This is a genomic window from Acuticoccus kandeliae (assembly GCF_003073115.1).
This window is the reverse complement of the sequence record NZ_QBBV01000003.1, coordinates 738,758-793,733: the sequence shown is the minus strand read 5'-3', so window position 1 is coordinate 793,733 and position 54,976 is coordinate 738,758. Positions and strand designations below refer to the sequence as shown.

Here is a 54,976-nt window from a genome sequence, read left to right as displayed (position 1 = left end):
GCCCGGCGCGCTGAACGAGACACTCGCCCGCACGCTCGCGGAGGCCGGCCCCTGGGGTGCGGCCCGCGCCCGCCCCCTCGTCGCCCTCGACGGTTTGATGCTGGAGAGCGCCGTGCCCGTCGGCACCGGCGATTCCCTGCGCCTCGGCCTCGCGAGCCTCCACGGCGAGCGGACCGAGATCATGGCCTTCCGCACCGCGGGCCCGATCGGCGAGCGGCTGCGCAAGGCGCGCGGCGAGACGCTGCATCTCGCGGTCAATGTCGGGCACGGGGTCTTCCGCGGGGTCCCGCGCGCCGAGATCACCTTGGTCGACATCGCCGACGCGGCGCTCTCGGTGCGCAACGCCGCCTGAGGCGTCAGCCGGTCCGCCCCGCGAGGATCGCGGCCACGCTGGCGAGGAGCCACTCGTCCCGCCCGAACGCGCCTATGAACTGGAGCGACAGCCCCGCGACCGGCGCCACGACCACCGGCAGGCCCGCGACGCTCGCCGCGAGGGTGAAGCGGATGTTGGCGTTCGTCACCGGCTCGCGCTGGCGGCCGATATTCACGAAGCGGGCATAGCGGGGCGCCGGCGGCATCGGGAGCGTCGGCAGGATCAGGATGTCGTTCGGCCCGATCGCCTCGCGCAGCAGGCTTCGCGCGTCGTCCACCATCGCGCGCGCGACCTCGACCTCGCGCGCCGACATCGCCTCGGCATGGGCAAGCGCCCGCGCCGCGATCAGCGGAAACCCCTCCGGATGGGCGGCGAAGGCCGCGCCGTGGACCGCGCGCCCCTCGGCGCAGACCACCGCGGAGTGGGCCATCGACATCGGCTCGTAGCGCACCGGGCTCCGGCGCGGCCGGCTCTTCGGCAGACGGTCGAGCGCATAGCGGAAGGCGGCGACGACTGCGGGATCGGCCCGCCCGATCCCGTCGACATCGTGATAGAGCGCCGCCTCCCCTGCCCCGCCATCGCGCCATTCGGTGACGATCGCGGGCGCAGCGGCAGCGAGGCGGGTGAGGTCGGCGGCGAGGATCGCGGGCGTGTCGAAGGTCGGCGCGAGGGGGACGATGCCGCCCATGTCGCTGCGCCCGAGGCTCGGCTTGTAGGCGAAGAGTTCGCAATAAGCGGCGGGGATGCGGCCGCTGCCGCCGGTGTCGGTGCCGAGCCCGATCTCGGCGAGTCCCGCCGCCACGGCCGCGGCCGACCCGCCGCTCGACCCGCCGACGGCGCGGCCCGGTGCGCGCGGGTTCTGCACCGGATCGGTCATCGTGCCGAAACCGGCGGCGTCGGTGAAGGTGGTGCCGGCGATCGCGTAGCGGCGGGCGCGGAAGGCCGTGACGATGGCGGCGTCCGCGCGCGCGCGGCGGTCGGCGTGGACGGCGAGGCCCGCGGTCTGGCGGCATCCCACCACCGCGATCATGTCCTTGACCGCGACGCGTGGGCCGGGGCCCGGATCGGCGATGCGGTCGACGAAGGCGTGGAAGGGGTCAGGCGCCGGATCGTGCATCACGCGTCTCCGGCGAAGCCGCGCGAGGGGACGGGACGGCCGACGGCCGCCCCCTCTCGCCCTCGCGGCGGGGGACTAGTCCAGGATGAACTTGGAGAAGTCGGTGTGGCGGGCGCGGATGGTGCGCACGGTCCCGGTGGAGGAGCGCATCACGATCGTCTCGGTCGTGATGTAGCCCGGATAGAAGCGGACGCCCTTGAGGAGGTTGCCGTCGGTCACGCCCGTCGCGGAGAAGTACACGTCGCCGCGCGCCATCTCCTCGTGGGTGTAGACCTTGTCGTAGTCGCTGATGCCCATGCGCTCGGCGCGGGCCTTGTGCTCTTCCGTCTTCAGGATGAGACGGCCCTGCATCTGGCCGCCGATGCAGCGCAGCGCCGCCGCGGCGAGGACGCCTTCCGGCGCGCCGCCGGTGCCCATGTAGATGTCGATGCCGGTCTCGATCGGGTCGGTCGTGTGGATGACGCCCGCGACGTCGCCGTCGCCGATGAGACGGATGGCGGCGCCCGTCTCACGCACGGCCTGGATCAGCTCGGCGTGGCGCGGACGGTCGAGGATGCAGGCGGTGATCTCTTCCATCGGCACGCCCTTGGCGGCGGCGAGCTTGCGGATCGCCTCGGCCGCCGGCATGTCGAGATCGACGATGCCCGGAGGATAGCCGGGGCCGATCGCGATCTTCTCCATGTAGACGTCCGGCGCGTTGAGGAGCGAGCCGCCCTTCGCGAGCGCGAGCGTCGCGAGGGAGTTCGGCATGTCCTTGGCGCACAGCGTGGTGCCTTCCAGCGGATCGAGCGCGATGTCGACGCGCTGGCCGGCGCCGGTGCCGACGGCCTCGCCGATATAGAGCATCGGCGCTTCGTCGCGCTCGCCCTCGCCGATGACGACGATGCCTTCGATGTTGAGGCGGTTGAGCTCTCGGCGCATCGCGTCGACGGCCGCCTGGTCCGCGGCCCGCTCGTCACCCCGACCGCGAAGCCGCGCGGCGGAAACGGCGGCTCGCTCCGTCACCCGCATCACTTCGACGGTGAGAACGCGATCCAGCGCGCCCTTCGGAGTTCGATCTTCTAGCATGACGGTAGCGCTCCGGCTCTCAAACACGTTTCTTTCTGACGCGCGAAACGCGAACGCGCAAGCGCGCCCGGCGCATATTTGCCCCGCGCAAGAATTGTCAAAGTGCCGGCTTGGTTTGTTCCGTCCGTGCGGCAAAACGCCATTAGACCTATTTCACAATAGGCACAATTTCGCCACTCATGCGTCCGAAATCGCGAACGAAACCGTCGCTCTTCTGGACAAATATTCCGCCCATATTTCATGCAAAAGACGAGTGCCCGCGATGATTTCGCGGGCATCTTCGCGGCGGCGCGGCGCGCGGCCGGCCGAACCGGCCAGAAAATCTGACTTATAGCGTCTGCGCGATCGGAATGACGTGTGGCTTTCGAACGATCACCCCGTCCTTCTCGATCGCGGCGAGAGCGCGGCCGAGCGCGGCCTCCGTCGTCGGATATGTGACGAGGACGACGGTCTGCTGCTCGAGCGGGGGCAGGTGCTCGGGCCGGTGCGGGGTCTTCTGCACGATCTGTTCGAGCGAAATCCCCTCCGCCGCCATGCGCGAGGCGAGTGCGGCGAAGGCGCCCGCCCGGTCGGCGATGGGCAGACGCACATAGAAGGCGCCGCGATGGCCGCCCGCCTGAGGCCGGCGGAACGGCATGAGGCTCGAGGCCGGACGGCCGAGCGGGCTCGGCGCGAGGCCACGCGCAAGGTCGGTCAGGTCGGAGACGACGGCGCTCGCGGTCGCGGAGCCCCCCGCGCCGGGACCGGAGAGGACGAGCTCGCCGAAGGCAGGGCCACGCACGGAGACGGCGTTGGTGACGCCCGAGGTCTCGGCGAGCGCGCTGCCGCGCGGCACCATGGTCGGATGGACGCGCTGGTCGACGCCCTCCTCCGTCATCGTCGCGATGCCGAGGAGCTTGATGCGAAAGCCGAGCTCGCGCGCGGCGTCGAGATCGGCCGGCTCCACCCCGCGGATGCCCTCGACCGAGACGGCGGTCGCGTCGAGCTCGGTCGTGAAGGCGATTGAGGAGAGGATGGCGAGCTTGTGCGCGGTGTCGAACCCGTCGACGTCGAAGGTCGGGTCGGCCTCCGCGTAGCCGAGACGCTGCGCCTCGGCGAGGCAGGTCTCGAAGTCCAGCCCCTCATTCTCCATCCGCGTCAGGATGTAGTTGCAGGTGCCGTTCATGATGCCGAGCACGCTGTCGATCGGAATGCCGGCGAGCGCGTCGCGCACGGTGCGGATCGCGGGGATCGCCCCGGCGACGGCCGCCTCGTAGAGGAGCGGCACGCCCGCAGTCTCGGCGAGGCCGACAAGGTGCATCCCGTTCGCGGCGAGCAGCGCCTTGTTCGCGGTGACGACGGCCTTGCCGGACTTCAGCGCCGCCTCGACGCTCGCGAGCGCCGGGCCCGACGCACCGCCCATCAGCTCGACGAACACGTCGATGTCGCTCTCGGCGAGCGCGACGGCATCGTCGAACCAGGTCTTGCCCTCCAGCGAGAACCCGCGATCGCGATTGCGGTCACGCGCGCTGACGGCGGTCACTTCGATGTTGCGGCCCGAGCCCCCGTGCGTGGGCTCGGCTTCGAGAAGGGCGATCGTCGCGGCCCCGACCGTGCCGAGGCCCGCGATTCCGATTTTCAGCGTCGACACAAATCCTCAGCGGGTGGCGGCGTTGAACGACACCACATTGTGCTGCCGATCCATGAAGCGTTTCAGGCTGCGCGCGGCCTGGCGGATGCGCTGCTCGTTCTCGACGAGCGCGATGCGGACATGGCCGTCCCCGTGCTCGCCGAAGCCGATGCCGGGGGCCACGGCGATGTGGGCCTCCTCGAGCAGCTGCTTGGAGAATTCGAGGCTCCCGAGATGGGCCATCGACGGCGGGATCGGCACCCAGGCGAACATCGACGCGGTGGGGGACGGGATCTCCCAGCCGGCGCGCGTGAAGGAATCGACGAGCGCGTCGCGCCGCTTGCGATAGGTCTCGCGGATCTCGACGATCGGCTCGTCGCCGCCATTCAGCGCCGCGGCGGCCGCGACCTGGATCGGCGTGAAGGCGCCATAATCGAGATAGGACTTCACCCGCGCGAGCGCGGCAATCAGCTCCTTGTTGCCGACCGCGAAGCCCATGCGCCAGCCGGGCATGGAGAAGGTCTTCGACATCGAGGTGAACTCGACGGCGATGTCCTTCGCACCCTCGATCTGGAGGACGGACGGCGGCGGCGGCCCCTCGAAATAGATCTCCGAGTAGGCAAGGTCGGACAGGACGAAGATCTCGTGCTTCTTGGCGAACGCGATCACGTCGCGGAAGAAGTCGAGGTCGGCGATGTGCGCGCCCGGGTTCGACGGGTAGCACAGCACCATCGCGATCGGCTTCGGCACCGAGTGGACGACGGCCCGCTCCAGCGCGCGGAAGAATTCCGGGCCGGGCTCGGCCGGGAGCGAGCGGATCGAGCCGCCCGCCATCAGGAAGCCGAAGGCGTGGATCGGATAGGACGGGTTGGGCGTGAGCACCACGTCGCCCGGCGCCGTGATGGCCTGGGCCATGTTGGCGAAGCCTTCCTTCGAGCCGAGCGTCGCGATGACCTCGGTGTCCGGATTGAGCTTCACGCCGAAGCGGCGCTCATAATAGGCGGCCTGCGCGCGGCGCAGTCCCGGAATGCCCTTGGAGGCCGAATAGCGGTGGGTCCGGGGCTTTGCGACCGTCTCGGTCAGCTTGTCCACGATGGCCTGCGGCGTCGGCAGGTCAGGATTGCCCATGCCGAGATCGATGATGTCCGCGCCATTCGCTCGCGCTGCCGCCTTGAGGCGGTTCACTTCCTCGAACACGTAGGGGGGCAGACGACGGATCTTATGAAAGTTTTGCATCACCGACACTCCGAACTGTCTAGCGCAATAGTATCCCTATTCGGCAGGAGCAACTGTTTCGTCGGCTGACGACGCAGGTTGCAGCGGCGGAACGCCGACGGCGCGCGGTTGCGGCTCGTCCGGCGAGAGGACGCGGCCTGGATCGGCCGCGACGGTCGGGGGCGGCGCGGCCATGGCGCTCGCCGTGTTGGTGCCCTTGGCGCCGGCCGGATCGCCGAGGCGGGAGAGCCCTTCGTCCTGCTGGCGACCGCTCGCCTCGATGGCGCGCCGCGTCTCCTCGACGTGGGTGCGCGCGCGCTGGGAGAGGTCGGTCGACGGGCCGCCGGCGGAGGCGAGACGGCGCGCGCTCGCCTGCGTGCTCGTGCGCTCGGCCTCCATCGCGTTCCGCTCGGCCGCGACGGACCGGGCCGTGCGCGGCAGACCGCCGACCGTCGTCGGGTCGGACAGGACGTTAGGATAGCCGTTTTCCGTCGTCTCCGGCACCGCAGTTGGCAAGACGGTTGCTTGCGGCTTGGGTGTCGGGATCAGCGGCGCGCCGGGATCGACGCTACATGCGGCCAATGACGCGACAAGAAGCGCGTATACTGGGAGACTCCAACGCGTCATGAGCGGATCATCCGAATTTGCGATACTCTGCTCGTAACCCTCTTGGGCAAGCAGCACTCAACGCCTTGTTTGTCGGCCATTGAGTGATGAAATTCCACGAGTGAGGGGTAAAAGAAAGAACAGGGCGTTAAGCGCGGATCCTGGAGGACATCAAAAATGGACGCACGTGGCAGCGTCGACACACCACGCGATCCCGTTTTGAACTATATCGTTCAGAATCCCGAGGAGTTTGCGAAGAACCTCGCGAAGATGCTGGAGCATGCCAACGAGGCCATGGCCGCGTACATTGCTCCGGCGCAGCAGGGCGAACTGAAGTCGGATTACTCCACCGAGCTGTCGGAGTGGATGCGCACCTTGTCGCGCGTCGGGCACTATTGGCTGTCGGACCCGCATCGCGCGTTCGAGGCGCAGGCCCGCCTCGCGAGCGACTGGATGAACCTCTACGCCCACGCGATGCGCCGCCTCGCGGGCGAGGAGTCGCACCCCGTCGCGGTGCCGGAGCCGGGCGACAAGCGCTTCCGCGACCCCGACTGGTCGACCGTCCAGTTCTTCGACTTCCTGAAGCAGGCCTACCTCATCACCACGCGCTGGGCCGAACAGCTCGTGGACGAGACCGACGATCTCGACGAGCACACGCGCGCGAAGGCCGCCTTCTATGTGCGCCAGCTCTCGGCCGCCCTCTCCCCGTCGAACTTCGTGCTGACCAACCCGGAGCTTCTGCGCGAGACGGCGAGCCGTTCGGGCGAGAACCTCGCCAAGGGCATGAAGATGCTCGCCGAGGACGTCGCGCGCGGCAAGGGCGAACTGCGCCTGCGCCAGACCGACCCCAAGGGCTTCGCCGTCGGCGTCAACATGGCGCTGACGCCCGGCAAGGTGATCGCCGAGAACGAGGTCTGCCAGCTCATCCAGTATGACGCGACGACGGAGACGGTCGCCAAGGAGCCGATCCTCATCGTCCCGCCGTGGATCAACAAATTCTACATCCTCGACCTCAACCCCGAGAAGTCGCTGATCGCCTGGCTCGTCGGCCAGGGGCACACGGTGTTCGTGGTCTCCTGGGTGAACCCTGACTCATCGCACGCGATGAAGGACTTCACCCACTACATGCACGAGGGGATCCTCGCCTGCGTCGACAACGCGCTGAAGGCGGCGCAGACCGACAAGATCGACATCGTCGGCTACTGCGTCGGCGGCACGCTCCTCGGCATGACGCTCGCCTACATGGACCGCGTCGGCGACCACCGCATCAACACGGCGACCTTCCTCACCGCCCAGGTGGACTTCACCCATTGCGGCGACCTCAAGGTCTTCGTCGACAAGGACCAGCTCGAGGCGCTGGAGCGGAAGATGCGCGCCAAGGGCTATCTCGAGGGGACGGTCATGTCCTCGGCGTTCAACATGTTGCGCGCGAACGACCTGATCTGGCCCTACGTCGTCAACAACTACATCAAGGGGAAGGACCCGTTCCCGTTCGACCTCCTCTACTGGAACTCCGATTCCACGAGGATGCCGGCGGCGAACCACGCCTTCTACCTGCGCAACTTCTACCTGGAGAACAACTTCTCGAAGGGGGAGCTGCTCGTCGACGGCTACGCCCTGTCGCCCGCGCAGGTGAAGGTGCCGATCTTCAACGTCGCCACGAAGGAGGACCACATCGCCCCGGCCCTCTCCGTCTTCAAGGGCAACAAGCTGTTCGGGGGAGAGGCGAAGTTCGTCCTCACCGGGTCCGGCCACATTGCCGGGATCGTGAACCCGCCGGCGAAGAAGAAATATCAGGTCTGGACCGACGGCGACATGAGCGGGACGCTGGAGCACTTCGTCGCGACGGCGAAGGAGACGCCCGGCTCCTGGTGGCCGCTCTGGGACACGTGGCTGACCGAACACCGCTCGGGCGAGCGCGTGCCGGGGCGGGTGCCGGGCGGCGGCGTCCTCACCCCGATCGAGGACGCGCCGGGCCGCTATGTGAAGCAGCGCTACTAGAGCGCCTCATCCCGTCACGGAAGCGTGGCGGGAAGAACCAGACTGTTCACCAGGCAGAACGACGAAAGCCCGCCGTTTCCGTGAGGAAATGACGGGCTTCCGCTTGCTTTGGGAGGCGTGGCGCGGGCCGGAGCCGCGCGCCAGCCGATCCGTCAGGGGAAGAGGGCGAGCTGCTGGAGGCCCGTTCCCTCGTCGATCCCGGCGACGACATTCATGTTCTGCACCGCCTGGCCCGACGCGCCCTTCACGAGATTGTCGAGCGTCGACAGGATGATCGCCCGGCCCGACCGCCGGTCCGGCACGACGCCGATCCGCGTGAAGTTGGAGCCGCGGACGTGGCGCGACTGGGGCACCTCGCCGAACGGCAGCACGGTCACGAAATGCTCGGCCGCGTAACGCTCCGCGAGAGTCGCGTGGATCGCTTTCGGATCACCCTTCACGTAGATCGTCGCATAGATGCCGCGGTTCATCGGCACGAGGTGCGGCGTGAAGGTCGGCGCGACGACGCTGCCGGCCGCGAGCGACAGCTCCTGGTCGAGTTCGGCCGTGTGCCGGTGCTTGCCCACGCCATAGGCGTGGAAGCCCTCCGAGACCTCGGTGAAGAGGTTGCCGACCTTCGCCGACCGCCCTGCGCCCGAGACGCCCGACTTCGCGTCGATGACGATCTCGTCGAGGTCGACGAGGCCCGCCTTCACCACCGGGATCAGCGGCAGAAGCGCCGTCGTCGTGTAGCAGCCCGGATTGCCGACGAGCCGCGCCTTCGCAATCGCCGCCCGGTGGATCTCGACGAGGCCGTAGACCGCCTCCTCCTGGAGCACCGTCGCCTGATGCTCGTGGCCGTACCACTCGGCATAGGAGGCGGGGTCGGACAGGCGGAAGTCGGCCGACAGGTCGACGATCTTCAGCTCCGGCTTCGCCTCCAGCGCGGCCTTCAGGGTGACCTGCGTCGTCCCGTGCGGCAGCGCGCAGAAGAGAACGTCGATCGGGCCGAGATCCACCTCGTCGATCTTCTGCAGGACCGGCAGGTCGAGCGCGGAGAATTGCGGGAAGACGTCGGCCATCGGCCGGCCCGCATTGCTGTCGGCCGACAGCGCCGCGATTCGGACCTTCGGGTGGACCGCGAGGAGACGGATGAGCTCAGCCCCGGTGTAGCCGGAGGCGCCGTAGATCGCGACGTTGAGGATGTCCATGTCTGTCCCCGAGTGCTCGAAACCAAAAAAAAGCCCGGCGCAAGCGCCGGGCTTCGACCAAAGGCGAAGATCGCCGCGCGCTTAGCGCTTGGAGAACTGGAACGAACGGCGGGCCTTCCGGCGGCCGTACTTCTTGCGCTCGACGACGCGGCTGTCGCGCGTGAGGAAGCCGACGCGCTTCAGGATGCCGCGCAGCTCCGGCTCATAGTGGGTGAGCGCCTTCGAGATGCCGTGACGGACCGCGCCGGCCTGGCCGGAGAGGCCACCGCCGGAGACGGTGCAGATCACGTCGAACTGACCCTCGCGCGAGGCGACGAGCATCGGCTGACGGATGACCATCTGCAGCACCGGACGAGCGAAATATTCCTCGTACGGCTTCTTGTTCACGGTGATGCGGCCGGCGCCCGGCTTCACCCAGACGCGGGCGACCGCGTCCTTGCGCTTGCCGGTCGCGTACGCGCGGCCAAGCGAGTCGAGCTTCTGGACGTGGACCGGCGCGGCTTCCGCCTCGCCAGCGCCCTGACCGATGGCGGCGCCGAGATCTTCCAGCGATTGAACGGTGTCGCTCACTTCGCCCTCACATTCTTCGTGTTCTTCGAGCCGAGGTCGAGAACCACCGGCTGCTGGGCTTCATGGGGATGTTCGGCACCGGCATAGATACGCAGGTTGCGCATCTGCTGGCGGCCGAGCGGGCCGCGCGGCATCATCCGCTTCACGGCCGCCTCGAGCACGCGCTCCGGGAACCGGCCCTCGAGGAGCTGCTTCGCGGTGCGCTCCTTGATGCCGCCCGGGTGGCCGGTGTGCTTATAGTACGTCTGCTGCTCGTACTTGCGGCCGGTGAAGGCCACTTTCTCAGCATTGATGACGATGACATTGTCGCCGCAATCGACGTGCGGCGTGAAGATCGGCAGGTGTTTGCCGCGCAGGCGCAGCGCGATCTGCGCAGCGAGGCGACCGACCACGAGATCCGTGGCGTCGATCACAACCCAACGCTTTTCGATCTCCGCGGGCTTTGCGGAAATGGTTTGCATGGCGTGTTCCATGAGAAAGAATGTCGTGCTGCGTCGACCGCAGCGTGGCGCGCATATGAGGCCTTGGCGCAGAAACGTCAAGCAACTTTTATTATGCGTATAAAATCAATGACTTGCGCCGAAGGTATTATGATACCGGCGCGATAATCGGCATCGCATAGGTCATCGTGGCGTGCGCGAGGACCGCGCCGTCCGCCCCGAACGCCTCGCACACGATGATCGAGAGGCGCTTGCCGGACTTGATCACCCGCGCCTCCTGCACGATCGCCCCGTCCGCCGGCGTCGCGCGCAGGAAGGTCACGTTGAGGTTCGTCGTCACCGCCATCCGCGCGTCCGCCGGCAGCGACAAGAGCGCGGCATAGGCGGCGGCGTCGGCGAGCATCATGAGGGTCGGGCCCGAGACGATGCGACCCGGCCGCAAATGCTCCTCGCCGGGCGTGAAATGGAGCGCCGCGACGCCGTCCGCCGCGCGGTCGACAGCGATGCCCGGCTTGCCGAAGACCTGCGGGAACTCGGCGATGAGGTAGGCCTGGATTTCGTCGAGGGTCATGGATTGACTACGAATTCGGGCGAGCGTTTTGTTAGCCCTATGGATCTATCGCTCCCCTCGCAAGCGCCCACCGGCGAGGTGCTCGTCGAAGATGACGGGCGCGTCCGGCGGATCGTGCTCAATCGCGGCCCGCAGCGCAATCTCCTCACCCACGAGATGATGTCCGCCCTCTCCGCCGCGCTCGACGCGCCGGATGCCCGCGTCATCGTGATCGCGGCGACGGGCCCCGCCTTCTGCGCCGGGCACGACATGAAGGCGATGGCCGCCCATCACGCCGACGCCGACGCAGGGCAGGACTATTTCGCCGCCCTCTTCGCCCAGTGCTCGGCGCTGATGGCGAAGATCGAGAGCGTGCCGCAGCCGGTGATCGCGGAGGTCCACGCCATCGCGGTCGCCGCCGGATGCCAGCTCGTCGCCGCGTGCGATCTCGCGGTCGCCGCCGACAGCGCCCGCTTCGGCACCACCGGCGTCACCTTCGGGCTCTACTGCTCCACCCCCGCCGTGCCGCTGACGCGCACCGTCGCCGCCAAGCACGCCGCCGAGCTTCTCATGACCGGCGACGTGGTGGACGCCGCGCACGCGCTCCGCATCGGCCTCGTCAACCGCGTCGTCCCCGCCGCCGACATCACGCGCGAGACGATGGCGCTCGCCGCCCATATCGCGGAAAAGTCCCAGGCGGTGCTCGCCCTCGGCAAGCGCGCCGTGAAGGCGCAGCGGAACCTCCCCCTCGCCGAGGCCTATGCCTGCGCGAGCGCGGCGATGGTCGACAACCTCCTCCTGGAAGACGGGAAGGAAGGCCTCGCCGCCTTCGCCGCGAAACGCCCGCCCAACTGGCAGGACGGGTGAGCGGCCCCATCTACCCACGATGCCTTCCGTCCCCGCCAGCAGGTTCCCCGCTCCATGAATCATGACCGGTACGACGACTCCCTCATCGAGGGGATCCTCCACTCGGTGAAGACCATCGCGATGGTGGGGGCGTCGGCGAACCCCGTGCGGCCGTCGAATTTCGTGCTGCTCTATCTCGTGCAGAAGGGCTTCCGCGTCTTCCCGATCAACCCCGGCCAGGCCGGCAAGACGATCGGCGGGCAGCCCTGCTACGCCCGCCTCGCGGACGTGCCGGAGCCGATTGATATGGTCGACGTTTTCCGCGCGTCCGACGCGATCCCGTCTGTCGTGGCGGATGTGCTCGCGCTCGACCCACTGCCGAAGGTGCTGTGGCTTCAGCTCGGCGTGCGCAACGACGCGGCGATCGCGCCGGCCGAGGCGGCGGGCATCCAGGTCATCCAGAACCGCTGCCCGAAGATCGAGTATGGCCGCCTGTCGGGCGAGATCCGCTGGTCGGGCGTCAACTCGCGGCGCATCTCGGCGCGCCGCCCCGTGCCGATGGCGGGCATTCAGCGCCTCGGCCTCGCCCCGGACGCGAAGAAGGCCTGAAGGCTCACCCGGTCCGCCGCGCCTAGCTGCCGAACTTCGCGGCGGTGCGGAGCGCGTTGAGGCGCTCCTCCACGATGGCGGGATCCATCGCGAGGGTGTGCAGCGTCACCTTGATGGTGCGGCCGGAGACGCGGGCGTTCCGCGCCGCGATCCAGCGCAGCGGTGAGACCTTGTCCTTGTAGGCAAGCGCCTCCGGGAGCGGCCGGTCGATGGTGATGACGAGCGTCACGAGCTGCATCGTGCGCAGCGCCCGCCACTCCACCTTCATCGACTTGATGGCGTCCCAGCGGATCACCCCGATCCGCGCGACGAACACGCCGCGCATGTCCGCGCCGAGCTGCGGGGCGCGCATGTCGAGGGTCGGCCAGAAATAGAACGCGGAGAGCGAGCCGAGGAGGCTCAGCACCAGGAAGGACGGGTTGACCTGGACGACGGTGGCGAGGACGCCGAGCACCGTCACCATGCCGCCGCCATAGACCATCAGGTCGCCCTGATGCGCGCGGTAGCCCGTCACGAACGGCTCCGGACCGGACGGACGGCCGGGTCCAGACCCCTCCCCGAACCCCGCGCTCATGTCCACGTCAGTTCGTCCCTTCGACGGGCTCGGTGGCGGTGATCGCGATCCCGAACCCTTCGAGGCCGACATAGCGGCGATCGTGCGAGGCGAGGAGGCGGATCGAGTGGACGCCGAGATCGCGCAGGATCTGCGCGCCGAGCCCGATCTCGCGCCACTGGCGCGAGCGCGCCTGCGCGCTCTGGTGCCGCTCGTCATCCGCGTTGCCGGAGGCCGCCGCGACGCCGACCGCGCCGTCGCGCAGATAGACGAGGACGCCGCGCCCCTCGCGGTGGAAGCGCTCCAGCACGCGGCGCGGCGCCGTGGTGCCGAACACGTCGTCGACGACGCTCTCGCGCACGAGGCGGACCGGCACGTCCGCGCCGTCGCGGATGTCGCCGACGACGATCGCGACGTGCTGCAGCGTGTCGAACGAGGTGGTGTAGGAGACGACGCGGGCGGGGCCGGTCGCGAGCGTGCGCTTCTCGTCGCCGACGCGCTCGACGAGGCGGTCGTTGCGCTGGCGCCAGGCGATGAGGTCGTTGACGGAGACCTGGGCGAGACCGTGCGTCTCGGCGAAGGCGGTGACCTGCGGGCCGCGCATGACGGTGCCGTCATCGTTGACGAGCTCGGCGAGCACGCCGACCGTCGGCAAGCCCGTGAGCTGGCACAGATCCACCGCCGCCTCGGTGTGGCCGGAGCGGATCAGCACCCCGCCATCGCGTGCGATCAGCGGGAAGACGTGGCCGGGGCGCACGAAATCGGCGGCGCCGGAGTTCGGATTGGCCAGCGCACGCACGGTGTTCGTCCGCTCGTCGGCCGAGATGCCGGTCGTGAGGCCGTGCTTCACGTCGACCGACACGGTGAACGCGGTCGCGAGTGGGGCATCGTTGTCGGCCACCATCGGCGACAGGTGCAGCCGACGCGCGGCATCGCGCGTCATCGGCGCGCAGAGGATGCCGGAGGTGTGGCGGATCATGAAGGCGAGCTGCTCGGGCGTCGCGAGCGAGGCCGCGCAGATGAGGTCGCCCTCGTTCTCGCGGTCGTCATCGTCGGTCACGACGACAAGCTCGCCGCGTTCGAATGCGCGCAGCGCCGTCGCCACCCGCGTCGTATCTTCGTTCAACGCCGTTCCCCTACCTGTGCTCGATCACGCAGGTAGTGATCCGCGAGCACAATCGCCATCATCGCTTCGCCCACCGGCACGGCGCGAATGCCGACACAGGGGTCGTGACGCCCCGTGGTCGACACGTCGACCTCCTCGCCCCCGCGCGTGACGGAGCGGCGGGCGGTGCGGATCGAGGACGTCGGCTTCACCGCGAAGCGCACCACGACCGGCGCCCCGCTGGAGATCCCGCCGAGGATCCCGCCCGCATTGTTCGTCAGGAATTCCGGGCCGTTCGGGCCCATGCGCATCTCGTCGGCATTCTCTTCGCCGGAAAGGCGCGCCGACTCGAAGCCGATGCCGATCTCGACGCCCTTCACGGCGTTGATCGACATCATCGCGCTCGCAAGATCCTGGTCGAGCTTGCCGTAGATCGGCGCGCCCCAGCCGGCCGGCACGCCGGAGGCCTCGATCTCCACCACCGCGCCCACGGAGGAGCCGGCCCGGCGCACCTCGTCGAGCCGCGCCTCCCAGCGCAGCGCCGCGGCAGCGTCGGGGCAGAAGAAGTCGTTGTCGTCGACGATCGACCAGTCGCGCGCGCTCGCCCGGTCGCCGCCCATCTCCACCAGCGCACCGCGGATCGCGACGCCGGGCACCACCGCGCGGGCGATCGCCCCCGCCGCGACGCGCACGGCCGTCTCGCGCGCCGAGGAGCGCCCGCCGCCGCGATAGTCGCGGATGCCGTACTTGGCGTCGTAGGTGTAGTCCGCGTGGCCGGGGCGGTAGCGGTCGGCGATCTTGGAATAGTCCTTCGAGCGCTGGTCGACATTCTCGATGATGATGCCGATCGGCGTCCCGGTGGTGAGGAGCCCCTCGTCCGTCTCGAGCACGCCCGAGACGAGGCGCACCGTGTCCGGCTCGCGCCGCTGCGTCGTGTGGCGGCTCTTGCCCGGACGGCGCCGGTCCATCTCAGCCTGGATCGCTTCCATGTCGAGGCGGATGCCGGGCGGGCACCCGTCGACCACGCCGCCGATCATCGGCCCGTGGCTCTCGCCGAAGGTCGTCACGCGAAAGAGATGGCCGAACGTGTTGTGCGACATCAGAAAAGCTCGAGCCTGCCGTCCTTGAAGATCGCGACCTTGTCCTGCGGGGTCGAGAGGCTCGGCACCTCGTGCCACGGCACGCCGAGGATCAGCCCCTGCAGCACGCGAAAGACGCCGCCATGCGCCACCGCCACAGTATCGCGACTGACGCCTTCGAGCCACTCCCCGACGCGGGCGGCGAGCTCGGCATAGCTCTCCCCGCCGGGCGGGCGGAAGCTCCACTTGTCGCGCCGGCGCTGGTCGACGAGGCCGCGCTGGCCGCCGTCCTTCAGCTCCTTGTAGGTGGAGCCGGACCACTCGCCGAAATGGACCTCCTTGAGGCGGTCGTCCATCGGCACGGCGGGATCGAGGCCGAGCTTGGTGCGCACGATCGACATCGTCTCGCGCGTGCGCCCGAGCGGCGAGCAGACATAGGCGAGGCTGTCGGCCGTGACGCCCTCATCGCGCAGGCGCGCCGTCAGCCGCTCGCCATTGCCGGCCGCCTGGACGCGGCCGGTCGCGTTGATCGGAATGTCGAGCTGCCCCTGCAGCCGCCCTTCCACGTTCCAGTCGGTCTCGCCGTGCCGGATGTGGATCAGGCGCACGCCCTCCGGAAGCATCAGCCCGCGTTGCTTCCCTGATCGAGCACGCGGGCGATGTCCGGCGCGTCCGGCGCCTTCATGCCGACGACATGGTAGCCGCAATCGACGTGGTGGACCTCGCCCGTCACCGAGCGCGAGAGCGGCGACAGGAGATAAGCCCCCGCATCGCCCACCTCTTCGATGGAGACGACGCGGCGCAGCGGCGAGTTCAGCTCGTTCCACTTCAGGATATAGCGGAAGTCGCCGATCGCGGAGGCGGCCAGCGTCTTCACCGGGCCGGCCGACAGCGCGTTGACGCGGATGTTCGACGGGCCGAGATCGGCGGCGAGATAGCGCACGGACGTCTCGAGCGCGGCCTTCGCGACACCCATCAGATTATAGTTGGGCATCACCTTCTCGGCACCGTAGTAGGTGAGCGTCAGCAGCGAGCCGCCATCCTTCATCAGCGGCTCGGCACGGCGCGCGATGTCGGTGAACGAAAAGCAAGAGATGATGAGCGACTGGGTGAAATTGTCGAGCGAGGTGTCGACGAACCGTCCCGTCAGCTCCGTCTTGTCCGAGTAGGCGACCGCGTGGACGATGAAATCGAGGCTGCCCCACTCGTCCGTCACCTTGGCGAACACGGCGTCGAGGCTCGCCGGATCGGTCACGTCGCAATGACCCGCAACCATCGCGTCGAGAGAGGTCGCGAGCGGCTCGACCCGCTTGCGCAGCGCTTCACCCTGATAGGTGAAAGCCAGCGACGCGCCCTGGTCGTGCGCCGCCTTGGCAATGCCCCACGCGATCGATCGATTGTTCGCGACCCCGAAGATCAGTCCGCGTTTCCCCGCGAGAATGCCGGAGCCACTCATAAATCACGCCTTTGGAATTGTCTGCGCGCACGCGCCTCAAGGATCGCGCTATGACATACCGGGCACCCCAGTGCCAAGCAAGCGGAGCCGTTGAATGACCGAAGCAGTTCAAGTGAAGCCGACAACAGAGGAAGACAGCGCGCTCCAGGCGTTCCGTGCCGCCGTGACGGGAGACCTCGGCGAGGACATCCTTCTCGACGACCCGGAGCGGACCCCGCCCTATCTGCGCGAGTGGCGCGACCTCTATCACGGCACCACCCCCTTCGTTCTGCGCCCCCGCACCACTGAGGATGTCTCCACGATCGTGCGCCATGCCGCCGCGCACCGCGTCGTGCTGGTGCCGCAGGGCGGCAACACCGGCCTCGTCGGCGGCCAGATCCCGGTCACCGGCGGGCGCGAGGTTGTCGTCTCGATGGAGCGGATGAACGCCATCGTCGAGGTCGACCCGCGCGGCAACACGATGACCGTCGAGGCCGGCGTGATCGTCGCCGACGTCCAGGCCGCGGCCGAGGCGGCGGACCGCCTCTTCCCGGTCTCCCTCGCCTCGCAGGGCTCGTGCCGCATCGGCGGCCTCATCTCCACGAACGCGGGCGGGACCGGCGTCCTCGCCTACGGCAACACGCGCGACCAGGTGCTGGGGCTCGAGGTCGTGCTGCCGGACGGGCGGATCTGGAACGGGCTGCGCGGCCTGCGCAAGGACAACACCGGCTACGACCTCAAGCACCTCTTCATCGGCGCGGAGGGCACGCTCGGCATCGTCACCCGCGCGGTGCTGAAGCTCGCGCCGAAGCCGTTCGCGCGCGACGTGGCGCTCGTCGGCGTCGCTTCCCCCGCGGTCGCCCTCTCGCTGCTCGCGCGCGTGCGCAGCGCGGTCGGCGAATCGCTCACCGCCTTCGAGATCATCCCGCGGATCGGCATCGAGTTCGTCCTCCAATATGGGCACGGCACGCGCGACCCGTTCACCGCCGGCATCCCGCCCTGGATCGTGCTCATAGAGGCGAGTACCTTCTCGCCCGAGCGGCCGATGCGCGACGTTCTCGAGCAGGTGCTGATGGCGGCCTACGAGGACGAGATGCTGAGCGACGCGGTCGTCTCCCAGTCGATCACCGAGGCGGAGGATTTCTGGCGCCTGCGCGACCAGCTCTCCGAGGTGCAGGGCAAGGCCGGCGGCTCGATCAAGCACGACGTGTCCGTCCCGGTCGCCGCGGTGCCGCAATTTCTGGAAGAGGCGACGGCGGCCGCGCTCGCGGTCGTGCCGGCGGCGCGGCCGGTGCCCTTCGGCCACCTCGGCGACGGCAACATCCACTTCAACATTTCCCAGCCCGTCGGGGCGGACAAGGCCGCCTTCCTCGACCGCTGGGAGGAGATGAACGCCGCCGTCCACGCGGTGGTGAAGCGCCATCACGGCTCGATCGCGGCCGAGCACGGCGTCGGACGGCTGAAGCGCGAGCTCCTCTACGATGTGCGCGACGATGTCGAGCTCGACATGATGCGCTCGATCAAGTCGCTCTTCGATCCGCAGAACATCATGAATCCGGGCCGCGTCCTGCCGACGAAGCCGCGCGGGGCGCACTGACCCGCGCGAGCGCCGGTCAGAAGAGGGTCGGCGCGTCGTCGTCCGCGACGGTGCGCTTGCCCTTGCGACGCGGCGCTGCCTTGGCCGGCGCCGCCTCCGGTGCGGGTGCGGGCTCGGGATCGGGCGTCAGGAGGCCGATTCCCTCGTTGCGCGCGTTGGAGAGGAGCGTCGAGACCGGGCGCGCCGTGTAGTCGATCCGTTCGGTGAGGGCGAGCGCGTGGACCGCGTCGTCCATCGCCGGATCGAGCCATTCCGACCACGCGCCCTCCGGCACCGTCAGCGGCATCCGGTCGTGATAGAGGGCGGGAACGCCGACCGAGCCCGCCGTCAGGATCGCGGCGGTGTCGACCTCCTCGCCGTTCGGCCCCATCCAGGTCTCGGTCATGCCGGCGAGGGCGAACGGGCCGCCGCTCTCGAAGAGATAAGGGATCTTCCGCGTCCCGATCCGCTTCCATTCATAGAAGCCCGTCGCCGGGACGAGCACGCGGCGGCGGCGCAGCGCGTTGCGGAAGGTCGGCTTCTCCGCCGCCGTCTCCGAGCGCGCATTGATGAGAAGCGGAAACTCCCGCGGGTCCTTCACCCAGGACGGCAGGAACCCCCATTTCACCAGGAGGAGCGTGCGCGCGCCCTCACGATCGGCCTTCACCACGTGGATCGGCTGCGTCGGCGCGATGTTGTATCGCGGCGGAAATGGCTCGAACTCGCCCTCGATCGAAAAGAACGCGCGAAGCGCCTCGACGGGCAGGGTCAGGTTGAAGCGGCCGCACATAGGCGCCTCCCATCCTCTCCCGCCTCATATAGGGGCAGGATCGCTCAAATCAGCTTGAAATAGGTGACCGACAGGCGCCCGAGGATCAAGGCGCCGAAGCCGACGAGGAGCGCCCCGGCGACCACGTTGACCTTGGCGAGCGTCGATTCGTTGATGTGGACGCGCAGCCGCGTCACCACCGCCGCGAGGCCGCACCACCAGCCGAGCGTGCCGACCGCCACCCCTATGAGGAGCTGGACCGTGCCCCAGATATCCTCGCTCTGGGGCCCCCACTCGCCGAGCGCGCCGAAATAGGCCACAAATCCAAACACGGTGGCGGGGTTGGTGATGGTGAGGAAAAATGTGGTGAAGGCCACCTCGAACGCGCTCCGCCGGCGCGTCTCCACCGGGAGGGGGTGGCCGAATCCGGGCTGCCGCCACAGGATGCGCGAGCCGAACAGGATCACGAGTATGCCGCCGATGAGCTGGATCAACCGGCTGTGACCTTCGACGAAATCGCCGACCGTGGAGATCCCGAAGGCCGCCGCCGTCGCGAAGGAGACGTCGGCGAGCGACGCGCCCACCCCCGCCGCGAGCCCCACGCGGAACCCGTAACGGAACGCGCGTTGCATGATCATGACGTTGACAGGCCCGAGGGGCGCGGTGACGAAGATCCCCCCCAGAATGCCGAGTCCGATATAGGCGATGGGTGTCACACCGGCGGTTCCGTCAACATGATTGGTGTCCACCCATGAAAAATGCGAATGAAGGGCACGCCGATCCCGGCGAACCGGTCGGTGCGCCAAATAGGAGCAAAAGGTTCATGGGACGCCGAGCGTGTCACGCCATCGCTACCCTTCTTCTGGGTGCCATGATCATCACCCCGACAGCCTATGCCTATGCGCCAGTGGAGCTCGAAACAACTCCTCCCGCCATCGACGGCCTGAAGCTCGAACCCTTGAACCAGACGCGCGGCGCCAAGACTGGGCTGCCGAACATGCCAGTCGAGGTGCCGTCCGAAGGCGCTGAGGATGACGTTGACGAACCGCATTCAGGCGAAACGGAGGCAACGAGCGTGCCACCGGAGGCACGCGCGAAGATTGAGGACGTCCGTTACGGCCTCGACTCGCTTCCGCCGGCCGTCGCCGAGACGCGCGAGCGGCTTCTCGCGGCCGCCCGCAGCGGGGACATCGAGGCGCTGCGGCCGATCTTCGAGGCGCAGCGGAGCGCACCGATCGTCGCCGGAACCTTCGTCGTCGAGGATCCCGTCGCCTCGCTGCGCAGCCAGTCGGGCGACGACGAGGGCCGGGAAATCCTTGCGATTTTGACGGAGTTGCTCGAAACGGGCTTCGTCGCGATCGGCACCGATCGCGCCGCGACCTTCGTGTGGCCCTACTTCGCCGAGGTCCCCCTGGCGGACCTCACCCCGCCACAATACGTGGAGCTCTATCGCATCCTGACCGCCATCGACGTCGAGGAGATGGAGCAGATGGGGCGGTACACGTTTTTCAGGGTCGGCATCGCCGCGGACGGACGCATCCGCTATTTCACCGCCGGCGACATGGAGTGAGGAGAGCCCGGTGAACAGTCTTTTGCCAGGTCGTGCCGTCATATCGATCACAGGCGCCGACCGGCTCCACTTTCTGGAAGGCCTCCTGTCCTGCCATGTGGAGGAGATCGCGCCCGGCGAGATCCGCTACGGCGCCCTCCTCACCCCGCAGGGCAAGATCCTGACCGACATGATGGTCCACGGGTTCGAGGACCGGATCGCGCTCGACGTGCCGGCCGAGGCCGCCAGCGACCTCGTGCGCCGCCTCACCCTCTATCGCCTGCGCGCCGCGGTCGGGATCGAGGCGACGGACGAGATCGTGACCGTCGGCACCGATGGGACGCCCGACCCGCGCGGCGTCGCGCTCGGCCACCGCGCCATCGCACCGGCGGGAAGCGCGGAGGTCGTGCCCGACATCCTCGCCGCCTATCAGAGCGCGCGGATCGACGCCGCGATCGCCGACGCCGGGGTGGATTTCGAACTCGGCGACGTCTTCCCGCACGACATCAACATGGACGTCACGGGCGGGGTCGACTTCAACAAGGGCTGCTTCGTCGGGCAGGAGGTCGTCTCGCGGATGCGCCACAGGGGCACCGCGCGCCGTCGCACCGTCATCGTGGAGGGCGAGCGCGACCTTCCCGCGCCCGGCGCGTCCCTCTCGGTCGGCGGCAAGGATGTCGGCCGGCTCGGCACGAGCGTCGGCCCGCGCGGGATCGCGGTGCTGCGGATCGACCGCGTCGCCGATTCGGCCGAGATCGACGGCGCGCCCGTCAGCGTGCGCGTCGCTCCCGGCGCCCCCTTCGCCCTCACGGGCGCCGAAGCGGACGCGTGACGGACGCGACCGCCCGGCCCCGCCGCGCCCGCCAAGAGGCCCCGCGCGCCTGGCAGCGGATGCTGTCGGGCCGCCGGCTCAACCTGCTCGACCCCTCCCCGCTCGACATCGAGATCGGCGACATCGCGCACGGGCTCGCCCGCGTCGCGCGCTGGAACGGGCAGACGGTCGGCGAGCATCCCTACTCCGTCGCCCAGCACTCGCTTCTCGTGGAGCTGATCTTCTCGGAGATGAACCCGGACGCGACGGCGGGCGACTGCCTCGCCGCCCTCCTCCATGATGCGCCCGAATATGTCGTCGGCGACCTCATCTCGCCGTTCAAGGCGGTGATCGGGGCGGCCTATAAGGGTGTGGAAGAGCGCCTCGCGCACGCCGTGCACCTGCGTTTCGCGATCCCCAAGGGGTCGCGGCCGGGGCGGGCGAAGCGAATCAAGACGGCCGACACGGTCGCTGCCTTCCACGAGGCGGTCGCCCTCGCGGGCTTCACCGAGGCGGAGGCGCGGCGCTTCTTCGGCGCGCCGGCGGTGCCGACCGAGCGGCTCGGCACGCACCTCGTCCCCTGGCCGACGCATGCCGTCCAGGAGCGCTTCCTCGCGCGGTTCGCGGCGCTGGAGGCCGCGCTTCAGTCAGAGTGAGGGCGCGCCTCATCGGCAGCGCAGGGCGTGTCGCCGGGGTCGGCCCCCGCAACCTCCTCGAGGTCCGCGAGGAGGGCGTGCAGCGCCTCCAGCCGTTCCTCGCCATACTGGGCTTCGAGCTGCTGCGCGGTCGCCCGCCAGGCCTCGCGCGCCGCAGCGACCGTGGTGCGGCCATGCTCGGTGAGGCTGAGGCGACGCTCGCGCCGGTCGTCTCCGCAGGTGGCGCAGACGAGATCGGCCGCCCGCATCCGCTCCACGGTGCGTGACAGCGTCGTCCGGTCCGTCCCCACGCGGTCGGCGAGGGCGGACAGCGTCAGCGGGGCCTCGCGCGACAGGGCGGACAGCACGGCGTAGGTGACGATCGAGACGCCATGCTCGGCGAGCGCGGCGTCGTACATGTTCGTGATCTGCCGCGAAATCCGGCGCAGCCGGAGGCACGTGCACGGAAGCGCTCCGGTTTCCGTGACACAGGGGCGATCCCCATGAATTTCGATCGGCTGTTCCTTCATGATCGACATATAGTCGCTGTCAGGCGGCACGACAGCAAGAGGCTGCGGCAAGAGGAATAAAAATGCCTGAAGATCGCGCGCCTGACGACAGGCTTTTCGCGCGCGATCACACCTCTCTTTTGAGACGGGCCGTGCGCGGCACGGCCCCCGGGCGCGGCGTCGCCCGATCAGGCCGCCGCCGGGACCATACCGGCGAGGCGCGGCGCCGGCGCATCGCGGATCGGCAGGTGGACGATCGCGGCGAAGATGCCGAGCGCGACGCCGATCCACCACAGGAGGTCGTAGCTCCCCGTCTGCGCGTAGATCACGCCGCCGAGCCAGACGCCGAGGAACGAGCCGACCTGGTGGGAGAAGAACACGAAGCCGAACAGCGTCGCCATGTAGCGCGGGCCGAACATGACCGACACGAGGCCGGAGGTGAGCGGCACCGTCGACAGCCACAGGAGGCCCATCGCGCAGGAGAACACGATGACGCTGGTGCCCGAGATCGGCGTCAGCACGAAGACCGTGATCGCGACCGCGCGCAGGAGGTAGAGGATCGAGAGTGAGTAGGCCTTCGAATAGCGCTGGCCGATCGCGCCCGCGCCGAGCGAGCCGATGACGTTGAAGAGGCCGATCAGCGCGATCGCCGTGCCACCGAGCGTCGGCGACAGGCCGAGATCCTGAATGTAGGCCGGCATGTGCGCGATGATGAACGCGACGTGGAAGCCGCACACGAAGAAGCCGAAGGCGAGGAGGATGTAGCTGCGGTAAGCGAACGCCTCCTTCAGCGCCGCGCCGAGCGACTGCGTCGCCTGCCCCGGATCCGCCTTCGAGCGCCCCTGGAGGGGGATCGAGAAGGGCAGGATGAGAAGCGCGATGCCGGCGAAGAAGAGGAGCGCCTTCTCCCAGCCTTGCGTCCCGATCAGCACCGCGCCGAGCGGGCCGAACAGGAACATGCCCATCGACCCCGCCGCGGTGCCGAGGCCGAAGGCGAGCGTGCGCCGCGCCGGGGACACCGAGCGGCCGAAGGCGGAGATGACGATGGTGAAGGACGAGGCCGCCATGCCGAAGCCGAGCATGATGCCGAAGAAGAGGTGCATCGCGAACGCGCCCTCCGCATAGACCGTGCCGAGGAGGCCGAGCGCATAGAGGAGGCCGCCGCCGACGAGCACCTTCGAGGTGCCGTAGCGGTCGGCGATGGCGCCGGCGATCGGCTGGCCGATGCCCCAGACGAGGTTCTGGAGGGCAAAGGCGAGCGCGAACGTCTCGCGGCCCCATTCGCGGGAGGCGACCATGTCGTTCTGGAAGAGGCCGAACGCGGAGCGCTCGCCGAGCGAGATCAGCGCGATCCCCGAACCGCACGCGAGAATCAGGGGGATTGGGAATGAGCGCGACATCGAGATCTCCCTCCGGTGATGGATCGGAGATATCTCGCAACGCTTGCCATAGCAAGTATTGCCTTTCTCCTGTCCAGCGCGGTTGCATACGCGATGCGGGACATCCGAGCCATGCCGATTCTGCATCCCTGCATCTCGACCAAAGGTTAGATGCAGCGATCCCCGCACGTGGCCTGGGAGAAAGGTGCGGCGGCCCTCAGGTCCAGCCGCCGTTCCGGGTGATGTAGAAGATGTGGTCGCCGATGGTCTTCACGCGCCGCATGATGGGCGCCCATTTCGGGCTGACATTGACCGTGTGGTAGTGCGTCGAGGCGCCGACATCGTCGATCCACATGGTCTGCTCGGCGTAGCCCTTGGCGATCGTCATCGCCGTCTCCCACGCCTCCGGATCGCGCACGACGTCCTTGATCCGGTCGCAGGCGAAGGTGAACTGGCAGCGATTGAACCATTTCCGGTTCTGGTAGACGACCCCGCACACGTCGTCGGGATAGGCCGGGTTCTTCACCCGGTTGATCACGACCTGGGCGACGCCCTTCTGGCCGAGCTCGCTTTCCCCGCGCGCCTCGAAATAGATCGCCTGGGCGAGGCAGGTCACCGACTCCTCGCTGGCGACATCCTTCGGCAGCGGCCGGTCGGACCACCAATGGTCCCGCCCCTTGCCCGAAATCCCGTAGGCCCGCGTCCCGGTGTCGGAGAGTTCCTCCTCCGGCACCGCCGCGCTCGAGCCCATAAGCAATCGGAACGGCTCCTCGATGTCGACCCGGTCGGTCGCGTAGGCGGCGAGCATCGATGTGAGGGCGGCCTCGGCGAGCGCCGACGGCGGGGCGTGCGGCGGCGACGCGCCGGCCTCGCCCTTCCCCGTCTCGGGGACGCGCGGGCGCACGAAGGCGACCCGCGGCAGCGCCTCGCGATCGACGGGGCTGAGGAGGCCGGGAAGCTGGGTGACGCTGCCGCGGCGGCCGGTGCCGGTCATCGCGACCGGCGTCATCAGCCGGTCGCCCTTCGGCGCCACCCCGCGGGCAATCTCGGCATCGGCAAGCGTCGGGGCGAAGCCGTCCTGCAGCGGTTCGAAATGGGGGGAGAGGGCGACACCGGGGTCGGGTGCGCGCAGCGCCGTCGCCCAGGCGGGTCGCGCGTCGCGCAGGGTCGCGAGGGCGCTGGAATCGGCCACCTCCGCGGTGCTCACGCCGAGGAGCGTCAGACCGAGCGCGGCGAGCTTCAGCGTGGGGCGCGCGAAGCGGCGGAGCCAACCCCGCCGCGGCCCCGGCAGGTAGAGGGCCGGTCCGCGCGACGGGTGACGCACGCATCCGTGAGGAAGTTCGGTCAAACGCAACGCGACACAACTCCAGAACACACAGAAGGGAACGCCCGAACGCGGCATCCCGGTGCAATTTGATGGAATTGGGCTTTCGGAATCGTAAAGCGCATCGCCCGCATTCGAGGGACCGCCGGGCGGGGCCGCGAAATCGCCCGGTATCGGCCGGAAATGAGAACGCCCGCGGCGGGGGCCGCGGGCGTCCTGTCGTTCCGGAAAGGCCGGGTTGGCGGCCTCAGGCGGCCTTCGCGTGGGTCAGCGCAGCCTGGGCGGCGGCAAGCCGCGCGATCGGCACGCGGAAGGGCGAGCACGACACATAGTCGAGGCTCACGCTCTCGCAGAAATCGATCGAGGCCGGGTCGCCGCCATGTTCGCCGCAGATGCCGAGCTTGATGTCCGGCCGCACGGACCGCCCCCTCTCGGCGGCGATCCGGATCAGCGCGCCGACACCCTCGACGTCGATCGAGACGAACGGGTCGACGTCGATGATCGCCTCGTTCATGTACCGGCCGAGGAAGACGGCGGCGTCGTCACGGCTGATGCCGAAGGTCGTCTGCGTGAGGTCGTTGGTGCCGAAGGAGAAGAACTCCGCGCTCTCGGCGATCTTGTCCGCGCTGAGGGCGGCGCGCGGCAGCTCGACCATGGTGCCGACCTGGTAGGCGAAGGTCTGGCCGGTCTCCTCCGAGACGGCCTTCGCCGTCGCGTCGATGCGCCGCTTCACGTAGTCGAGTTCGGACTTGAGGCCGACGAGCGGGACCATGACCTCCGGCTCGACCGGCGCGCCGGTCTTCTGCGCGGCGGCGATCGCCGCCTCGAAGATCGCCCGCGCCTGCATCTCGGCGATCTCCGGATAGGAGACGGCGAGGCGGCAGCCGCGGTGGCCGAGCATCGGGTTGAACTCGGCGAGCGCCTGGGCGCGGGCACGCAGCTTGTCCGGCTTCACGCCGAGCGCCTCGGCGACGTCCTTGATCTCCTGCTCGCCGTGCGGAATGAACTCGTGCAGCGGCGGGTCGAGGAGGCGGATCGTGACGGGAAGGCCCGCCATGATCTCGAAGAGCTGCGTGAAGTCCTCGCGCTGCATCGGCAGGAGCTTGTCGAGCGCGACGCGGCGGCCCTGTTCGTCGTCGGCGAGGATCATCTCGCGCATCGCGGTGATGCGCGAGGGATCGAAGAACATGTGCTCCGTGCGGCAGAGGCCGATCCCCTCCGCGCCGAACTCGCGCGCGGTGCGCGCGTCGTGCGGCGTGTCGGCGTTGGTGCGCACCTTCATCCGGCGCGCCCGGTCGGCCCAGTCCATGATGCGCTGGAAGTCGCCCGAGAGCTCCGGCTTCAGCATCGGCACCGCGCCGACGAGCACCTCGCCCGTCGCCCCGTCGATGGTGATGATGTCGCCGGTCTTCAGCGTGACGCCGCCCGCGACCATCGTGCCCGCCGCATAGTCGATGCGCACCGAGCCCGCGCCCGAGACGCACGGCTTGCCCATGCCGCGCGCGACGACGGCCGCGTGGCTCGTCATGCCACCGCGCGTCGTGAAGATGCCGCCCGCGGCGTGCATGCCGGAGATGTCCTCCGGGCTCGTCTCGACGCGGCACAGGATGCACGGCTTGCCGGCGGCGGCGAGCCGCTCGGCCGCGTCCGAGGAGAAGACGATCTCGCCCGAGGCCGCGCCCGGCGAGGCCGGCAGCGCCTTCGCGAAGAGCTCCTTCTTGCCCTTCGGGTCGATCATCGGGTGGAGGAGCTGATCGAGCGAGGCGGGCTCGATCCGCTTCACCGCCTCGTCCTGCGAGATGATGCCCTCGTCCACCATGTCGACCGCGATCTTCAGCGCGGCCTTGGCGGTGCGCTTGCCGGCGCGGGTCTGGAGCATCCAGAGCTTGTTGCGCTCGATGGTGAATTCGAGGTCCTGCACGTCGCGATAGTGCGCCTCGAGCTTGTCGCAGACGGCCTTGAACTCGGCGAACGCCTCCGGCAGCGCCTTCTCCATGGAGGGCCGCTCGGAGCCGGCCTCGATGCGGGCCTTCTCGGTGATGTCCTGCGGGGTGCGGATGCCGGCGACGACGTCCTCGCCCTGTGCGTTGATCAGGAACTCGCCATAGAGCGCCTTCTCGCCGGTCGACGGGTTGCGCGTGAAGGCGACGCCGGTCGCCGACGACTCGCCCATATTGCCGAACACCATGGCCTGCACTGTGACGGCGGTGCCCCAGCGCTCCGGGATCTGGTGGAGGCGGCGATAGGTGATCGCGCGGTCATTGCGCCAGGAGCCGAACACCGCCCCGATCGCGCCCCAGAGCTGGTCGCGCGGGTCCTGCGGGAAGGGCTTGCCGGTCTCTTCGAGGACGATCGCCTTGTAGCGCTCGATGAGGGCGCGCCATTCCTCGGCGCTGATCTCGGTGTCGAGGTCGACGCCCTTCTCGGCCTTCAGGTCTTCGAGGTGCTCGTCGAAGAGGCGCATCGGCACGCCGAGCACCACGTCGCCGAACATCTGGATGAAGCGGCGGTAGCTGTCGACGGCGAAGCGCTCATCGCCCGCATTCTTGGCCAGCGCGTCGACCGTCTGATCGTTGAGGCCGAGATTGAGCACGGTGTCCATCATGCCCGGCATCGAGATTCGCGCGCCGGAGCGGACGGAAACCAGAAGTGGCATCTCAGGGTCGCCGAAGGTGCGGCCAGTCGACGCTGCGATCTGGTCCAGCGCCGCGTTCACCTCGCCCTCGAGCTCGGCCGGGTAGGCGTGGTCGTGCTCGTAATAGTAGGTGCAGACTTCCGTGGTGATGGTCATCCCCGGAGGGACGGGAAGGCCCAGGCTGGCCATTTCCGCAAGGTTGGCGCCCTTGCCGCCCAAGAGGTCACGCTGGCTCGCATCCCCCTCGGCTTTGCCATCGCCGAACGTGTACACCCATTTTCCCATTGGATCGCTCCCTACTGCGCTGCAACATCCTATAGGGCTCCAAACCGCGACGGGAAATGGCAAGTGTTATGTTCCTCGAGTTGAAATCCGATGTCGCTTGCCCCGAAGCCCAAGCCGGCTTACGTCAAATCGCTTATTGTTCGCCGCGCCAACGCCATTTGACGAAGGGATCCGCCTTGAAAAAGCGTCTTTCGGCCTCGCTCGGTCTCGTACTCGCGTTTGCCCTCCCCGCCGGCCACGTCCTGGCTGCACCCGAGGGCAATGAGCTGTCACCGCTGGCCGAATCGGTCGATCAGGTGAAAGCGCTGGGTCTCGGGTCATTGTCGGGCTACTACCTCGCAGCACGCCACGCGGGGATCAGCAACGACCTGAACGCCGCCGCCAATTTCTACACCTCCGCCCTCGCCCAGGACCCGGAAAATCCGGAGCTCCTCGACCGTTCCGTCCTGATGAACGTCGCGAGCGGCAATATCGGCAAGGCGGCCGAGCTTGCCCGCATCCTGCTCGTGTCGGACCCGAACGATCAGGTCGGCCTCATCACCCTCGCTGTCGCCAATCTGCGCGATGGCGAGAACGACGCCGCGATCGAGACGATCGGCAAGCTCGGCGCGCTCGGCGGCCAGCTTCAGGAGCTCATCGCCGCGCTGATGACGGCCTGGGCCACCACCGGCAATGGCAGCGCCGCCCAGGGCGTGAACATCCTCGACGATCTGAAGGGACCGGCCTGGTTCTCCGCCTTCACGACGCTCCATGGCGGCCTCATCGCCGACTATGCGGGCCTGTCGCAGATCGGCGCCCATCGCCTGCGCCTCGCCTATGAGCGCGACCCCGGCGCGATCCGCGTGGTCGACGCCTATGCCCGCCTCCTCGCCCGCAGCGGCGACAAGGACCGCGCGCTGGCGACGCTCGACGCGTTCGACGCGCGGATCGGCGGCAACGACCATTTCACCGCCCCGCTGCGCGCCGCGATCCAGAATGACGAGACGATCGAGCCGCAGATCGCCGACCCCCGCCAGGGTGTCGCCGAGGCGCTCTACGGAATCGGCAGCGCCGTCGGCCGCGAAGGCGGCGACACGTTCGCCGCGAGCCTCCTCCAGCTCGCCCTCTATCTCTCGCCCGAGAGCTACTATCCGGCGATGGCGCTCGGCCAGGTCCTGGAAGCGATGGAGCAGAACGAGGCCGCGATCGAGGTCTACCGCGCGGTCCCGGCCGACGTGCCGATGCGACGCAACGCGCAGGTCCAGGAAGCGCTGAACCTCAACATCCTGGAGCGTCACGACGAGGCGATCGCCCTCCTCTCCAAGCTCGTCGCGGACGATCCGACCGATGTCGGCACCGCGATCGCGCTCGCCAACGTCTATCGCAGCCTGGAGCGCTTCGAGGAGGCGACGAAGGTCTACACGGCGACCATCGAAGCCCTCGGCGAGGTGCCGGAGCCGTACTGGACCCTCTATTATTATCGCGGCATCTCCAACGAGCGGACGGACGCGTGGACCGCGGCCGAGGCCGACTTCCGCAAGGCGCTGGAGATGGAGCCCGAGCAGCCGCTGATCCTCAACTATCTCGGCTACTCCTACATCGACCGCGGCGAGAATCTCGACGAGGCGCTCGACATGGTGCAGCGCGCCGTCGCCGCCCGTCCGGAGGACGGCTACATCGTCGACAGTCTCGGCTGGGCCTATTACCGCCTCGGCCGCTACGAGGACGCGGTGCGCGAGCTTGAGCGCGCGGTGGCGCTGAAGCCGGCCGACCCGGTGATCAACGACCATCTGGGCGACGCCTACTGGAAGGTCGGGCGCAAGCTGGAGGCGATGTTCCAGTGGTCCCACGCCCGCGACAGCGAGCCCGAGGCCGCCGAGCTGGTGACGATCCTGAAGAAGCTGCGCGTCGGCCTCGACAAGGCGACCGCCGAGCCGGCGACCGAGACCGCGGCCGAGACCGTGGTTCCCGGCGTCACCGAGCCGGCCCCCGCCGAGCAGTAGGCCGCTTCAACGGATCCGGCGCGGCGGCGCGATGCGCCCCGCGCCGTTTTCGTTCCTGATCCCGGAGCCGCCACGGTGCGCGTCGACGCCCCCGCCAAGATCAACCTCGCCCTTCACGTCACCGGCCAGCGGGCCGACGGCTACCACCTCCTCGACAGCCTCGTCGCCTTCGCGCGGATCGCGGACGGCGACAGGCTGACGGTCGCGTTCGGCGACGCCCCGCCCCGCCTCACCATCGACGGCCCGTTCGCGGCCGACGTGCCCCCTGGCGCGGACAACATCGTCGTGCGCGCCGCGACTGCCTGCGGCGGCATTGCGGCGATCCACCTCCACAAGGGCCTGCCCGTCGCCTCGGGGATCGGCGGCGGGTCGGCCGACGCCGCGGCCGTCCTGCGCGCCGCCGCATCGACCGGTTCGCACACCCGGGCGGCGCTGTCGGCGATCGCGCTCGGCCTCGGCGCGGACGTGCCGGTGTGCCTTGCGGGCGCGGCGTGCCGGATGAGCGGGATCGGCGAGATCCTGACCCCGGTCGCGCTCCCCGCGATGCCGGCCCTCCTCGTCAATCCGCGCGTGCCGGTGGAGACGCGCGCCGTCTTCAAGCGCCTCGCACGCAAGGACAACCCGCCCCTCCCCCCGCTCCCCCTCTTCGCGACCACGGCGGATGTCGCCCGCTGGCTCGCCGAAACGCGCAACGACCTCGAAGCGCCGGCGATCGCGCTCGCCCCGGCGATCGCCGAGACGCTCGACGCCGTGCGCGGAATGGCGGGGTGCCTCTTCGCCCGCATGTCGGGCTCGGGCGCGACGGTGTTCGCGCTCTTTTCGGACGCCGCGGCGCGCGACGCGGCGGCGGCCCGCCTCGCCGAGGCGGCGCCCGGCTGGTGGGTCGCCCCGGCCGAGATCCTTCCCTCCGCGGGCTAATTTGCGAGAATCACCTCGTCGATCGTCGCCTCCCCCGCGATCAGCCGCGCGGCCTCGGGAGAGAAGCCGCCGCCCGCGCCGTGCATCACGAGGGGCGGCATCAGCGTCAGCGGGGCGCGGCTGAGGCGGCGCATGGTGAGGACGACCCGCAGCGCCGGCTGGCCCGCGCGGCTCAGCACCGGATAGACCCGGCAGGCACCGAAATGGGGCGCGGCCCCCGCCAGCACCTCGCCAAGGCGCGCGGGCGGGGTGATCATCCCGAGGAGCCCGTCCCGGCCGAGGAGGATGCGCGCCGCCCGCAGCCAGGGGGCGAGCCCCTCCCCGTCGAGCGCACGCGCCGCGTCGCGCTGCGGGTCCGGCGAGCGGCGCCCGGAATCGGCCGAATAATAAGGCGGGTTCATCAGCACCATCGCGACGCCCGGCACCTGCCAGCCGGTCCCCGCCTCCGCGATGTCGCCCGCGATGAAGCCGAGCCGCCCGGCGAGAGCCGCATTCTCCGGCCGCGCCAGCGAGGCCCTGGCAAGCGCCAGCGCCGCGGCGTCCCGCTCCACCCCGACGCCGCGCAGCCCCGGCGCGCGCACCGCCGCCGCGAAGGCGACGCCGCCCGTCCCGGTGCCGAGGTCGACGAACGTCCCCGTCGCCTCCGGCCCGACGAGGCTCGCGAGAACGATCGCGTCCGTGCCGCACCGCACGCCCTTGCGCGGCTGGAGGAGGTGGAAGCGGCCGCCGAGAAAGGAATCGAAGCTCGTCGCCTCGGACAAGGCGTCGCGGCGCGCCCCGTCAGCGCTTGTTGGAGAGCTCGTCGGCGATTCCGGCATGGGCCATGAGGCTCTTCGCCTCTTCGAGACGATCGCCGTCGACGAGGATGCGGCGCGGGAGAACGCCGAGCGATCCTTCGAGGATGCTCATATTCTCGTCCAGCACCATGTGGTCGATATTGGCGTCCCGCAGAAGGGCTTCCACGAAGGAGATTGTCACCATGTTGTTGGTGCGCATCAATTCCTTCACGCGGGCTCCTTTCGGCTGACGGATGACTTATGTCGGGAGTGAAAGCGGGCCGTCGGATCGGCCGGCGTAGGGAGAGTGCGGCGATAAAATGGCATTGATCTCAACATTGCGTCGGATTGAGGCGCTTGCCGCATTGGCGAGCCGCGCCTATGGTCCGGCCATGCCACAGAAGCACGAGCAATAAGTGACGGCGTCGTCCCTCAGCGCAGCGTCTCCCCCCACCGCCGGTATCGATCGCTTGGTGCAAAGCGTCGCCGATCGCATGGCGGAGGTCAACGCTCTCATCCTGCGCCACGCGGGCTCAGACGTCGCTCTGATCCCCGAGGTGGCCAATCATCTGATCGAGTCCGGCGGCAAGCGCATCCGGCCGATGCTGACGCTCGCGGGCGCGTCTCTCTTCGGCTATCGCGGCGAGTCGGATGTGCTCCTCGCGACGGCGGTCGAGTACATGCACACCGCGACGCTGCTGCACGACGACGTGGTCGACGAGAGCGACCTGCGGCGCGGCAAGCTCGCGGCCCGCAAGATCTGGGGCAATCAGACGAGCGTGCTCGTCGGCGATTTCCTGCTCGGCCAGGCCTTCCGCCTGATGGTGCAGGCGGGCTCGCTGGAGGCGCTATCCCTCTTCGCGAACGCTGCGGCGACGATCTCCGAGGGTGAGGTCCGCCAGCTCGCGGGCGCCAAGAATCTCTCGGTCGGCGAATCCTACTACATGGCCGTCATCGACGCGAAGACGGCGGCCCTTTTCGCCGCCGCGACCGGTGCCGGCCCGATCATCGCGGGCGCGGACGGCCATCGCGAGGCGATGGAATCGTTCGGCCGCAATCTCGGCCTCGCCTTCCAGCTCATCGACGATGTGCTCGACTATTCGGGCGATCCGGCCGTCCTCGGCAAGAATGTCGGCGACGATCTGCGCGAGGGGAAGGCCACTCTCCCCGTCCTCCTCGCCTACGCGCGCGGCGACGCGGCCGATCGCGCCTTCTGGGAGCGCTGCATCGAGCAGAGCAAGGTCGAGGATGGCGACGTCTTCCTCGCGGCCGAGAAGGTGCAGAACACCGGCGCCCTCGTCGACGCGCGGGCGCGGGCGCAGAAATTCGGCGACGACGCCCTGTCGGACCTGCGCAGCATCCCCGCCTCGAACATGCGCGACATCCTCGAAGAGGTCGTCGCCTTCACCCTCGCCCGGCTGCATTGACGTGCGTGCGCGCGGGTCGTGACCCGCGCTGCACGGAATTCAACAATCGCCTTCGAATTGTGCACCAGATCGATAATTGCGGATTCCAACCGGTTTCCTTTTGAGATAAGGTCCGCGGCAACTCAACGTCGATCACGTTCTGACGCATTCGCGGCCTTCGACGCCGCTCTCCTTGTGTGCGGCCGGCTGCCGTCCAACTCGGCGCCGTGCTGGCGATGCAGTTGAAGGTCACGATGGCGGATGTTGACATGTTTTCGACGGACGACCTCTCCCCAAGGAGAGGGTACGGGTCGGACTCTGGCGACTATTCGTCCCTCAACCGGCCGAGCGAGTTCGACAGTCTCACCAACATCGCGAAGCATATCTTCCGCAGCCCCACCGCCGTCGTCACGCTGAGCAATGGCGAGGAGGACGATTCGGGGGACGCCGGCGGCGCGCCGCACGCGGGCAAGCGCACCTCCTTCACCGCCCACATCATCGAGGCCGCGCAACCGCTGATCGTCGAGGACGCCTCGCTCGACCCCCGCTTCTGCGGCAACGCGCTCGTCTTCTCCTACCCCTATGTCCGCTTCTATTGCGGGGTGCCGATCACGCTGCGCTCCGGCTCCACGATCGGCGCCTTCTGCGTGCTCGACTACGCTCCCCGCCCCGCGCCGGCCGAGGCCGAGATCGACGTCCTCGCCGCGCTCGCCCACCTCGTTGCCGACCAGGTGGACCGCGCGGTGATCGCGATGAACAGGCCGACCGACCGCGCCCAGTTCGACCGCGTCGCCGCCTCCTCGCTCGCGGCGGTGCTGGAGGTCGATTCGCACGGCCATATCCTGCGCTCCAACCGCGCCGCGCGGACCCGCTTCGCGGTGACGGCCGAGCGCCTCCATGCCGGGCGCGTCACCGATTTCCTGCCCGACTGGCCGCGCCTCCTCACCGACTATTATTCCGAGCTCGACGCCTCGGGCCGTCCGCACGAATCGACTGAGATCGTCACCATCGACGGGAACGACCGGACGGGTGGGCTGATGCGGATGCGCTGTTCGCTCTCCTCCTGGCTCGACGGCGGGGAACTGCGCTACCGCATCATCCTCGACGACCCGCTCAACCCGCTCTGAGCCGTCACCGCGCACTATCGTGCGCGATTGCCGATCCGCCGCGCCTTCGCTATCCCTTGTTTGAAAAAACAAGAACAGGGAGGCACGAGCGCCGATGTCGCGCGCGGACGCACCGACGAGAGCGGCACCGCGCACGCACGCGGCGCCCCATGGCACCCGCATCGTGACGCGCAAGGCTCGCCACACTTCCCCCATCACGACCCCGACGGGACACGTCCCCGCCCCGCCTTTCCCCCGACGCGACCCGTCCCCGACGGGTCTCGGCGCGTCCGTGACGCGCAATCCCCTCCAACCTTAGGACCATCGAAAATGTCGCCGAACGCCACCAAAGCCGCGATGATGCGGGGCGAAACCGTCTGTGCCATGTGGAGCGGAGCGGCCTCGGCCGACCTCGTCGAAGCCGCGGGGCATATCGGCTGGAAGACGATCATCATCGACAACGAGCACGGTGTCGCCGACCTCGGCCACGCGGTGACGCTCGATCGCGCGATCCGTGCGGCTGGCGGCGAATCGATCCTGCGCATCCCGACCGCCGACCCGGTCCTCCTGAAGCTCGTCCTCGATCGCGGCTTCCGCTCGATCATGGCCCCGATGATCGGGAGCCGCGCCGAGGCCGAGGCGTTCGCGCAGGCCTGCCGCTATCCCCCGCTCGGCCGCCGCGGCTACGCCGCCCCCATCGTTCGCGGCTCGTCCTTCGGCACGATCGCGAACTATGTGCGCGGCAGCGCGGCGGACGACCTGCTCCTGATCGCGCAGATCGAGCACGTGGACGCGGTGGAGAATATCTCGGAGATCGCCTCCGTCGACGGCATCGACATGCTCTTCCTCGGCCCCAACGACCTCGCCGGGTCGATCGGCCGGCTCGAGCAGCTCGACCATCCGGACGTGATGGCCCTGTGCGAGCGGGTGGAGAAGGAGACGATGGCGAGCGGGAAGATGTTCGGGTCGATCGTTCGCCCCGGCCGCACCCCGCGCCAGCTTCATGATCTCGGCGCCCGGCTGATCGCCGGCGTCAGCGATATCGGCCTCTTCCTCGAGGCAGCGCGCAAGGCGCGGGAAGACTACAACTTCTGAGGATGTCGCGGGTCGGCTCCGGCCGGCCCGCCCTCACGGCACGATCGCGGTCAGGACGACCTTCAGCGACGGCAGGTGGGAGCCGAAGATGTGCGCCTCCTGCGGGATGAAGACGAAGGCGGCGATGGCGGCGGTGGTGATGAAGGTGATGAAGTTCGTCATGGTCGGCCCCGTTATTTTTGCGTCGTCATCGCCTCGCTGGCGACACAATGAAAATGGACCGGTTTTTGGAATTTCTCTGTGACGACAGTCACCTGGCGGACGTGATGTTGGTCACGCAATCCGCCTTCGTCCTTGCGGGCGCCGAAGCATTCCGGCGCCCTCCCGCCTGACATTCAGTCGATCCCGAGCATCCGGCGCACCGCGCCGATGTCGCTGTCGCCCTTGGTGAAATCGTCGAAGGCCGCTTCCGTCACCGGGATGATGTGATCGGCGACGAAGGCCGCCCCCTCGCGCGCGCCGACCTCGGCATCCTTCAGCGCGCACTCCCATTCGACGACCGCCCACCCCTCGTAGCCGATGGTGGCGAGGGCGGAGAAGATGGCGACGAAATCGACCTGCCCGTCGCCGAGCGAGCGGAAGCGCCCGGCCCGGTGCTTCCACGACTGGAAGCCCGAATAGACGCCCTGGCGCGCGGTCGGATTGAACTCCGCGTCCTTCACGTGGAAGGCCATGATCCGGTCGGCATAGACGTCGATGAAGCCGACATAATCGAGCTGCTGCAGGAGGAAGTGGGAGGGGTCGTAGTTGATCCCGCAGCGCGGATGGCCGCCGAGCGCGTCGAGGAACATCTCGAAGGTCGCGCCGTCGAACACGTCCTCGCCCGGATGGATCTCGAAGCCGATATCGACGCCGGCCTCGTCATAGACGTCGAGGATCGGGCGCCAGCGGCGTGCGAGCTCGGTGAAGGCCTCCTCCACGAGCCCGGCCGGGCGCTGGGGCCAGGGATAGAGGAAGGGCCAGGCGAGCGCGCCGGTGAATGAGACCGTGGTGGAGAGGCCGAGATGGCGCGAGGCGGCGGCCGCCCGCTTCACCTGCGCGACCGCCCACTCCTGCCGCGCCGCCGGCTTGCCGTGGAGATGGGCCGGGGCGAAGGCGTCGAACGCGACGTCGTAGGTCGGGTGGACGGCGACCAGCTGGCCGAGAAGGTGGGTCGAGAGCTCCGTGATCTCGACCCCCGCGTCACGGCAGGTCCCGGCGATCTCGTCGCAATAATCCTTGGAGTGCGCCGCCGTCTCGAGGTCGAAGAAGCGCCCGTCCCATGCCGGGATCTGGACGCCCACATAGCCGCAATCGGCCGCCCAGGCGGCGATCCCCGCGAGCGTGTTGAACGGCGCGGCGTCGCCCGCGAACTGCGCCAGGAACAGGCCCGGCCCCTTCATCTGAGGCATGTCACCCCCCTCTTGTTTTGGGCAAGCCGACCACCGGCGCGCGCGCCCGTCAAGGCGGAGGGGGCGGCCCCTATGCCGCGCCGATCTTGCCCTGGGCGACGATCGACTTCGCGAGGCGGGCGAAGAATTTCTCGATCAGCTTGTCGGCCGCCGCGTCGAGCAGGCGTCCGCCGACGCGGGCGACGAGCCCGGTGATCAGGATCGCGTAGAAATAGGTGACGGCGGTGCCGCCATCGACCGGGGTGAAGTCGACCCAGCCCTCCCCGGAGGAGCTGCCGAACGGCCCCTTCGCGCCGCCGAAGAGGACGAGGCTCTCGGGCGCGATCTCCTCCGCGAAGGCGGCGCTCACATGATAGGTGCCTTTGATCCGGCCGACCCCGATGCCGACATCGGCGGCGTAGGCGCGTCGCTCGCCCTCGTCGATCCGGTGGAGCGTCTCGGCGCCCGGAATCGCGGCGGCGAGGCGCGCCTCGTCCATCACGATCGCCCACAACGCCTCCGGCGAGACGGCGACCACCGTCGCCCCGCTGCCGCGCATCTGATAGCCGCGCCCCTCGGGCATTCTCGGCCCGTCGCGTCCTGCGCGCAGCGGTGTCTCGTTCATCCGGATCCCTCCTTGGTGCCGTCTGAAGTCATAAGGACAAACGCGTGTGGGGTGATAGGAGGTCCTTCGTTGACGATCCACCCGACGACACCGAAATAACAAGGGACCGTCGCCGACAGAGCGTCGGCACCCGAGGAGTGTTTTCGTCATGACTCAGTTCGTCGAGCCGCTCGTCCTGGATCTTTGCCAGTCCCTCTCGGATGCACCCCGTCCCTTTAATGACGTGATGGATGCGTGGTCCTGCGCCGCGCCGCGCGTCCTTGCCTGGGACAGCGCCCTCGAGCGCGGCCTCATCGTGCGCGGCCTGATGCCCAACGGCGAGGCGATCATCCGCCTCACCGAGGACGGCCGCGACCTCATCTCACGCAGCGACGGGTTCATCCCCGCCGCCGCTTCGGTCTGACACCCGTCCCCCATCCCGCTTTCTTGCCGCGCCGGTGGGGGACCGCTAAGCCTCGCCCACGAGGAGGGCCCATGGCACAGATGATTGACCTCATCGGCAACACGCCGCTGATCCGCTTGAAGAAGGCTTCCGAACAAACGGGCTGCGAAATCCTCGGCAAAGCGGAATTCCTGAACCCCGGCCAGTCCGTGAAGGACCGTGCCGCGCTCTTCATCATCCGCGACGCGATCCGCCGCGGCGCGCTGCGGCCCGGCGGCGTCATCGTCGAAGGCACGGCCGGCAACACCGGCATCGGCCTCGCCCTCGTCGGCAACGCGATGGGCTTCCGCACCGTCATCGTCATTCCCGAGACGCAGTCGGAAGAGAAGAAGGAGATGATCCGCCTCGCCGGCGCCGAGCTCGTCGAGGTCCCGGCCGTCCCCTACAAGAACCCCAACAACTACGTGAAGGTCTCCGGCCGCCTCGCCGCCGAGCTCGCCAAGTCCGAGCCGCACGGCGCGATCTGGGCGAACCAGTTCGACAACACGGCGAACCGCGACGCCCACATAGAGGGCACCGGCCCGGAGATCTGGGCGCAGACCGGCGGCAAGGTGGACGGGTTCATCTGTGCGGTCGGCACCGGCGGCACCCTCGCCGGCACCGGCATGGCGCTGAAATCGAAGAGCAAGAGCGTCAAGATCGGCCTCGCCGATCCGATGGGCGCCGCCCTCTACTCCTACTACACAAGCGGCGAGTTGAAGGCCGAGGGGTCCTCCATCACGGAGGGGATCGGGCAGGGCCGCATCACCGCGAACCTTCGCGACGCGCCCGTCGACATGCCCTTCCAGATCCCCGACGAGGAGGCCGTGCCGATCATCTTCGACCTTCTGAAGCACGAGGGGCTGGTGCTCGGCGGCTCGTCCGGCATCAACGTCGCCGGCGCGATCCGCATGGCGCGCGAGATGGGGCCCGGCCACACGATCGTGACGGTGCTGTGCGACTACGGCAACCGCTACGCGTCGAAGCTGTTCAACCCGGCCTTCCTGCGCTCCAAGAACCTGCCGGTGCCGGCATGGCTCGACCGCAAGTCGCTGATCGAAGTGCCCTACGAGAAGGTGAGCGCGTGAGCGAGCCCCTCTTCCGCGACGACGCGTATCTCACGACCGCCGACGCCATCGTCACTGCCGCCGCGGACGGCGCGGTGACCCTCGACCGCAGCCTCTTCTACGCGGCGGGCGGCGGGCAGCCGGGCGACACCGGCTCACTGGAGCTCGGCGACGGCTCGACGATCCCCGTCACCGACGCGCGCTATGGCGAGGACCGGAGCGGGATCCAGCTCACCGTCGACGGGGTGATCCCCGTCGGCACCGCGGTGATCCAGCATCTCGACTGGGCGCGGCGCTATCGCCTCATGCGGATGCACACCGCGCTGCACCTCCTCTCGGTCGCGCTGCCCTATCCGGTGACGGGCGGGCAGATCGGCGAGAGCGAGGGCCGGCTCGATTTCGACATCCCCGAGCCGACGCTCGACAAGGAGGCGGTCGAGAGCGCCGTGAACGCGCTGATCGCCGCCGACCATCCCGTCACGACGGAATGGATCACCGACGCCGAGCTCGACGCCAATCCGGACCTCGTGAAGACGATGGCGGTGAAGCCGCCGCGCGGCTCCGGCCGCGTGCGTCTCGTGCGGATCGGCACCGTGGACCTCCAGCCCTGCGGCGGCACCCACGTGTCCTCCACCGCCGAGATCGGCCAGGTCGCGGTCACGAAAATCGAGAAGAAGGGCCGGCAGAATCGCCGCGTCCGCCTGACATTGGTGGAATGATGCTGATCACAGCCAAAGACCTCGGCAAGAGGCTGAAGGACGTCGTCGTCCTCGACGCGTCCTGGTACATGCCCGACAGCGGCCGCGACCCGAACGCCGAGTTCGAGGCCGGTCACATTCCCGGCGCCCGCCGCTTCGACATCGACAAGATCGCCGACACCTCGACCGGCCTTCCCCACACGCTCCCCTCCGCGGAGCAGTTCGGCAAGATGGTCGGCGCGCTCGGCGTCACCAACGACAGCGAGATCGTGGTCTACGAAGAGGGCCCGATCTTCTCCGCGCCGCGCGCATGGTGGATGTTCCGCGTCATGGGCCACGACGCGAAGCTCCTGAAGGGCGGCTTCAAGGCCTGGAAGAGCGAGGGCCTCCCTGTCGAGACCGGCCCCGCCCATCACGTCGTCCCGGCGACCTTCACCGCGATCATGCAGCCGCAATATTTCGCCGACGGCGATGGCGTCGCGAAGGCGCTGAAGGCGGACGCCAATGTCGCCGACGCCCGCGCCGCCGACCGCTTCTATGGCCGCGTGCCGGAGCCCCGGCCGGGCGTGCGCTCCGGCCACATGCCGGGGGCGAAGAACGTCCCCTTCACCGCCCTCCTCGACGCCGACGGCAACATCAGGCCGAGCGATGAGGTTCGCGCCGTCTTCGAGAAGGCCGGGGTCGAGCTGGACAAGCCCGTCATCACGACGTGCGGGTCCGGCGTGACGGCCTCGATCCTCGCGATGGCGCTCGACCAGGCCGGCGCCACGGCCGCCGTCTATGACGGATCGTGGACGGAGTGGGGCTCTGACGAGCGGCGTCCGGTCGTGAAGGAAGATTGATCGCGTCAACCGGCGATTAACCGCAATCGGCAACACTTTCCCTGCTTTGACGGGTGGGAGTGTTGCACCGATGCGAGATGGCGAGCCCTTCCAGTTTGGTGTCTTCTTCAGTGCGGCGCCGACATTCCTGAACGCGTGGCGTCAAGGTCCGCGCCAGGCGCGCTGGGATCGCCATTATCTCCTCCAGCCGGGGACGAGCCTGCGCATCATCGGCGGCGAGCGGGTGGAGCTGACCGGAGCGGAGACCGTCGACGGCTTCCGCATCGAGAAGACGCTCCTCAACGCCGCCTTCCCGCTCGACTGGATGTCCGTAACGCTCCTCGAACGCCATGTCGGGGCGCATCTCCACAAGAGCGACCTCGACGGGCGGAGCGCGCAGACCTTCGTCAACACGCTCGCCGTGCCGGGCCTTGTCCAGGCGAGCGTCCTGAAGCGCACCCGCACCGCCTTCCACGGCGCGATCATCGCCTCGACGACCGAGCTGAGCGTGCCCGACTGGGGCGCGTCCTGCGCGTGGGTGTCGTTCGAGAGCGCCAACCCCGACGCCCTGCGCGCGCTCCTGAAGGCGACCGGCCTCGGCAACCGCCAGCACCAGGATCTCGACGATTGGCTGCGCCAGGCCTACCGCAACCGCCGGCCCGTCGCCGCCGCACGGCCCGCGGCCACCGCGGAGCGGCGCCAGCGCGCGGCCTGATCCGGCCTCAGGCGGGGACGCCGTAGACGGTGTTGGCGCGGTCCTCGAACGCCGTCGCGAAGCGGCGGAAGGCGTGGTCGAACACGGAGCCCATCATGGTGGCGAGCATCCGGTTCTTGAACTCGTAGCGGATCGCGAAGTGCACGTCGGTGGTCGCCTCGTCCACCGGCGTGAAGGTCCACCGGTTGTGCAGCTCCTTGAAGGGGCCGTCGAGATAGCTGACATCGATGATGTTGTTCGCGCGGTCGAGCACGACGCGCGAGGTGAACGTTTCCTTGATCACCTTGTAGGCGACCGTCATCTCGGCGACGAGCACGTCGCGCCCGTCCGGCAGCGTGTCGCGCCGCCGCACGGTGAGCGAGCGGCAGAGCGGGACGAACTGCGGATAGGCCGTCACGTCCGCGACCAGGCTGAACATGTTCTCGGCCGAGTGCTTGACCCGGCGGGTGGTGTCGAATTGCGGCATCAGGCGCGCTCGTCGACCTTCGCGCGTGCCTCACGGGCCGCCTTGAGGCGGGCGAAATCGTCCCCGGCGTGGTAGGACGAGCGCGTCAGCGGCGAGGCGGACACCATCAGGAAGCCCTTCGCATAGGCGATCGTCTGGTAGGCCTGGAAGGCCTGCGGGGTGATGTATTCCTTCACCGGATAGTGTTTGCGGGACGGCTGCAGATACTGCCCGATCGTGAGGAAATCGACGTCGGCGCTGCGCAGGTCGTCCATCAGCTGGAGCACCTCGTTCCGCACCTCGCCGAGGCCCACCATGATCCCGCTCTTCGTGAAGATCGTGGGGTCGAGGAGCTTCACCCGGTCGAGCAGGCGCATCGAGTGGTAGTAGCGCGCGCCCGGACGGACCTGGAGATAGAGCGACGGCACCGTCTCCAGATTGTGGTTGAACACGTCGGGCCGCGCCTCGACGACGATCTCGAGCGCGCCGGGCTTGCGCAGGAAGTCGGGCGTCAGGACCTCGATTGTGGTGCCGGGGGCGGCGACGCGGATCGCGTTGATCGTGTCGGCCATGTGCCGGGCGCCGCCATCGGCGAGATCGTCGCGGTCGACGGAGGTGACGACGACGTGCTCGAGCCCCAGCGCGGCCACCGCGTCGGCGACCTTCTTCGGCTCATCCGCGTCGAGCGCCTTCGGCAGCCCGGTGCGCACGTTGCAGAAGGCGCAGGCGCGCGTGCACGTGTCGCCCATGATCATGAAGGTCGCGTGCTTCTTCGACCAGCACTCGCCGATATTGGGGCAGCCGGCCTCCTCGCACACGGTCACGAGGCCCTGGGAGCGGACGATGTCGCGCGTCTCGCGCCAGACCGGCGAGCCGGGCGCGCGCACGCGGATCCATTCCGGTTTGCGCATCAGCGGCGCGTCGGGCCGCTTGGCCTTCTCCGGATGCCGGACGGCGGCCGCCGCGTTGGACGGCGCTGCGCTCACCTTCGTGCGGTCGACCAATGTGACCATCGTTCTCCCCTTCTCTTCCCGCCAACATAATCGGACGCGGCCTCACATGCGAGGGCGGTGCGCCTCGGGGCTGGTGTGCGTGTGTGCGGGGGCGATCGGCGTATTGACACACGCAACCGTAAATTGTAGAACATATTTCGGCCATGCATCATTACTAGGCTGTAAGGCAATTGATGACATGCCGGAGAGCCCATCCGCTCCGCGCATGGAAATGATTTCGCCATTCACCCGGTGCTTACATGCACGTCGTTGCAATTAACCGTTTCTATTCGCCCGACGAGTCGGCGACGTCGCAGATGCTCGCGGACCTCGCCGAGTCGCTCGTCGCGCACGGCGTGGCGGTGACGGTGGTGACAAGCCGCCGCTCCTACGAGGTGACGCGCCGCCTCCCCGCCCGCGAGACGATCCGCGGGGTCGAGGTGCGGCGGGTGTGGACGACGGGCTTCGGCCGGCACGGCCTCGCCGGCCGCATGATCGACTATGTGACCTTCTACATCGCCTCCTTCCTTGCCCTCCTTTCCACCGTCCGCCGCGGCGACATCGTGCTCGCGAAGACGGATCCGCCGCTCGTCTCGGTCAGCGCGTGGATCGTTTGCGCGATCCGCCGCGCGCGCCTCGTCAACTGGTGCCAGGACCTCTTTCCCGAGGTCGCGAGCGCGCTCGGGATGAAATGGCTGGGGGGCGGCGCGGGGCGCCTCCTCATCGGCCTTCGCAACAAGTCGCTCTCCGCCGCCGCGCTGAACGCCGTCCTCAACGCGCCGATGCGCGATCGCCTGATCGCCGAGGGCGTCCCGGCCGAACGCATCCGCATCCTCTCCAACTGGGGGGACAATGCGATCCGCCCGGTGCCGCCGCACGAGAACCCGCTCCGCCGCGAGTGGGGCGTCGAGGAGCGCTGCGTCATCGGCTATTCCGGCAATCTCGGACGGGCCCATCTGCCCGACCACATCGCCGACCTCATCGCCCGGACGGGCGACATTCCCGCCCTCCAATGGCTCTTCATCGGCGGGGGGAAGGGGCTCGGGCGGATCCGCGCGCTCGCCGAGCAGCGCGGCGAGCACGCCATCGCCTTCCGCCCCTACCAGCCCCGCGCGGCGCTGAGCCGGAGCCTCTCCGTCCCGGACATCCACCTCATCAGCCTCGACCCGGCGTGCGAGGGGCTGATCATGCCGTCCAAATTCTACGGGATCCTCGCGGTCGGCCGGCCGATCGTCTTCCTCGGCGCGGAGGACGGCGCCGTCGCGACCGAGGTGACGCGGTACGGGCTCGGCATCGTCCTCCCGTCCGACAGGCCCGAAATCTGGCGCGACCGCCTCGCGACTTTCGCCGAAAGGTTGCAGGAGCGCCGGGGCCAATATACCGACGCCTGCCTCGCCCGCCACCGCGAGTGCCTCGAGGAAACGGCGCTGATGCACTGGCGAAACGCCATCGCCGAGGTCGCCGGCGCGCCCGCGATCGAACGGCATCGGATCGCCGCATAAGGCTTGACCCTCGCCGATCACTACTTTAGGTAGTGGTCCATGGGAAAGATACTGATCACCGGTGGCGCCGGCTATATCGGCAGCCACGTCGCAAAGGCGGTCGCGCGCGCCGGGCTGAAGCCGGTGGTGTTCGACGACCTGTCGACCGGCTCGCACCACGCCGTGCGATGGGGCGCGTTCGAGCCGGGGGACATCCTGGACACGCGCCGCCTCCACGCCGTCTTCGCCGCGCACCGCCCGGTCGGCATCATCCACCTCGCCGCGCTGTCGATCGTGGCCGAATCGCACGACCATCCGGAGCCCTATCACGCGGTGAATGTGGAGGGGACGCGCCGCCTTTTGAGCGTCGCCCGCACCTACGGCCCGATCCCGGTGGTGTTCTCAAGCTCCTGCGCCGTCTACGGCGCCGCGCCCCGCGGCCCCATCGCGGAGGACGCCCCGCTCGCGCCCATCAGCCCCTACGGGGCGACGAAGCTCGCCGCCGAGCGGGAGGTCCTGCGCACCAATGTCCCGGCGATGATCCTGCGCTACTTCAACGCCGCCGGCGCCGATCCGGACGGTGAGATCGGCGAGGACCGCCCGGTCGAGACCCACCTTCTCCCCGTCGCCTTCCAGGCGACCGGCGGCGGCGCCCCGCTCCCGATCCTCGGCACCGACTACCCGACGGCCGACGGCACCGCCGTGCGCGACTATGTCCACGTCAGCGACATCGCGGACATCCACGTCAAATCGCTCCGCCACCTTCTGCTGGGGCGGCGAGGACGCACCCTCAATGTCGGCAGCGGCGTCGGCCACTCCGTGCGCGAGATCGTCCGGATGGTGGAGGCGATCACCGGCGCCACGGTGCCGACGACCCTCTGCGCGCGCCGCCCCGGCGACCCGCCATCCCTCCATGCCGACGTGCGCGCCGCACGCGCCCTCTTCGGCGACAACCTCACCCCGCACTCCGACCTTGCGACGATCGTCGCGACGGCGTGGCGCTGGCACCGTCAGCGCGCGACGAGGGTGCTCGCCGCCGCGGAGTGATTCTCGGACAGGATGCGCCCGTCCGAGAATTCGTAGACCCGGTCGAAAAGGTCGATCGAGCGCGAATCGTGCGTGACGACCATCACCGAGGCCTGGCGTTCGTCGGCGATGGTGCGGAAGAGCTCCATGACCTGCCGGCTGCGCACGCTGTCGAGCGCGGCGGTCGGCTCGTCGGCGAGGATCAGCGGCGGGTCGTTCGCGAGCGCCCGCGCGATCGCGACGCGCTGCTGCTCGCCGCCCGAAAGCCGCGCCGGGCGGTTGTCCACCCGATGGCCGAGCCCGAGCTCCACGAGAAGCTCATGCGCATAGTCGCGGGCCTGCGCGACCGGCACGTCGTCGATCTGCAGCGCGAGCGCCACATTGTCGAGCGCGGAGAGGAACGGGATGAGGTTCGCCTTCTGGAAGACGAACCCGATATTGCGGCGCCGAAAGTCACGCAGCCGGTCGAGATCGGCCTCCGGATGCGACACGCACTCCCCGCGAAAATAGACCGCCCCGTCCGTCGGCGGCTCGAGAAGCCCTGCGATCAGCAGCATCGTGCTCTTGCCCGAGCCCGACGCCCCCATGATCCCGATCAGCTCCCCCGGCCGCGCCTCGACCGTCACCCCATCGAGCGCACGCACCACGGTGTCCCCGCTCGGGAAATGTTTTCGCGCGTCCTCCACCAGAAGCGTCGCACTCATAAGAGACTCTCCTCAGGATGGCCTGCCGGCAGGCGAGCGGCACCGCGTGCGGGAGCCCGTATGAAGGGCGCGGCGAAAGCGGTGGCCGGCGGACACATGGTGGCCCCACCGGAGCGCGAGGCGAAGCTCGTGCCGATCATTTCGCCGGGCCACAGGTCGGCCGCCAGCCTGTTGGACGACCACACCACGTGCCATCAATCGCAAGGTGATGTCGCACATCAAAGCGCATGCGAGTCGCGCTCATTTCCGCCCCTCCCGTGCGCGCCCTGTCTGAGAGAATGCGCCATCGCGCCCGTCCACCCACGCGGTGCAGGCGTCCAATCGAACGGCCTGCGGCCGCATCGCGGACGTACCGGATGGCGAGCCGCACATGCGGACGACCACCAAGCGGGGCGGTGCGTCCACCGTCTCCCCGTCGAGCATCCGCCCACCGTCCAGGCACGCACGATGGTCTTGGGCGACGTCGACCAACCGCGGCGGAAGCATACCAGCCGCTCCTGCGCACGGATCGTCAGCGAAAGTGAGATGCCGAGCGTCGCGACCCATTGGTTTGGCTCTCCCACCGTCCGGGCCGCCAACAAATTCGCCGTCATATGAACGGGAGACCCTCATGATGCCGACCATCTCGTGGTTCCACGCCATTGCCGTCACCCGATCGATCGAGTACGCGAGCATGTCCCCGATGAGGGACAGTTTAGGCGCTTTGCCCACCTGCGCATGCCCCACCGGCGGGTGGGTGGTGCCGCGAACGACCCTCCACCCGTTCAGCGCGCCGAGGTGCGCGGCCGACGAAAGCGTCTGTGCCATGCTGGAGCGCGAGCTAGATCCGTTGGCGAACAATTCGTGGGCGCGCGCTTGCGCGTCCCTGATCGGGATGGGCTCTCGGGGGAATTCAGCCACAATCGTCGCGTCGGCAGTCGCGCAATCAGCGATCGGGCTCACCCGCGAGCCGCCGTTCACGCCATCGGCCACTTCCCGCCCGTTGCCATAGCCCGCGCCGCCCATGCGGACGGGCGATCGGCGAGGCCGAGCTTCCGCCAGCGCCCCGGAAAGCCCTGGCGCCACCTCGCCGCCGCGCACGACATCGCGGCCAGCGCACCCGTCAGCACAGCCCGCACTCACGCCAGCACCTCCTGCGCGCGGACCCTCAGCGCGCGGGCGATGCCGACGAGGCTTGCGATCGCGGCGATGCCGCAGACGGCGAGGAAGAGGAGGGAGAGGTCGTCCACCGCCATCACCACCCGGCGCGGGAAGTGCGGGAAGATGAGGTTCGCCATGCCGAGCCCCACCGCGAAGGAGAGGAAGGCGATCGCGGCCGATTGCTGGGCGATCATCCCCATGATCACCGAGTTGCGCGCCCCCATCAGCTTCAGCATCGCGATCTGGTGCAGCTTCTCGATGGTCATCATGTAGATGATCAGCGAGATCACGATCGTCATCACGATGAGGAGCACCCCCGTGAAGGCGAGGATCTGGACGCGCAGGCGCCAGAGCCGCTGGTCGAGCAGCAGATTGCGCTGGTCCTCGTGGCTGAGGACGTTGACGTCACCCCACGCCGTCATCGCCTGCCGCACGGCCGAAAAGTCCGCCGCGGGGTCGACGTTCACGAGGATCGCCGAGACCTTGTTCGCCGCCGGCGACAGCGCGGCCACGGGCCCGGCATCACCCACCGCGGCGCGCGTGAGAAGCACCTCCTCGCTGTTGCGCCGCTGGGCGATCTCCATCGCGTCGTTGATCGTCACGAACAGGAGGCCGTCGCCCGAAAGGTCCACCATGCGCCGCGTGATGCCCACGATCTCGTAGTCGTCGTGGTTGAGGCGCACGACGTCGCCGAGCTTGAGGCCGACGCTCTCGTCGGCGATCGCCTCGAAATGGCTCGCCGCGATCGAGCGGCCGGCGACGAGGTCGATCCACTCGCCCCCGTCCTTCGGATAGTCGAGGCCGACGATCGAGGCGCGGGTCGGGTGTCCGTCGGGCGCCGAGAATTGCTGGCTGATCTGCAGGAAGCGACGCACCTCGGTGACGCCGGCGACGCCCTCGACGCGGCGGTCGAGATCGGCGCGCACGGACGACGCCTCGGAGAAGGGCCCCTGGCGACCGCCCTGGACGATCCAGAAATCCGCCCCGACCTCCTCCACGATGAGGAGCGCGTCGCCGACGATGCCGCGATAGAGGCCCACCATCCCGATCGAGGCGGTGATGAGGAACCCGACCCCCGCGACGGTCAGGATGAACCGCGCCGGATTGAAGGCGATGTCCTTGAGAGCAAGGCTCATGACGTGGCACTCGGCGGATGGACGCGCATCCCCTCGAAGAGGCGATCGCGCTTCAGGAGGATTTCGCCGGGCTGGAGACCGTCGCGGATCTCGACGCGGCCGTCGCCCACCTCGCCGAGCGTCACCGGCCGCCAGTGGGCGCGGCCATGGCTCGCGACCCAGAGGCCGGCCTGACCGTCGCGGCGGCTGAGGAGCTCGCTCGGCGCGGCGAGCACGTTGTCCTTGGTCTCGATGGTGATCATCGCGCGGCCGCGCTGGCCGAGCGCCCAGTTGGTCGGCAGCGTCTTCGGCGTGATGTCGGCGGTGAACTCGCGCGTCTCGTTGTCGACCTCCCGCCCGAGGCGCAGCACGCTGCCGGCGATCGCGGCGTCGGGCCGCGACGGGAAGACCAGCGCGGCGTCCTGACCCGGATGGATCGAGGCGATGGCGCTCTCGTCGAAGCGGGCGCTCATGACGATGCTCTTCGGGTCGACGATCGACACGATCGCCGTCCCTACGCTCACCACGTCGCCGGCATTGCGCGAGCGCGACACGATCACGCCGTCGATCGGCGCGCGCACGACGGCGTCGTCGAGATAGGTGCGCTGCACGTCGGCGTTGGAGATGGCGGCCTTGTGCTCGGCCTCGGCGCGGGCGACGGCGGCTTCGGCGGCGGCGTGCTCGGCGACGGCCTTGCGCAGCGTGGCGAGGCCCGCGTCATAGGAGGCCTGGGTGACGGTGCCGCTCGAGACGAGCTTCTGCAGGCGGTCGTGGCTCTCCTGCGCGTTCTGTTGCGCGGCGTCGGCGCTGCGCATCTCGGCCTCGGCCTGGCGCACGGCAAGGTTCGCCGATTCCACCGAGGCCTCGGCGGCGGCGAGCTGGCGCTCCAGATCGTCCGACTTGATGGTCGCGATCACGTCGCCCGCCTTCACGACGTCGTTCCGGTCGACCGGCAGCGTCACGATGCGGCCGGGGATCGTCGCCGCGACCGAGGTCTGGTTGATCGCGTCGAGGATCGCGGGGCCGGAGATCTCGACCGCGAGCGCTTGGGGCAAGATCGGATAGTGCTCGGCGACGCGCGGCCAGCCATAGCGCACGCCGACGACGGCGCCCGCGACGAGGAACATCACGATCACCGCGCCGAAGGCCCTGCGCCGCGGGTTGCGCGGACGCGAGGGCGGGCGGCGCGAGACGAGCCCGCGCCCGCCGGCCGGCGCCGTGGCGTCCTTTTCCGCCGGAAGGGTCTTGTGCTCGGGTTCGGGCGCAGCCGGGACATGGCCCGGCAAGCGCTCACGCGCCTGCGGCAGGAAGTGGAGCGCACGCTCCGCCTCCAGGCTCGGCGTTGACGGTGCGGCCGCGCCTCCTCCAGCCGCGGCCGTCGGAATGGTGTCGAGGCGAGAAGCACGGCCGCTGTTCGTCACTTCGTGTAAACCTCCGCGATGGTCGCCTTGCAACCGTCAGACAGCTTGGAGTGGTTGGCCCGCATGCACGCCGCGATGCGCCCGCCGCCCGGCGCGATGTTCGGGCAGTAGCGCGACAGGTCGGTGCGGCAGGCGCGGTAGATCTGCATCCCCTCGGCGCGTGTCAGCTTCGGGGCCTGGTTGTCGGATTGCGCGAAGACCGGCGCGCTCGACGCCATCAGCGCGACCATCGCCGCGGCGAGGCCGCTCCGGCGCATCAGGGCGCGACGCTTGAACTCGAAAGACATCGGTTTTCCTTCACTCTTGTTTCGACAAGGGAACGGGGGCCGTGGCGCCGTCCATCCGGATCGATCGTCCGCGGCCCCGATTGCGCGAGGCGAGTCATCCCACCGCACGACTTGGCGAAGAATAGGGCACGCAATCCATCCTTCCCGTTTCCTTGCCGATTGATGCAGCGAGTTGACCCTCCGGTCGATCGGGCGCCAAAGCTTCGGGGTTCGGCCTGGCGCTCTTTCGTCCGCTCGCTTGCCGCGCGATGCCCTGGCGGGTGGCTTTCGCCGTGGGCACCGTGCGGCCTCCCTCCCCCCGCAATCAGCGGGAAATCGAACCCGAGCGCGACACCGTTCCGCCGAAGCGGCCGGTCCGCGTGGAGCTTTGCGTACAGCTGATGCCGTTGCAGGTGACGCCGCCGTTCACGGTGGCGGTGTTCCCGGCCGGCCCGGTGCGGGTCTGCGTGCGGGTGCAGGTGCCCCCGCTGCACGATCCGCTGCCATTCAGCGAGGCGGTGTTTCCATTGACGCCGGTCACGGTGCGTGTGCGCTGCCAGGCATGGGCATCGGCCACGACCCCGAAGGCGAGCACGACGGCGAGGGCGGAGCCTGTCAAAAGCTGGGTCATCGTCTCATGTTCCCTGTGGGCGGCTGGGGGTTCGTCCACCAGCGTCGTCACAGAAAATGGGGCCGTCATGTTCCTGGCGTTTGATCACGCCGCATCGGCGCGTCGAGTTTTGTCTCGGTCACGTAACAGTTTGTAATTTCCGCGGATTGCCTGCTTCCTTCGCCGCCCCGACATGGCAAGAGACGAACATGAACACGTCGCCGCACACCATTTTGATCGTCGAGGACGATCCGGACATCCGCCGCCTCGTCGGCGAGTTGCTGCGCCAGGACGCCTTCCAGGTTGAGATGGCGGCGGACGCGCGCGAGATGGACATGGTGCTCTCGCGTGTGCACCCCGACCTCGTCATCCTCGACCAGATGCTGCCGGGGGAGGACGGGCTTGCGATCTGCCGGCGGCTCAGGGCGCGCGATACGGTGCCGATCCTGATGCTGACGGCGAAGAGCGACGAGATCGACCGCGTGCTCGGGCTCGAGATGGGCGCCGACGATTATGTCGTGAAGCCGTTCGGCCCGCGCGAGCTCCTCGCCCGCGTCCGCGCGCTGCTGCGCCGGGCGAGCGGGCCCGCCGCCCACGCCGCGCCGACGCGCCGCTACACGTTCGACCGCTTCCTCGTCGACCTCGACGCCCGCTCGCTCGCGACCGACGACGGCGAGCCGGTGACGCTCACGACCGGCGAGTTCGACCTCCTCGCCTGCCTCGTCCAGCAGCCGCGCCGCGTCCTCACGCGCGACCAGATCCTCGACCGGATCCGGGGCCGCACCGCCGATCCTTATGACCGGACGGTCGACATGCTCGTCTCCCGACTGCGCAAGAAGCTTGATGTTGCCGCGCCGGGGTCAAATCTTGTCACCACAGTGCGCAACAACGGGTACCTCTTCACCGCCGTGGTGAAGCCGGTCGGTTAGACCATGCAGCTCAGTCTCGGTGCGCGAATCACGATGATCGTCATCGCCACGCTGATCGCGGCGTGGCTGATCGCGCTCGCCCTCGCCTACCAGTGGCATCGCCCGCTCGACGACCCGACGGCCCCCTCGCCCGAGCGCCTCGCCGCGATCGTCGAGCTGATGGAGAAGAACACGGGCGCCGAGCGCGCCCGCATCATCGACGCGCTGAGCTCGCGCATGATGAGCCTCACCATCGAGCCGTCCGGCGAGGCCGCGACCATCGCGGCGCAGGAGGCGGCGGACCCCGAGATCGAGGAGGTCTATGCCGAGGCGCTCGGCAACCGCGATTTCGCCGTGACCGCACAGCGCCTGCGCCCCCCGCTGGAGGAGCGGCGCTTTCCGGTGCGGCGCGTGGAGGCGACGCGCAACGGGTTCGAGTTCCGCATCGACCTCTCCACGGGCGAAACGCTCGTGCTGCGCACCGAGAATCCCATGCTCTTCAACCGCATCGGCCTGCCGATCGGGTTCGGGGCGGGGCTCATCGGAACGCTGATTGCGGTGATCGCGCTCATCGTCATGCATCGCGAGATGGTGCCGCTGCGCCGCCTCGCCGCCGCGGCTGACGCGATCGACCTCTCCGCCGAGCCGGCCGGCATCACCCAGCCGCGCTCCAGCGCGCCGGAGATCCGCACCCTCGTCGGCGCCTTCAACCGCCTCCAGGTGCGCCTCTCGGACCTCATGCGGGCGCGCATGGCGATGATCGGCGGCATCTCGCACGACGTGCGCACCTTCGCGACGCGCCTCCGCCTCCGGCTCGAGACGCTGCCCGACAGCCCTGAGCGCGACCGCGCGATCAACGATGTCGCCGACATGGTGAAGCTTCTCGACGATGCGCTCCTCGCCTCGCGGGCGGGGGCGGGCGAACTCTCCGAGGAGCTTCTCCTCCTCGACGAGCTCGTCGCGGCCGAGGTGGAGGACCGCCGCCACACCGGCGGCGATGTCGCCCTCGACATCGAGGCGCGGGCGCGCGGCGTCACGGTGCTCGGCGACCGGATCGCGATCCGGCGGGTCGTCTCGAACCTCATCGACAACGCGCTGAAATACGGGCACGCCGCCCATCTCGCGATCCATCTGCGCGGCCACACCATCGTCCTCACCGTCGACGATGACGGGCCGGGGATCCCCGAATCCGTCCGCGAGCTCCTGCTGGAGCCGTTCGTGCGGCTCGAAAGCTCGCGCAGCCGCGCGACCGGCGGCGCCGGGCTCGGCCTTGCGATCGTGAAGAGCCTCCTCGTCGCGCACGGGGGCACGCTCGACATCACCGACGCGCCGCACGGCGGGGCGCGCATCATCGTCACCCTGCCCGAGTTCGAGATCGGCGCCGCCTGAGAGGCGGCACGAAAAAGGCCCGGCCGCGCGCGCGGCCGGGCCTTCGCCGTCTGGGTTCGCGGCCGGCGCCCTATTCGATGACGCCGCAGGCGATGCGCGAGCCCGCGTCGCCGGCGGGCTGGCTCTGATAGTCGTCGGCGCCCGAGTGGATCATGATCGCCGAGCCGTCCTCGTCGCCGAGCGGGTTCTCCCCGTCGGCCGCGACGCTGATGCGGTCGGTGAAGATCTCCATCACCAGCGTCCCGTCCGCGCCGACCGTGACGTTCGGCAAGTCGCCCGCGTGGGGTCCCCCCTCGCTGAGGACGCCGTGCTCCATGCCGCCCGAATAGTGGCCGCCGGCGGACTTGAAGCCGTCCGCTGCATCGCACTGGCCGGTCTCATGGATGTGCAGCCCGTGCACGCCCGGCTCGAGGTCGGCGATGTCGAGGGCGATCAGCACCATGCCGGACGGGGTCTGCGTGAAGGACACGGTCCCGATCGCGGCGCCGGTGGCGTTGATGACGTTCGCCATCATCGTCGGCATCCCCTCCTGCGCCAGCGCGGCCGCGGGGGCCGTCAGGAGAAGACCCGCGGCAATGGCGGTCCGTAGGCAGTTTCGCATCGCTCATCCCTCTTGCTTGTCTGGGCCAACGTGTCGTTCGACCGTTCGTTGCCCGCGTGCGGCACTCTGGGAAATGGGTGGCTGATCTAGACGTCGAAGGGGACGCCGACCTCGGCGACCTTCACGATGCCGGCATCGCCGCCCATCTCGGCGAGGAACTTGTCGGGCGTCTGGTCGAGGATCGGGAAGGTCCCGTAGTGGCAGGGGATCACCGTCTCGAACTTGAAATAGCGCTTGCAGGCGAGCGCCGCCTGCTTGGCGCCCATCGTGAAGCGGTCGCCGATCGGCACGATCCCGACCTTCGGGGCGTAGAGCTCGTCGACGAGGGCCATGTCGCCGAAGATCCCCGTGTCGCCCATCGCGTAGAGCGTCTTGTCGCCCTTCGGCGTGATGACGAGGCCGAGCGGGTTGCCGAGATAGACGAAGTCGCCCCCGCCCATCGAGGACGAGGAGTGCAGCGCGTTCACGAACGAGACGGTGAACTCGCCGCAATCGACGGTGCCGCCGTGGTTGCCGGGATTGACGTTCTCCGCCCCCTGGCGGGCGAGGAAGGTGCACACTTCGGCCGAGCCGACGACCTGCGCGCCGGTCTTCTTCACGACGGAGATCGCGTCGCCGATATGGTCGTCATGGCCGTGGGTGAGGAGGAGGTGGCTGATCCCCGCGGAGGGCTCTTCCCAGCCGCCGTCCCATTTGGGGTTTCCGGTCAGGAAGGGATCGATGAGGAGCGCCGTCGACCCGAATTCCACGCGAAAGGTCGAATGTCCGTACCAAGTGATCCGCAAAACACGTCCTCCTCATAGTGGGTTTGGTGCCCCGCCTTTACGCGGGGGGCGCAGCGGCCCGCAACCTCATTGGCGGATCGCCTCCAGTTCAAAGATGAACGGGACCATGTCGCCGACAAGCCCGTTGTCCACCGCGTAAGTCATGCCCCAGTCGCTGCGTTTCAGCGTCGTCTTCGCCGTGACGCCAATGACGTAGTTGGGGCCGAACGGGTACGGGCCGATCTTGTTGAGACGCACGTCGAGCGTCACCGGCTTCGTGACGCCGCGCAGCGTGAGGTCGCCGGTGATTGTGCCGGTGGTCTCGCTCGTCTCCTGCGCCCCGGTCATCACGAAGGTGATGTCGGGGTGCGCGGCCGCGTCCACGAACTCGGCCGAGCGGACGTGGCCGTCGCGCCTCTCGTGGCCGGTGAAGACGCTGTCCGCGGCGACACTCACCTCGAGGTCGGACAATTCCCGCGTCTCCTCGTCATAGGTGAACGAGCCGGCGCCGCGCACGAAGAGGCCCCAGACGGAGCCGTAGCCGATGTGCTCGGCGCTGAAGACGATCGCGAAATGCTCCGGGTCGATCTTGAACTGGGCGGGCTCGGCGACGGCTGCGGTCGCGGAGACGACCGACGCGGCGGCGGCGAAGCGCGAGAGGGCGGGCACGAACATGATGGCGGGTCCTCCGGTCCAAAGCTGCGCAAGAAACTATGCGCGGCGGCCGGGGGATCAACGCGGCGCCCGCTCACAGACGCGGCATCGGCTCCGCGAGCGCGCGCACGACGACCTTGCGCATCACCGTCGGGAGCCCGGCCGCCTCCGGGTCCATCCAGAGGCCGCCCTCGGGCGTCGCGATCGCGGGGGCGACGTTGGCGGCGTAGACGTCGATGCTGAGCTCGGCATGGGTGAAGCCGTGCGAGATCGCCCCCTGCGCGTGCCAGGTCGCGTCGAAGGGGGCGTGGTCGAGCGGGATTGCGGGGGCCGCGCCCCAGGCGGAGCCGAACACCTCCAGCATCCCGCCGAGGAGCCCGCGCGGTGGGCGGCGGCGGAAGAGCACCGTGCCGTCCGGCCGCACCGGGACGAAGGAGACGCCGTGCCAGATCTTGCGCGCCTTCTTCTCCGCCTTCACCGGATAGCGCGTCGGCTCCCCCTCGCGCCGGGCGCGGCAGGGGTCGGCGATCGGGCAGAGGGCGCAGAGCGGGTTGCGCGGGGTGCAGATTGTCGCACCGAGGTCCATCATCGCCTGCGCGAAATCTCCAGGGCGGGTCGCGGG

At 69.0% G+C, this 54,976-nt stretch carries 59 protein-coding genes (2 of these 59 cut by a window edge); 22 read left to right on the top strand and 37 right to left on the bottom strand.

Annotated elements, in window-relative coordinates:
- Positions 1 to 352: the final stretch of a single-stranded-DNA-specific exonuclease RecJ gene (gene recJ / locus DBV35_RS22970; protein ID WP_245944036.1), read on the top strand. It extends 1,442 nt beyond the left edge of the window; the window shows 352 of its 1,794 coding nt (coding positions 1,443-1,794); the start codon falls outside the window, past its left edge; its stop codon occupies positions 350 to 352.
- Positions 353 to 356: 4 nt separating this feature from the next.
- On the opposite strand, the gene DBV35_RS22965 is transcribed toward recJ, so the two are convergent.
- From DBV35_RS22965 to DBV35_RS22945, 5 genes are all read right to left on the bottom strand, one after another.
- Positions 357 to 1,490, bottom strand: a complete 1,134-nt coding sequence (locus tag DBV35_RS22965; RefSeq protein WP_108662685.1) for an amidase family protein — start codon at positions 1,488 to 1,490, stop codon at positions 357 to 359.
- Between the two features lie 75 nt (positions 1,491 to 1,565).
- Positions 1,566 to 2,558 carry a class II fructose-bisphosphatase gene (glpX, locus tag DBV35_RS22960; RefSeq protein ID WP_108662684.1) on the bottom strand — a complete coding sequence of 331 codons (993 nt, stop codon included), beginning with the start codon at positions 2,556 to 2,558 and terminating at the stop codon, positions 1,566 to 1,568.
- Positions 2,559 to 2,886: 328 nt separating this feature from the next.
- The gene (locus DBV35_RS22955) at positions 2,887 to 4,188 is read right to left on the bottom strand and encodes a homoserine dehydrogenase (protein ID WP_205648809.1); all 1,302 of its coding nucleotides are present in this window, start codon (positions 4,186 to 4,188) and stop codon (positions 2,887 to 2,889) included.
- A 6-nt stretch (positions 4,189 to 4,194) separates the two neighbouring features.
- Positions 4,195 to 5,403, bottom strand: coding sequence for an LL-diaminopimelate aminotransferase (locus DBV35_RS22950; RefSeq protein ID WP_108662813.1), 1,209 nt, complete (start codon positions 5,401 to 5,403; stop codon positions 4,195 to 4,197).
- A gap of 36 nt (positions 5,404 to 5,439) precedes the next feature.
- Positions 5,440 to 5,898 carry a hypothetical protein gene (locus DBV35_RS22945; RefSeq protein WP_157961923.1) on the bottom strand — a complete coding sequence of 153 codons (459 nt, stop codon included), beginning with the start codon at positions 5,896 to 5,898 and terminating at the stop codon, positions 5,440 to 5,442.
- Positions 5,899 to 6,165: 267 nt separating this feature from the next.
- Between DBV35_RS22945 and DBV35_RS22940 the strand changes: the two genes are divergently transcribed.
- Positions 6,166 to 7,989 (top strand): PHA/PHB synthase family protein, encoded by a 1,824-nt coding sequence (locus tag DBV35_RS22940; RefSeq protein ID WP_108662682.1) that lies wholly within the window; start codon positions 6,166 to 6,168, stop codon positions 7,987 to 7,989.
- Positions 7,990 to 8,141: 152 nt separating this feature from the next.
- Here the strand turns inward: DBV35_RS22940 and argC are convergent, their stop codons facing one another.
- The 4 genes from argC to DBV35_RS22920 all read right to left on the bottom strand — a co-directional run bounded on the left by argC (position 8,142) and on the right by DBV35_RS22920 (position 10,760).
- The gene (gene argC, locus DBV35_RS22935) at positions 8,142 to 9,179 is read right to left on the bottom strand and encodes an N-acetyl-gamma-glutamyl-phosphate reductase (RefSeq protein WP_108662681.1); all 1,038 of its coding nucleotides are present in this window, start codon (positions 9,177 to 9,179) and stop codon (positions 8,142 to 8,144) included.
- A gap of 81 nt (positions 9,180 to 9,260) precedes the next feature.
- Positions 9,261 to 9,749: a 30S ribosomal protein S9 gene (gene rpsI, locus DBV35_RS22930; protein ID WP_108662680.1), complete on the bottom strand. Its 489-nt coding sequence runs from the start codon at positions 9,747 to 9,749 to the stop codon at positions 9,261 to 9,263.
- Positions 9,746 to 10,210, bottom strand: a complete 465-nt coding sequence (gene rplM, locus DBV35_RS22925) for a 50S ribosomal protein L13 (RefSeq protein WP_108662679.1) — start codon at positions 10,208 to 10,210, stop codon at positions 9,746 to 9,748. Before rplM ends, rpsI begins: the two co-directional genes overlap by 4 nt.
- Before the next feature lie 127 nt (positions 10,211 to 10,337).
- Positions 10,338 to 10,760 carry a PaaI family thioesterase gene (locus tag DBV35_RS22920; RefSeq protein WP_108662678.1) on the bottom strand — a complete coding sequence of 141 codons (423 nt, stop codon included), beginning with the start codon at positions 10,758 to 10,760 and terminating at the stop codon, positions 10,338 to 10,340.
- A 39-nt stretch (positions 10,761 to 10,799) separates the two neighbouring features.
- Between DBV35_RS22920 and DBV35_RS22915 the strand changes: the two genes are divergently transcribed.
- Both DBV35_RS22915 and DBV35_RS22910 read left to right on the top strand, forming a co-directional pair.
- Entirely contained in the window at positions 10,800 to 11,606 is an 807-nt protein-coding gene (locus DBV35_RS22915; RefSeq protein ID WP_108662677.1) for an enoyl-CoA hydratase, read from the top strand.
- 54 nt (positions 11,607 to 11,660) lie between these two features.
- Entirely contained in the window at positions 11,661 to 12,194 is a 534-nt protein-coding gene (locus DBV35_RS22910; protein WP_108662676.1) for a CoA-binding protein, read from the top strand.
- 22 nt (positions 12,195 to 12,216) lie between these two features.
- Here DBV35_RS22910 and DBV35_RS22905 read toward each other — a convergent pair whose 3' ends face one another.
- The 5 genes from DBV35_RS22905 to fabI are packed head-to-tail and all read right to left on the bottom strand — an operon-like array spanning position 12,217 to position 16,387.
- On the bottom strand, positions 12,217 to 12,768 hold the full coding sequence (locus DBV35_RS22905) for a hypothetical protein (RefSeq protein WP_157961922.1): 552 nt from the start codon (positions 12,766 to 12,768) through the stop codon (positions 12,217 to 12,219).
- A 7-nt stretch (positions 12,769 to 12,775) separates the two neighbouring features.
- Positions 12,776 to 13,873 carry a 3,4-dihydroxy-2-butanone-4-phosphate synthase gene (gene ribB / locus DBV35_RS22900; protein WP_108662674.1) on the bottom strand — a complete coding sequence of 366 codons (1,098 nt, stop codon included), beginning with the start codon at positions 13,871 to 13,873 and terminating at the stop codon, positions 12,776 to 12,778.
- Entirely contained in the window at positions 13,870 to 14,952 is a 1,083-nt protein-coding gene (aroC, locus tag DBV35_RS22895; protein ID WP_108662673.1) for a chorismate synthase, read from the bottom strand. The genes ribB and aroC overlap by 4 nt, the downstream gene beginning before the upstream one ends.
- On the bottom strand, positions 14,952 to 15,554 hold the full coding sequence (locus tag DBV35_RS22890; protein WP_108662672.1) for a histidine phosphatase family protein: 603 nt from the start codon (positions 15,552 to 15,554) through the stop codon (positions 14,952 to 14,954). The genes aroC and DBV35_RS22890 overlap by 1 nt, the downstream gene beginning before the upstream one ends.
- Positions 15,554 to 16,387 (bottom strand): enoyl-ACP reductase FabI, encoded by an 834-nt coding sequence (gene fabI, locus DBV35_RS22885; RefSeq protein ID WP_108662671.1) that lies wholly within the window; start codon positions 16,385 to 16,387, stop codon positions 15,554 to 15,556. Before fabI ends, DBV35_RS22890 begins: the two co-directional genes overlap by 1 nt.
- Positions 16,388 to 16,481: 94 nt before the next feature.
- Between fabI and DBV35_RS22880 the strand changes: the two genes are divergently transcribed.
- Entirely contained in the window at positions 16,482 to 17,963 is a 1,482-nt protein-coding gene (locus tag DBV35_RS22880) for an FAD-binding oxidoreductase (RefSeq protein ID WP_108662670.1), read from the top strand.
- A gap of 16 nt (positions 17,964 to 17,979) precedes the next feature.
- On the opposite strand, the gene DBV35_RS22875 is transcribed toward DBV35_RS22880, so the two are convergent.
- Together DBV35_RS22875 and DBV35_RS22870 are read right to left on the bottom strand one after the other, a co-directional pair.
- Positions 17,980 to 18,732: an SOS response-associated peptidase gene (locus DBV35_RS22875; RefSeq protein ID WP_108662669.1), complete on the bottom strand. Its 753-nt coding sequence runs from the start codon at positions 18,730 to 18,732 to the stop codon at positions 17,980 to 17,982.
- A gap of 44 nt (positions 18,733 to 18,776) precedes the next feature.
- A complete protein-coding gene (locus DBV35_RS22870; protein WP_205648808.1) occupies positions 18,777 to 19,427 on the bottom strand; it encodes a LysE family translocator in 651 nt (216 codons plus the stop codon).
- Positions 19,428 to 19,582: 155 nt separating this feature from the next.
- On the opposite strand from DBV35_RS22870, the gene DBV35_RS22865 reads away from it, so the two are divergent.
- From DBV35_RS22865 to DBV35_RS22855, 3 genes are read left to right on the top strand one after another with little or no spacing between them, the layout of a single operon-like run.
- Complete coding sequence (locus tag DBV35_RS22865; protein WP_108662668.1) at positions 19,583 to 20,281, top strand: hypothetical protein; 699 nt, start codon at positions 19,583 to 19,585, stop codon at positions 20,279 to 20,281.
- A 10-nt stretch (positions 20,282 to 20,291) separates the two neighbouring features.
- Positions 20,292 to 21,092, top strand: a complete 801-nt coding sequence (ygfZ, locus tag DBV35_RS22860) for a CAF17-like 4Fe-4S cluster assembly/insertion protein YgfZ (protein WP_108662667.1) — start codon at positions 20,292 to 20,294, stop codon at positions 21,090 to 21,092.
- A 59-nt stretch (positions 21,093 to 21,151) separates the two neighbouring features.
- Positions 21,152 to 21,727: a YfbR-like 5'-deoxynucleotidase gene (locus DBV35_RS22855; protein ID WP_108662811.1), complete on the top strand. Its 576-nt coding sequence runs from the start codon at positions 21,152 to 21,154 to the stop codon at positions 21,725 to 21,727.
- On the opposite strand, the gene DBV35_RS22850 is transcribed toward DBV35_RS22855, so the two are convergent.
- The 4 genes from DBV35_RS22850 to ppdK form a co-directional block, all read right to left on the bottom strand.
- The gene (locus DBV35_RS22850; RefSeq protein WP_157961921.1) at positions 21,715 to 22,125 is read right to left on the bottom strand and encodes a MarR family winged helix-turn-helix transcriptional regulator; all 411 of its coding nucleotides are present in this window, start codon (positions 22,123 to 22,125) and stop codon (positions 21,715 to 21,717) included. The two genes, DBV35_RS22855 and DBV35_RS22850, sit on opposite strands and share 13 nt — an antisense overlap.
- Before the next feature lie 278 nt (positions 22,126 to 22,403).
- Positions 22,404 to 23,615, bottom strand: a complete 1,212-nt coding sequence (locus DBV35_RS22845; RefSeq protein ID WP_108662665.1) for an MFS transporter — start codon at positions 23,613 to 23,615, stop codon at positions 22,404 to 22,406.
- A gap of 196 nt (positions 23,616 to 23,811) precedes the next feature.
- Positions 23,812 to 24,942, bottom strand: a complete 1,131-nt coding sequence (locus DBV35_RS22840; RefSeq protein ID WP_157961920.1) for a cell wall hydrolase — start codon at positions 24,940 to 24,942, stop codon at positions 23,812 to 23,814.
- Positions 24,943 to 25,165: 223 nt separating this feature from the next.
- Positions 25,166 to 27,838 carry a pyruvate, phosphate dikinase gene (ppdK, locus tag DBV35_RS22835; RefSeq protein WP_108662663.1) on the bottom strand — a complete coding sequence of 891 codons (2,673 nt, stop codon included), beginning with the start codon at positions 27,836 to 27,838 and terminating at the stop codon, positions 25,166 to 25,168.
- A 176-nt stretch (positions 27,839 to 28,014) separates the two neighbouring features.
- Between ppdK and DBV35_RS22830 the strand changes: the two genes are divergently transcribed.
- On the top strand, positions 28,015 to 29,820 hold the full coding sequence (locus DBV35_RS22830) for a tetratricopeptide repeat protein (RefSeq protein WP_157961919.1): 1,806 nt from the start codon (positions 28,015 to 28,017) through the stop codon (positions 29,818 to 29,820).
- 75 nt (positions 29,821 to 29,895) lie between these two features.
- Positions 29,896 to 30,738 (top strand): 4-(cytidine 5'-diphospho)-2-C-methyl-D-erythritol kinase, encoded by an 843-nt coding sequence (locus tag DBV35_RS22825; RefSeq protein ID WP_108662661.1) that lies wholly within the window; start codon positions 29,896 to 29,898, stop codon positions 30,736 to 30,738.
- On the opposite strand, the gene DBV35_RS22820 is transcribed toward DBV35_RS22825, so the two are convergent.
- Together DBV35_RS22820 and DBV35_RS22815 are read right to left on the bottom strand one after the other, a co-directional pair.
- Positions 30,735 to 31,499 carry a tRNA1(Val) (adenine(37)-N6)-methyltransferase gene (locus tag DBV35_RS22820; RefSeq protein WP_157961918.1) on the bottom strand — a complete coding sequence of 255 codons (765 nt, stop codon included), beginning with the start codon at positions 31,497 to 31,499 and terminating at the stop codon, positions 30,735 to 30,737. The genes DBV35_RS22825 and DBV35_RS22820 overlap by 4 nt on opposite strands.
- A 19-nt stretch (positions 31,500 to 31,518) precedes the next feature.
- Positions 31,519 to 31,746, bottom strand: coding sequence for a putative signal transducing protein (locus tag DBV35_RS22815; RefSeq protein WP_108662659.1), 228 nt, complete (start codon positions 31,744 to 31,746; stop codon positions 31,519 to 31,521).
- A 262-nt stretch (positions 31,747 to 32,008) separates the two neighbouring features.
- Here DBV35_RS22815 and DBV35_RS22810 point away from each other — a divergent pair, with 262 nt between their 5' ends.
- The 3 genes from DBV35_RS22810 to DBV35_RS22800 all read left to right on the top strand — a co-directional run bounded on the left by DBV35_RS22810 (position 32,009) and on the right by DBV35_RS22800 (position 35,121).
- Positions 32,009 to 32,941, top strand: a complete 933-nt coding sequence (locus tag DBV35_RS22810) for a polyprenyl synthetase family protein (protein ID WP_108662658.1) — start codon at positions 32,009 to 32,011, stop codon at positions 32,939 to 32,941.
- A 248-nt stretch (positions 32,942 to 33,189) separates the two neighbouring features.
- Complete coding sequence (locus tag DBV35_RS22805) at positions 33,190 to 34,047, top strand: GAF domain-containing protein (RefSeq protein WP_157961917.1); 858 nt, start codon at positions 33,190 to 33,192, stop codon at positions 34,045 to 34,047.
- A 309-nt stretch (positions 34,048 to 34,356) separates the two neighbouring features.
- Positions 34,357 to 35,121 (top strand): HpcH/HpaI aldolase family protein, encoded by a 765-nt coding sequence (locus tag DBV35_RS22800; protein WP_108662656.1) that lies wholly within the window; start codon positions 34,357 to 34,359, stop codon positions 35,119 to 35,121.
- 33 nt (positions 35,122 to 35,154) lie between these two features.
- Here the strand turns inward: DBV35_RS22800 and DBV35_RS31325 are convergent, their stop codons facing one another.
- From DBV35_RS31325 to DBV35_RS22790, 3 genes are all read right to left on the bottom strand, one after another.
- Positions 35,155 to 35,283 carry a hypothetical protein gene (locus DBV35_RS31325; RefSeq protein WP_281262240.1) on the bottom strand — a complete coding sequence of 43 codons (129 nt, stop codon included), beginning with the start codon at positions 35,281 to 35,283 and terminating at the stop codon, positions 35,155 to 35,157.
- A gap of 173 nt (positions 35,284 to 35,456) precedes the next feature.
- Positions 35,457 to 36,512, bottom strand: a complete 1,056-nt coding sequence (locus tag DBV35_RS22795) for a sugar phosphate isomerase/epimerase family protein (RefSeq protein WP_108662655.1) — start codon at positions 36,510 to 36,512, stop codon at positions 35,457 to 35,459.
- A gap of 70 nt (positions 36,513 to 36,582) precedes the next feature.
- Positions 36,583 to 37,116, bottom strand: a complete 534-nt coding sequence (locus tag DBV35_RS22790) for an SRPBCC family protein (RefSeq protein WP_157961916.1) — start codon at positions 37,114 to 37,116, stop codon at positions 36,583 to 36,585.
- Positions 37,117 to 37,264: 148 nt separating this feature from the next.
- Between DBV35_RS22790 and DBV35_RS22785 the strand changes: the two genes are divergently transcribed.
- The 5 genes from DBV35_RS22785 (at position 37,265) to DBV35_RS22765 (ending at position 40,838) form a co-directional block, all read left to right on the top strand.
- On the top strand, positions 37,265 to 37,519 hold the full coding sequence (locus tag DBV35_RS22785; RefSeq protein WP_108662653.1) for a hypothetical protein: 255 nt from the start codon (positions 37,265 to 37,267) through the stop codon (positions 37,517 to 37,519).
- A 71-nt stretch (positions 37,520 to 37,590) separates the two neighbouring features.
- Positions 37,591 to 38,625, top strand: coding sequence for a cysteine synthase A (locus tag DBV35_RS22780; protein WP_108662652.1), 1,035 nt, complete (start codon positions 37,591 to 37,593; stop codon positions 38,623 to 38,625).
- Positions 38,622 to 39,323, top strand: a complete 702-nt coding sequence (locus DBV35_RS22775; protein ID WP_108662651.1) for an alanyl-tRNA editing protein — start codon at positions 38,622 to 38,624, stop codon at positions 39,321 to 39,323. Before DBV35_RS22780 ends, DBV35_RS22775 begins: the two co-directional genes overlap by 4 nt.
- Positions 39,323 to 40,144, top strand: a complete 822-nt coding sequence (locus DBV35_RS22770) for a sulfurtransferase (RefSeq protein WP_245944034.1) — start codon at positions 39,323 to 39,325, stop codon at positions 40,142 to 40,144. Before DBV35_RS22775 ends, DBV35_RS22770 begins: the two co-directional genes overlap by 1 nt.
- 70 nt (positions 40,145 to 40,214) lie before the next feature.
- Positions 40,215 to 40,838, top strand: coding sequence for a hypothetical protein (locus DBV35_RS22765; protein WP_108662649.1), 624 nt, complete (start codon positions 40,215 to 40,217; stop codon positions 40,836 to 40,838).
- 7 nt (positions 40,839 to 40,845) lie between these two features.
- On the opposite strand, the gene DBV35_RS22760 is transcribed toward DBV35_RS22765, so the two are convergent.
- Both DBV35_RS22760 and lipA read right to left on the bottom strand, forming a co-directional pair.
- Positions 40,846 to 41,304: a type II toxin-antitoxin system RatA family toxin gene (locus tag DBV35_RS22760; protein ID WP_108662648.1), complete on the bottom strand. Its 459-nt coding sequence runs from the start codon at positions 41,302 to 41,304 to the stop codon at positions 40,846 to 40,848.
- A complete protein-coding gene (gene lipA, locus DBV35_RS22755) occupies positions 41,304 to 42,296 on the bottom strand; it encodes a lipoyl synthase (RefSeq protein WP_108662647.1) in 993 nt (330 codons plus the stop codon). The genes DBV35_RS22760 and lipA overlap by 1 nt, the downstream gene beginning before the upstream one ends.
- 239 nt (positions 42,297 to 42,535) lie before the next feature.
- On the opposite strand from lipA, the gene DBV35_RS22750 reads away from it, so the two are divergent.
- Together DBV35_RS22750 and galE are read left to right on the top strand one after the other, a co-directional pair.
- Entirely contained in the window at positions 42,536 to 43,777 is a 1,242-nt protein-coding gene (locus tag DBV35_RS22750) for a glycosyltransferase family 4 protein (RefSeq protein ID WP_108662646.1), read from the top strand.
- Between the two features lie 39 nt (positions 43,778 to 43,816).
- Positions 43,817 to 44,803 (top strand): UDP-glucose 4-epimerase GalE, encoded by a 987-nt coding sequence (gene galE / locus DBV35_RS22745; protein ID WP_108662645.1) that lies wholly within the window; start codon positions 43,817 to 43,819, stop codon positions 44,801 to 44,803.
- On the opposite strand, the gene DBV35_RS22740 is transcribed toward galE, so the two are convergent.
- The 6 genes from DBV35_RS22740 to DBV35_RS22715 all read right to left on the bottom strand — a co-directional run bounded on the left by DBV35_RS22740 (position 44,767) and on the right by DBV35_RS22715 (position 50,059).
- Positions 44,767 to 45,486, bottom strand: a complete 720-nt coding sequence (locus DBV35_RS22740) for an ABC transporter ATP-binding protein (RefSeq protein WP_108662644.1) — start codon at positions 45,484 to 45,486, stop codon at positions 44,767 to 44,769. The two genes, galE and DBV35_RS22740, sit on opposite strands and share 37 nt — an antisense overlap.
- Before the next feature lie 240 nt (positions 45,487 to 45,726).
- Positions 45,727 to 46,608, bottom strand: coding sequence for a hypothetical protein (locus tag DBV35_RS22735; protein WP_157961915.1), 882 nt, complete (start codon positions 46,606 to 46,608; stop codon positions 45,727 to 45,729).
- Positions 46,605 to 47,762 (bottom strand): ABC transporter permease, encoded by a 1,158-nt coding sequence (locus DBV35_RS22730; protein WP_108662642.1) that lies wholly within the window; start codon positions 47,760 to 47,762, stop codon positions 46,605 to 46,607. The genes DBV35_RS22735 and DBV35_RS22730 overlap by 4 nt, the downstream gene beginning before the upstream one ends.
- Complete coding sequence (locus DBV35_RS22725; RefSeq protein WP_157961914.1) at positions 47,759 to 49,162, bottom strand: efflux RND transporter periplasmic adaptor subunit; 1,404 nt, start codon at positions 49,160 to 49,162, stop codon at positions 47,759 to 47,761. Before DBV35_RS22725 ends, DBV35_RS22730 begins: the two co-directional genes overlap by 4 nt.
- Positions 49,159 to 49,449 (bottom strand): cysteine rich repeat-containing protein, encoded by a 291-nt coding sequence (locus tag DBV35_RS22720; RefSeq protein WP_108662640.1) that lies wholly within the window; start codon positions 49,447 to 49,449, stop codon positions 49,159 to 49,161. The genes DBV35_RS22725 and DBV35_RS22720 overlap by 4 nt, the downstream gene beginning before the upstream one ends.
- A gap of 304 nt (positions 49,450 to 49,753) precedes the next feature.
- Entirely contained in the window at positions 49,754 to 50,059 is a 306-nt protein-coding gene (locus DBV35_RS22715; protein ID WP_205648807.1) for a hypothetical protein, read from the bottom strand.
- 188 nt (positions 50,060 to 50,247) lie between these two features.
- On the opposite strand from DBV35_RS22715, the gene DBV35_RS22710 reads away from it, so the two are divergent.
- Both DBV35_RS22710 and DBV35_RS22705 read left to right on the top strand, forming a co-directional pair.
- On the top strand, positions 50,248 to 50,967 hold the full coding sequence (locus DBV35_RS22710; protein WP_108662639.1) for a response regulator: 720 nt from the start codon (positions 50,248 to 50,250) through the stop codon (positions 50,965 to 50,967).
- A gap of 3 nt (positions 50,968 to 50,970) precedes the next feature.
- A complete protein-coding gene (locus DBV35_RS22705) occupies positions 50,971 to 52,335 on the top strand; it encodes a sensor histidine kinase (protein WP_108662638.1) in 1,365 nt (454 codons plus the stop codon).
- A gap of 70 nt (positions 52,336 to 52,405) precedes the next feature.
- On the opposite strand, the gene DBV35_RS22700 is transcribed toward DBV35_RS22705, so the two are convergent.
- From DBV35_RS22700 to mutY, 4 genes are all read right to left on the bottom strand, one after another.
- The gene (locus tag DBV35_RS22700; RefSeq protein WP_108662637.1) at positions 52,406 to 52,936 is read right to left on the bottom strand and encodes a superoxide dismutase family protein; all 531 of its coding nucleotides are present in this window, start codon (positions 52,934 to 52,936) and stop codon (positions 52,406 to 52,408) included.
- A gap of 86 nt (positions 52,937 to 53,022) precedes the next feature.
- Positions 53,023 to 53,721: a metal-dependent hydrolase gene (locus DBV35_RS22695; protein ID WP_108662636.1), complete on the bottom strand. Its 699-nt coding sequence runs from the start codon at positions 53,719 to 53,721 to the stop codon at positions 53,023 to 53,025.
- Positions 53,722 to 53,787: 66 nt separating this feature from the next.
- A complete protein-coding gene (locus DBV35_RS22690; protein ID WP_108662635.1) occupies positions 53,788 to 54,375 on the bottom strand; it encodes a YceI family protein in 588 nt (195 codons plus the stop codon).
- A gap of 73 nt (positions 54,376 to 54,448) precedes the next feature.
- Positions 54,449 to 54,976, bottom strand: the final stretch of a protein-coding gene (gene mutY, locus DBV35_RS22685) for an A/G-specific adenine glycosylase (RefSeq protein WP_108662810.1). Its footprint extends 555 nt past the window's final position; the window shows 528 of its 1,083 coding nt (coding positions 556-1,083); the start codon falls outside the window, past its right edge; it ends in the stop codon at positions 54,449 to 54,451.

Coding starts and splice junctions, on each gene's coding strand:
- DBV35_RS22855 (WP_108662811.1), top strand. CDS start 21,152: ATGCTGTCGGGCCGCCGGCTCAACCTGCTCGACCCCTCCCCGCTCGAC.
- lipA (WP_108662647.1), bottom strand. CDS start 42,296: ATGGTCACATTGGTCGACCGCACGAAGGTGAGCGCAGCGCCGTCCAAC.
- DBV35_RS22690 (WP_108662635.1), bottom strand. CDS start 54,375: ATGTTCGTGCCCGCCCTCTCGCGCTTCGCCGCCGCCGCGTCGGTCGTC.
- DBV35_RS22785 (WP_108662653.1), top strand. CDS start 37,265: ATGACTCAGTTCGTCGAGCCGCTCGTCCTGGATCTTTGCCAGTCCCTC.
- DBV35_RS22740 (WP_108662644.1), bottom strand. CDS start 45,486: ATGAGTGCGACGCTTCTGGTGGAGGACGCGCGAAAACATTTCCCGAGC.
- DBV35_RS22890 (WP_108662672.1), bottom strand. CDS start 15,554: ATGCTTCCGGAGGGCGTGCGCCTGATCCACATCCGGCACGGCGAGACC.
- DBV35_RS22880 (WP_108662670.1), top strand. CDS start 16,482: ATGACCGAAGCAGTTCAAGTGAAGCCGACAACAGAGGAAGACAGCGCG.
- DBV35_RS22760 (WP_108662648.1), bottom strand. CDS start 41,304: ATGCCGCAATTCGACACCACCCGCCGGGTCAAGCACTCGGCCGAGAAC.
- DBV35_RS22915 (WP_108662677.1), top strand. CDS start 10,800: ATGGATCTATCGCTCCCCTCGCAAGCGCCCACCGGCGAGGTGCTCGTC.
- DBV35_RS22700 (WP_108662637.1), bottom strand. CDS start 52,936: ATGCGAAACTGCCTACGGACCGCCATTGCCGCGGGTCTTCTCCTGACG.
- DBV35_RS22905 (WP_157961922.1), bottom strand. CDS start 12,768: ATGAGCGCGGGGTTCGGGGAGGGGTCTGGACCCGGCCGTCCGTCCGGT.
- DBV35_RS22715 (WP_205648807.1), bottom strand. CDS start 50,059: ATGACCCAGCTTTTGACAGGCTCCGCCCTCGCCGTCGTGCTCGCCTTC.
- DBV35_RS22810 (WP_108662658.1), top strand. CDS start 32,009: ATGGCGGAGGTCAACGCTCTCATCCTGCGCCACGCGGGCTCAGACGTC.
- DBV35_RS22765 (WP_108662649.1), top strand. CDS start 40,215: ATGCGAGATGGCGAGCCCTTCCAGTTTGGTGTCTTCTTCAGTGCGGCG.
- DBV35_RS22805 (WP_157961917.1), top strand. CDS start 33,190: ATGTTTTCGACGGACGACCTCTCCCCAAGGAGAGGGTACGGGTCGGAC.
- rplM (WP_108662679.1), bottom strand. CDS start 10,210: ATGCAAACCATTTCCGCAAAGCCCGCGGAGATCGAAAAGCGTTGGGTT.
- DBV35_RS22710 (WP_108662639.1), top strand. CDS start 50,248: ATGAACACGTCGCCGCACACCATTTTGATCGTCGAGGACGATCCGGAC.
- DBV35_RS22950 (WP_108662813.1), bottom strand. CDS start 5,403: ATGCAAAACTTTCATAAGATCCGTCGTCTGCCCCCCTACGTGTTCGAG.
- DBV35_RS22730 (WP_108662642.1), bottom strand. CDS start 47,762: ATGAGCCTTGCTCTCAAGGACATCGCCTTCAATCCGGCGCGGTTCATC.
- DBV35_RS22920 (WP_108662678.1), bottom strand. CDS start 10,760: ATGACCCTCGACGAAATCCAGGCCTACCTCATCGCCGAGTTCCCGCAG.
- DBV35_RS22940 (WP_108662682.1), top strand. CDS start 6,166: ATGGACGCACGTGGCAGCGTCGACACACCACGCGATCCCGTTTTGAAC.
- DBV35_RS22875 (WP_108662669.1), bottom strand. CDS start 18,732: ATGTGCGGCCGCTTCAACCTGACCCTGCCCGTCGAGGCGCTTCGCGCG.
- argC (WP_108662681.1), bottom strand. CDS start 9,179: ATGGACATCCTCAACGTCGCGATCTACGGCGCCTCCGGCTACACCGGG.
- DBV35_RS22965 (WP_108662685.1), bottom strand. CDS start 1,490: ATGCACGATCCGGCGCCTGACCCCTTCCACGCCTTCGTCGACCGCATC.
- DBV35_RS22705 (WP_108662638.1), top strand. CDS start 50,971: ATGCAGCTCAGTCTCGGTGCGCGAATCACGATGATCGTCATCGCCACG.
- DBV35_RS22910 (WP_108662676.1), top strand. CDS start 11,661: ATGAATCATGACCGGTACGACGACTCCCTCATCGAGGGGATCCTCCAC.
- DBV35_RS22845 (WP_108662665.1), bottom strand. CDS start 23,615: ATGTCGCGCTCATTCCCAATCCCCCTGATTCTCGCGTGCGGTTCGGGG.
- aroC (WP_108662673.1), bottom strand. CDS start 14,952: ATGTCGCACAACACGTTCGGCCATCTCTTTCGCGTGACGACCTTCGGC.
- DBV35_RS22850 (WP_157961921.1), bottom strand. CDS start 22,125: ATGTACGACGCCGCGCTCGCCGAGCATGGCGTCTCGATCGTCACCTAC.
- DBV35_RS22795 (WP_108662655.1), bottom strand. CDS start 36,512: ATGCCTCAGATGAAGGGGCCGGGCCTGTTCCTGGCGCAGTTCGCGGGC.
- glpX (WP_108662684.1), bottom strand. CDS start 2,558: ATGCTAGAAGATCGAACTCCGAAGGGCGCGCTGGATCGCGTTCTCACC.
- DBV35_RS22865 (WP_108662668.1), top strand. CDS start 19,583: ATGATCATCACCCCGACAGCCTATGCCTATGCGCCAGTGGAGCTCGAA.
- DBV35_RS22770 (WP_245944034.1), top strand. CDS start 39,323: ATGCTGATCACAGCCAAAGACCTCGGCAAGAGGCTGAAGGACGTCGTC.
- DBV35_RS22720 (WP_108662640.1), bottom strand. CDS start 49,449: ATGTCTTTCGAGTTCAAGCGTCGCGCCCTGATGCGCCGGAGCGGCCTC.
- DBV35_RS22750 (WP_108662646.1), top strand. CDS start 42,536: ATGCACGTCGTTGCAATTAACCGTTTCTATTCGCCCGACGAGTCGGCG.
- DBV35_RS31325 (WP_281262240.1), bottom strand. CDS start 35,283: ATGACGAACTTCATCACCTTCATCACCACCGCCGCCATCGCCGCCTTC.
- fabI (WP_108662671.1), bottom strand. CDS start 16,387: ATGAGTGGCTCCGGCATTCTCGCGGGGAAACGCGGACTGATCTTCGGG.
- ppdK (WP_108662663.1), bottom strand. CDS start 27,838: ATGGGAAAATGGGTGTACACGTTCGGCGATGGCAAAGCCGAGGGGGAT.
- DBV35_RS22780 (WP_108662652.1), top strand. CDS start 37,591: ATGGCACAGATGATTGACCTCATCGGCAACACGCCGCTGATCCGCTTG.
- galE (WP_108662645.1), top strand. CDS start 43,817: ATGGGAAAGATACTGATCACCGGTGGCGCCGGCTATATCGGCAGCCAC.
- DBV35_RS22790 (WP_157961916.1), bottom strand. CDS start 37,116: ATGAACGAGACACCGCTGCGCGCAGGACGCGACGGGCCGAGAATGCCC.
- DBV35_RS22800 (WP_108662656.1), top strand. CDS start 34,357: ATGTCGCCGAACGCCACCAAAGCCGCGATGATGCGGGGCGAAACCGTC.